The 55009-nt window shown below is 47.5% G+C and carries 39 protein-coding genes and 1 pseudogene; 13 read left to right on the top strand and 27 right to left on the bottom strand.

Annotated features, from left to right (window positions below; all coding sequences use genetic code 11):
* The 11 genes from Q8K39_RS17295 to Q8K39_RS17245 form a co-directional block, all read right to left on the bottom strand.
* Positions 1 to 150, bottom strand: a 150-nt coding sequence (locus tag Q8K39_RS17295) for a prepilin-type N-terminal cleavage/methylation domain-containing protein (protein WP_370868634.1), incomplete at its 3' end; no start/stop codon positions are given.
* Positions 151 to 595: 445 nt separating this feature from the next.
* Entirely contained in the window at positions 596 to 1204 is a 609-nt protein-coding gene (locus tag Q8K39_RS17290) for an FHA domain-containing protein (protein ID WP_186956008.1), read from the bottom strand.
* A gap of 29 nt (positions 1205 to 1233) precedes the next feature.
* Positions 1234 to 2040: a Stp1/IreP family PP2C-type Ser/Thr phosphatase gene (locus Q8K39_RS17285; RefSeq protein ID WP_186956009.1), complete on the bottom strand. Its 807-nt coding sequence runs from the start codon at positions 2038 to 2040 to the stop codon at positions 1234 to 1236.
* A gap of 292 nt (positions 2041 to 2332) precedes the next feature.
* The gene (gene sucD, locus Q8K39_RS17280; RefSeq protein WP_186956010.1) at positions 2333 to 3214 is read right to left on the bottom strand and encodes a succinate--CoA ligase subunit alpha; all 882 of its coding nucleotides are present in this window, start codon (positions 3212 to 3214) and stop codon (positions 2333 to 2335) included.
* An 18-nt stretch (positions 3215 to 3232) separates the two neighbouring features.
* The gene (sucC, locus tag Q8K39_RS17275) at positions 3233 to 4417 is read right to left on the bottom strand and encodes an ADP-forming succinate--CoA ligase subunit beta (RefSeq protein ID WP_305262125.1); all 1185 of its coding nucleotides are present in this window, start codon (positions 4415 to 4417) and stop codon (positions 3233 to 3235) included.
* Between the two features lie 31 nt (positions 4418 to 4448).
* A complete protein-coding gene (locus Q8K39_RS17270) occupies positions 4449 to 5033 on the bottom strand; it encodes a DUF2889 domain-containing protein (protein ID WP_305262123.1) in 585 nt (194 codons plus the stop codon).
* Positions 5034 to 5648: 615 nt separating this feature from the next.
* Positions 5649 to 6125, bottom strand: a complete 477-nt coding sequence (gene recX / locus Q8K39_RS17265; protein WP_305262116.1) for a recombination regulator RecX — start codon at positions 6123 to 6125, stop codon at positions 5649 to 5651.
* 78 nt (positions 6126 to 6203) lie between these two features.
* Entirely contained in the window at positions 6204 to 7247 is a 1044-nt protein-coding gene (gene recA, locus Q8K39_RS17260; RefSeq protein ID WP_305262114.1) for a recombinase RecA, read from the bottom strand.
* A gap of 298 nt (positions 7248 to 7545) precedes the next feature.
* Positions 7546 to 13089 carry an ATP-binding protein gene (locus Q8K39_RS17255; protein ID WP_305262112.1) on the bottom strand — a complete coding sequence of 1848 codons (5544 nt, stop codon included), beginning with the start codon at positions 13087 to 13089 and terminating at the stop codon, positions 7546 to 7548.
* Positions 13090 to 14619 carry a hypothetical protein gene (locus Q8K39_RS17250; RefSeq protein ID WP_305262110.1) on the bottom strand — a complete coding sequence of 510 codons (1530 nt, stop codon included), beginning with the start codon at positions 14617 to 14619 and terminating at the stop codon, positions 13090 to 13092.
* The gene (locus Q8K39_RS17245; protein ID WP_305262108.1) at positions 14616 to 16607 is read right to left on the bottom strand and encodes a hypothetical protein; all 1992 of its coding nucleotides are present in this window, start codon (positions 16605 to 16607) and stop codon (positions 14616 to 14618) included. Before Q8K39_RS17245 ends, Q8K39_RS17250 begins: the two co-directional genes overlap by 4 nt.
* 674 nt (positions 16608 to 17281) lie before the next feature.
* Here Q8K39_RS17245 and Q8K39_RS17240 point away from each other — a divergent pair.
* On the top strand, positions 17282 to 18622 hold the full coding sequence (locus Q8K39_RS17240; protein WP_305262106.1) for a DNA cytosine methyltransferase: 1341 nt from the start codon (positions 17282 to 17284) through the stop codon (positions 18620 to 18622).
* A gap of 185 nt (positions 18623 to 18807) precedes the next feature.
* Complete coding sequence (locus tag Q8K39_RS17235) at positions 18808 to 19314, top strand: restriction endonuclease (protein ID WP_305262104.1); 507 nt, start codon at positions 18808 to 18810, stop codon at positions 19312 to 19314.
* Positions 19315 to 19938: 624 nt separating this feature from the next.
* Here Q8K39_RS17235 and Q8K39_RS17230 read toward each other — a convergent pair.
* Positions 19939 to 20319, bottom strand: a complete 381-nt coding sequence (locus tag Q8K39_RS17230) for a helix-turn-helix domain-containing protein (RefSeq protein ID WP_305262102.1) — start codon at positions 20317 to 20319, stop codon at positions 19939 to 19941.
* 308 nt (positions 20320 to 20627) lie between these two features.
* On the opposite strand from Q8K39_RS17230, the gene Q8K39_RS17225 reads away from it, so the two are divergent.
* From Q8K39_RS17225 to Q8K39_RS17200, 6 genes are all read left to right on the top strand, one after another.
* The gene (locus Q8K39_RS17225) at positions 20628 to 20876 is read left to right on the top strand and encodes a DNA-binding protein (protein ID WP_305262100.1); all 249 of its coding nucleotides are present in this window, start codon (positions 20628 to 20630) and stop codon (positions 20874 to 20876) included.
* 473 nt (positions 20877 to 21349) lie between these two features.
* Positions 21350 to 22135: a TnsA endonuclease N-terminal domain-containing protein gene (locus Q8K39_RS17220; RefSeq protein WP_305262099.1), complete on the top strand. Its 786-nt coding sequence runs from the start codon at positions 21350 to 21352 to the stop codon at positions 22133 to 22135.
* The gene (locus tag Q8K39_RS17215) at positions 22038 to 23951 is read left to right on the top strand and encodes a Mu transposase C-terminal domain-containing protein (protein ID WP_305262098.1); all 1914 of its coding nucleotides are present in this window, start codon (positions 22038 to 22040) and stop codon (positions 23949 to 23951) included. Before Q8K39_RS17220 ends, Q8K39_RS17215 begins: the two co-directional genes overlap by 98 nt.
* An 11-nt stretch (positions 23952 to 23962) precedes the next feature.
* Positions 23963 to 24817 (top strand): TniB family NTP-binding protein, encoded by an 855-nt coding sequence (locus Q8K39_RS17210; RefSeq protein ID WP_305262096.1) that lies wholly within the window; start codon positions 23963 to 23965, stop codon positions 24815 to 24817.
* Complete coding sequence (locus Q8K39_RS17205) at positions 24814 to 25776, top strand: TniQ family protein (protein WP_305262094.1); 963 nt, start codon at positions 24814 to 24816, stop codon at positions 25774 to 25776. The genes Q8K39_RS17210 and Q8K39_RS17205 overlap by 4 nt, the downstream gene beginning before the upstream one ends.
* A 1-nt stretch (position 25777) precedes the next feature.
* Complete coding sequence (locus Q8K39_RS17200; protein WP_305262092.1) at positions 25778 to 26590, top strand: TniQ family protein; 813 nt, start codon at positions 25778 to 25780, stop codon at positions 26588 to 26590.
* 396 nt (positions 26591 to 26986) lie between these two features.
* On the opposite strand, the gene Q8K39_RS17195 is transcribed toward Q8K39_RS17200, so the two are convergent.
* The 4 genes and pseudogenes from Q8K39_RS17195 to Q8K39_RS17180 form a co-directional block, all read right to left on the bottom strand.
* Entirely contained in the window at positions 26987 to 29041 is a 2055-nt protein-coding gene (locus Q8K39_RS17195) for a hypothetical protein (protein WP_305262090.1), read from the bottom strand.
* Between the two features lie 915 nt (positions 29042 to 29956).
* The gene (locus Q8K39_RS24990) at positions 29957 to 30496 is read right to left on the bottom strand and encodes a DEAD/DEAH box helicase (protein ID WP_370868633.1); all 540 of its coding nucleotides are present in this window, start codon (positions 30494 to 30496) and stop codon (positions 29957 to 29959) included.
* 180 nt (positions 30497 to 30676) lie between these two features.
* Positions 30677 to 32292: pseudogene (locus tag Q8K39_RS24985) on the bottom strand (DEAD/DEAH box helicase family protein); the annotation flags it as partial.
* A 345-nt stretch (positions 32293 to 32637) separates the two neighbouring features.
* Positions 32638 to 32889, bottom strand: a complete 252-nt coding sequence (locus tag Q8K39_RS17180) for a hypothetical protein (protein ID WP_305262085.1) — start codon at positions 32887 to 32889, stop codon at positions 32638 to 32640.
* A gap of 294 nt (positions 32890 to 33183) precedes the next feature.
* Here Q8K39_RS17180 and Q8K39_RS17175 point away from each other — a divergent pair, with 294 nt between their 5' ends.
* On the top strand, positions 33184 to 34716 hold the full coding sequence (locus tag Q8K39_RS17175; protein ID WP_305262083.1) for a Shedu immune nuclease family protein: 1533 nt from the start codon (positions 33184 to 33186) through the stop codon (positions 34714 to 34716).
* A gap of 518 nt (positions 34717 to 35234) precedes the next feature.
* On the opposite strand, the gene Q8K39_RS17170 is transcribed toward Q8K39_RS17175, so the two are convergent.
* Positions 35235 to 37088, bottom strand: coding sequence for an ABC transporter ATP-binding protein/permease (locus Q8K39_RS17170; protein ID WP_305262081.1), 1854 nt, complete (start codon positions 37086 to 37088; stop codon positions 35235 to 35237).
* Positions 37089 to 37662: 574 nt separating this feature from the next.
* A complete protein-coding gene (locus Q8K39_RS17165; RefSeq protein ID WP_305262079.1) occupies positions 37663 to 38643 on the bottom strand; it encodes a GlxA family transcriptional regulator in 981 nt (326 codons plus the stop codon).
* A 60-nt stretch (positions 38644 to 38703) separates the two neighbouring features.
* Here Q8K39_RS17165 and Q8K39_RS17160 point away from each other — a divergent pair, with 60 nt between their 5' ends.
* On the top strand, positions 38704 to 39534 hold the full coding sequence (locus Q8K39_RS17160) for an MBL fold metallo-hydrolase (protein WP_370868632.1): 831 nt from the start codon (positions 38704 to 38706) through the stop codon (positions 39532 to 39534).
* Positions 39535 to 39719: 185 nt separating this feature from the next.
* Here the strand turns inward: Q8K39_RS17160 and Q8K39_RS17155 are convergent, their stop codons facing one another.
* Positions 39720 to 41837, bottom strand: a complete 2118-nt coding sequence (locus tag Q8K39_RS17155) for a hypothetical protein (protein WP_305262078.1) — start codon at positions 41835 to 41837, stop codon at positions 39720 to 39722.
* A 172-nt stretch (positions 41838 to 42009) separates the two neighbouring features.
* Positions 42010 to 42504 carry a hypothetical protein gene (locus tag Q8K39_RS17150; protein ID WP_305262077.1) on the bottom strand — a complete coding sequence of 165 codons (495 nt, stop codon included), beginning with the start codon at positions 42502 to 42504 and terminating at the stop codon, positions 42010 to 42012.
* Positions 42505 to 43081: 577 nt separating this feature from the next.
* Between Q8K39_RS17150 and Q8K39_RS17145 the strand changes: the two genes are divergently transcribed.
* The gene (locus Q8K39_RS17145) at positions 43082 to 44755 is read left to right on the top strand and encodes a chitinase (protein ID WP_305262075.1); all 1674 of its coding nucleotides are present in this window, start codon (positions 43082 to 43084) and stop codon (positions 44753 to 44755) included.
* Positions 44756 to 44818: 63 nt separating this feature from the next.
* On the opposite strand, the gene Q8K39_RS17140 is transcribed toward Q8K39_RS17145, so the two are convergent.
* From Q8K39_RS17140 to Q8K39_RS17130, 3 genes are all read right to left on the bottom strand, one after another.
* A complete protein-coding gene (locus Q8K39_RS17140) occupies positions 44819 to 45856 on the bottom strand; it encodes a cupin-like domain-containing protein (RefSeq protein WP_305262072.1) in 1038 nt (345 codons plus the stop codon).
* A gap of 99 nt (positions 45857 to 45955) precedes the next feature.
* Positions 45956 to 47965: a glycosyl hydrolase family 18 protein gene (locus Q8K39_RS17135; RefSeq protein ID WP_305262070.1), complete on the bottom strand. Its 2010-nt coding sequence runs from the start codon at positions 47963 to 47965 to the stop codon at positions 45956 to 45958.
* 497 nt (positions 47966 to 48462) lie between these two features.
* Complete coding sequence (locus Q8K39_RS17130) at positions 48463 to 49047, bottom strand: metal-dependent hydrolase (RefSeq protein ID WP_305262068.1); 585 nt, start codon at positions 49045 to 49047, stop codon at positions 48463 to 48465.
* A gap of 224 nt (positions 49048 to 49271) precedes the next feature.
* Here Q8K39_RS17130 and Q8K39_RS17125 point away from each other — a divergent pair, with 224 nt between their 5' ends.
* Complete coding sequence (locus Q8K39_RS17125) at positions 49272 to 49589, top strand: hypothetical protein (RefSeq protein ID WP_305262067.1); 318 nt, start codon at positions 49272 to 49274, stop codon at positions 49587 to 49589.
* 60 nt (positions 49590 to 49649) lie between these two features.
* Here the strand turns inward: Q8K39_RS17125 and Q8K39_RS17120 are convergent, their stop codons facing one another.
* The 4 genes from Q8K39_RS17120 to Q8K39_RS17105 form a co-directional block, all read right to left on the bottom strand.
* Entirely contained in the window at positions 49650 to 50069 is a 420-nt protein-coding gene (locus tag Q8K39_RS17120) for a hypothetical protein (RefSeq protein ID WP_305262065.1), read from the bottom strand.
* 51 nt (positions 50070 to 50120) lie between these two features.
* On the bottom strand, positions 50121 to 51128 hold the full coding sequence (locus tag Q8K39_RS17115) for a lipopolysaccharide assembly protein LapB (RefSeq protein ID WP_305262064.1): 1008 nt from the start codon (positions 51126 to 51128) through the stop codon (positions 50121 to 50123).
* 352 nt (positions 51129 to 51480) lie between these two features.
* Complete coding sequence (locus Q8K39_RS17110; protein WP_305262062.1) at positions 51481 to 52266, bottom strand: LytTR family DNA-binding domain-containing protein; 786 nt, start codon at positions 52264 to 52266, stop codon at positions 51481 to 51483.
* Positions 52263 to 53390: a sensor histidine kinase gene (locus tag Q8K39_RS17105; RefSeq protein WP_305262061.1), complete on the bottom strand. Its 1128-nt coding sequence runs from the start codon at positions 53388 to 53390 to the stop codon at positions 52263 to 52265. Before Q8K39_RS17105 ends, Q8K39_RS17110 begins: the two co-directional genes overlap by 4 nt.
* Before the next feature lie 401 nt (positions 53391 to 53791).
* Between Q8K39_RS17105 and Q8K39_RS17100 the strand changes: the two genes are divergently transcribed.
* On the top strand, positions 53792 to 54484 hold the full coding sequence (locus Q8K39_RS17100; protein WP_305262059.1) for a hypothetical protein: 693 nt from the start codon (positions 53792 to 53794) through the stop codon (positions 54482 to 54484).
* Positions 54485 to 55009: the final 525 nt, after the last annotated feature.

Below are 55009 nucleotides of genomic sequence, written 5' to 3'. Positions count from 1 at the left end.
TTCTGTACGGCTGCCAGCTGCGCGAGTACGGGATGTGTAATCAGAATATTGTGGAATAGCGATCGCTGCCAAGATACCGATAATTGCCACAACAATCATCAATTCGATCAAAGTAAAGCCGCGTTGCAGCTGTTTGGACATGGTTTTCATAAAAATGCTCCAGTAAGATTAAGTTCGGGGACTACGCTATGCATGAAGCAATAGCTGTGCCACGTGTAAATAATTCTGCCAATTACCCGCCCTCATATACATATGCACTGGTAAAGCGATTCAAATGACAAATTCTGTCAGAATTAACATATTCTCTACACCCTAAAATTGTCAGTTGCATGCCGATTCAGAAACAAGACTGACAAGTATGTCAGTCTTGTAAGTACTTGTTTCAATACTTGATATCTGTTTGAAAATAAATTCGTCATTTTCATTGCATTCATGCAACACCGAGATACGGTGCATCACGCGCGAGGTGAAAATCGATTTAGCAACTGGCCATCAGCCTGGATTTTGTTCAATACGGCCAGTCTATTCACAACTGGCCAGACCTGTAGTGGCATGGCAATCATTCATTTCCCGACAACGGGTCGCGGCAGTACATTCAATAAAAAATCACAGCCATCTTTGTCCCTGACAACTCTATCATGTCGGCATGTTTCAGGGTATGTGGCTTGTCTTTGATGGACACCGTGTTGACTGTCGCTGCAGCATCGCCTTCCACCTGAGCAATCACATAATTCTTACCCTGCTGGGTGATGGCGATGACCTGGGTGCCGGGGCTGCCTATGGTGGTGACTGCTTTGACAAGATTGAGCTCTTTGCCAGCATTATTACCATTCATTACCTTAATCTTCACTCTGGGCTTGTCGACAGCCACCGCTTGCACCTGACCTGGCTCTGGCACAAAAGTCTGCTTGCCAGATTGCTCGACCTGGAATCTTAATTTGTATTTACCAATATCGATGACATCATCGTCTTGCAGCAAGTGCTTTTTTATGGGCTGACCATTGACCATAGTGCCATTGGTACTACCAAGGTCAAGCACGAAAGAGCCATTGGAAGAGGTATCAATCGCGGCATGCTGGCCGCTGACTGTCAGGTGATCAATGACGATGTCATTGCTGGGGCGCCGTCCTATTGTCAGGCGTGATTTACTGATAGTGATTTCTTGCTGAACCAGACCATTAAAGGTGACGATAATTTTCGCCATAAATCTCTCATCAATTCATAATCCCCGAACTACCGGGTAAATGTTCTTTGCAGCCACGACTTGTGTTTCTCGCCAACCAGGCGGAACAAGACCACGGAAATATTATCCAGCCCTCCCCTGTCCTTGGCTCTTTCTATCAAAGCTTCGGCGCAGCGATCAAGATCAGTTTCATGCATCCTGATCAAGCTCTGGATTTCATCATGCTCCAGCATATCGGTCAATCCATCTGAGCACATCAGATACAAATCTTCTTCATCTGTATGGTGAGTATGCAACTCGGTATATACCTCTTCGAGCGTACCGACTGCTCTGGTGATCAAATTCTTAATCGAAGAATAACGCGCATCTTCTTCCGAGATCAGACCTGCGTTGATTTGCTCCTGCAACACGGAATGATCCTGGGTCAGACGGCTCAAGTTACCGTCACGGAAGCGATAGGCGCGCGAATCGCCAACATGGGCGAGCAAAATTTTGTCTTGCAGACAGCATGCCACCACGACCGTGGTGCCCATGCCTGAACATTCTGGATTGGTTTGCGCCGCATACAACACATTGCGGTTGGCCAGTTCAACAGCCTCCGTCATCCAGCGGGCCATCGCCAGTGGCCTTGGCCCCATGGATGGAAACCAGATGGCATCCATCTTGCTGCACAAATATTCTGCAATGATTTGCGCAGTCATGGCGCTGGCGATTTCGCCCGCGTTATATCCCCCCATGCCATCAGCCAGGATCGCGCAGCCATAATCGGCACAAACGATGATGGCATCTTCGTTGTGCGACCTGACCAAGCCCGTATCAGAGAGGGCGGCAAATTGTAGAACACGCTGGTATGGCATCAATAAACGCTGGGAATAATCCTGGAGTATATAAATTTATAATAATTTTCAAATCGTACTGCTGGTGCTTACTGTCTCTTCTTCAGACGTCTCTTGGAAGTTTCTTGTTCTGCTTTTCATCAGCAAAGCGACCTGTCCACGGTCAATTCAATTGTGAACTGTCAATGACACTTAAGCTTAACATTAAGGAAATCTATTTGCACGGATATCCACAAGAAACTCCGGCATAAGTAAAAAAGAGTCGCAAAATCTGCGACTCTTTTTCATCTCAAGCTTGTCTACAGCATTGAGCTTACAGCATAGCTTTCAACAAACGCGCCATTTCTGACGGGTTTTTAGTGGCCTTGATGCCGCATTCTTCCATGATGTCGAGCTTGGCTTGTGCAGTATCAGCACCACCAGAGATCAACGCGCCAGCATGGCCCATGCGCTTGCCCGGAGGCGCAGTCACACCGGCGATGAAGCCAACGACCGGCTTCTTCATGTTGTCGCGTACCCAGTAAGAAGCGTTGGCTTCATCCGGACCACCGATTTCACCGATCATGATGACGGCATCAGTGTCTGGATCATCATTGAACATCTGCATGATGTCGATGTGCTTCAGACCATTGATAGGGTCACCACCAATACCAACAGCAGAAGACTGACCCAGACCCAGCGCAGTCAATTGACCCACTGCTTCATAAGTCAACGTGCCGGAACGGGAAACCACGCCGATACGACCTTTACGGTGGATATGGCCTGGCATGATACCGATCTTGATTTCGTCTGGAGTGATCAGACCTGGGCAGTTAGGGCCGAGCAATTTTGTCTTGCTGCCGGACTTTGCCATGCGGTCTTTCAACATCATCATGTCACGGACAGGGATGCCTTCAGTAATGCAAATTGCCAGGTCCAGGTCAGCTTCAACAGCTTCCCAGATGGCAGCAGCTGCGCCTGCTGGTGGAACGTAGATCACGGAAACTGTCGCGCCAGTAGCTGCTTTCGCTTCAGATACGTTAGCAAAAATCGGGATGCCTTCGAAATCTTCGCCAGCTTTTTTCGGATTCACGCCAGCGACGAAACAGTTTTTACCGTTTGCGTAATCGCGGCACATGCGAGTATGGAACTGGCCAGTTTTGCCAGTGATACCTTGGGTGATGACTTTAGTGTCTTTATTGATCAGGATGGACATATCTGTTCCTTGCGATTATTAAGCTTGAGCTGCAGCAGCTGCAACAACCTTCTGTGCTGCTTCTTCCATCGTGTCAGCCGCGATGATAGGCAGGCCAGAGTCAGCCAGCATCTTCTTGCCGATGTCTTCGTTAGTACCCTTCATACGCACAACCAGTGGTACTTGCAGGGAAACTGCCTTGGATGCAGTGATCACGCCTTCAGCGATCACGTCACAACGCATGATGCCGCCGAAAATGTTGACCAGGATGGCTTTCAGACCTGGGTTTTTCAACATGATCTTGAAGGCTTCAGTCACTTTTTCTGCTGTCGCGCCACCACCTACGTCGAGGAAGTTGGCTGGTTCGCCGCCGAACAGTTTGATGGTATCCATCGTTGCCATCGCCAGACCAGCACCATTCACCAGGCAACCGATATTGCCGTCGAGGGAGATGTAAGCCAGGTCAAATTTGGAGGCTTCGATTTCCGCTGGATCTTCTTCATCCAGATCGCGGTAAGCCACGATTTCTGGTTGACGGAACAATGCGTTCGCGTCGAAATTGAATTTCGCATCCAGTGCGATAACCTTGCCGGAGCCTGTCAAAATCAAAGGATTGATCTCAGCCAGGGAACAGTCAGTTTCCATGAAGGCTTTGTACAAACCTTGCAACTGTACGCGTGCATCAGCGATGGACTCTTCAGGCACACCGATTTTGCGGGAGATGTCGTCAGCTTCAGCATCTTGCAAGCCAGCAGTCGGGTCGATTGCCAGGTTGTGGATCAGTTCTGGATGTTTTTCTGCCACTTCTTCAATATCCATACCGCCTTCGCTGGAGGCCATCAAGACCACGCGCTGACTAATACGGTCAGTGACCATACTGACATACAGTTCTTTTTTGATGTCCGCGCCTTCTTCGATCAACAGGCGACGAACCTTTTGACCTTCAGCACTAGTCTGATGCGTGATCAGTTGCATGCCCAGAATCGCGTCAGCGTATTCACGCACTTGTTCCAGGGATTTAGCGACTTTCACGCCACCACCCTTGCCACGGCCACCAGCGTGTATCTGTGCTTTAACAACCCAGACTGGTCCGCCCAGCGTTTCAGCCGCTTTGACAGCTTCGTCAACAGACAGGCATGGAATACCGCGTGGTACTGTCACTCCGAATTTGCGGAGGATTTCTTTACCCTGATACTCATGAATTTTCATACGACTTCCCTTCAGACACTGAGGTATAAATAATTAAACAAACAAACTAGCTGGGTGATTTCGCGTCAGGCGGTGCTTTTGCCCAACGCGGGTAATATTGAACAACCGCCGGCCCGTCAGTACGAAGGGCGTGACAGCGATCAAGTTGAAAAGGTTGCTGCGCCTGCTGGCCACGATCGGTGGCCCCGTCGCGGGTATCGATCACATCCCCGGCAAAAGCCTGGACAGCAGCAGTCGGTAGAATTTGTGCCATTTCCGTCAGATGGGTGCAACCATGCACACCAGCCATGCGCTCTTTCACGCCCTGGCGGAACTGCCGTAACAAATTCAAACCGATGAGTTTTTTATAATCTGGAGTAATGACTTCGCAATAGCCAGGATAAGGTACAGCATCCGAAAACGCTTCCACATCAACGATGGTCAATTGCAAGTCTATGGTAATGCGCAGGCTGAGATCATGCAGCGCGCTGCCATTGGGGCGCACGCCGGATGCGAGGGTAATATCGCGGGGCTTATAGTCAGTGATACGGGCGTCAAGATCCCACAATCCGTCATCGCGCGCGAACGCTTCGATCTGGATAGTACGCGTGTGCTTTAAGGCGCGTCTGTTGGTTGACGAAGATAAGGGCATCATGCCTGCTGGCGGCTAAACCGGAATACTCAATAAATAGCCACAATTGCGTGTCGTTACCGCAGCTTCTACGATAACAGCCGCTCCTGCGGCCCTGCAAAAAAACCAGCAGAGTTTAGCACAGACCAGCCGCGAACTCATCATATGACTACAATTTAAGCAGTTTTCTGAGTATGCTAATGCAGAAATCTAAGCAGAAAATTAAGTTTTTTGTGGTTTGGCAAGCGAAAACATGGCGATGATGAGATAAAAGTCTGCTCTTGCAATACCGACAAGCAATTGAAAGAAGCACTTAAGCATGTCGTAAATTGTTGTCTATTTCAAAGTCCAGTCCAAAGTTTCTGCTTCAAAAGGAAGGACTGGACTCGTCAATTTAGGACTTATCAGTTCTAAACCTGAGCTTCAATGATGTGAATATCCTCCCCTTCGTCATTCCTGCGCAGACAGGAATCCATCGTATTAACACCTGTAGAGCCAAATCTGCCGCGATCTTGCTCAGGATTTCTGAATTCATGCAAATAAATCAAGAATAAACAAAATCAAGCAACGCCGCTGAACCCCAGCCTGCGCTGAGGCGACATGATGGCAACTGTGAGCATGTTGAAATGGCGAATACTATTCATCATCTTCATTATCTTCATCATTTTCATCACGCGACACCCGCATCGCCGCCTGCGTCGCCCTGCTGGAAAACCCCCTTTGCTGCAAAAACGCCGCCTGCTTCATTTTTTCCTGATGATCCTGCGGCGCGTGCCGGAATTTCCTGTGCAAGACCTGAACCGCCCTCTCGACCTCAGATTCTTTTAACTCTTCCTTCACGTTCTCTATATCCTGCGCATCCAGGCCATGGCTTTGCAGCTCCGCCAGAATACGGTTATTGCCAAACCTAGCCTGCCGCCGGTTCACCAACGATTCAGAAAAACGCTCGCCAGACAAATACTTTGCTGCTTCCAAAAAGTCCAGGACAGCGCCAACATCGTCGCCCTCCTCCACATAACGCGCCAGTTTGCGCTCCAGCTCCATGCGGCTATGTTCACGCATGGACAAATAACGCAAGGCACGGGCTTTCAGACTAATGGTGGGTTTCTTCATACTTTAAAAGCGAAAATGCCGGTTGGTAGCTACCAACCGGCATGATTCAAGACGATGTCGCTAACAGTGAGCTACAGCTTATTCAGCCGTTGCCGCTGCTGGCATTAACAAAGGGACGCCCAGATGCAAGCGTACTTTGTTTTCAATTTCAAATGACAACTCAGGGCGCTCTTTCAGATAAGTACGTGCATTGTCCTTACCCTGACCGATACGTTCGCCATTATAGCTATACCAGGCACCAGCTTTTTCTATGATCTTGGCGTCGGCCGCCAGATCCAGAATCTCACCTTCGCGTGAAGTACCTTCGCCATACATGATGTCAAAGTGAGCTTCTTTAAATGGCGGGGCCACCTTGTTCTTGACTACCTTGACCTTGGTTTCATTGCCCACCACTTCATCACCAGACTTGATAGAGCCAGTGCGGCGTATATCCAGACGTACGGAAGCATAAAACTTCAGCGCATTACCGCCTGTCGTCGTTTCAGGACTACCAAACATCACACCAATCTTCATACGAATCTGGTTAATAAAGATCACCAGAGTATTGGTACGCTTGATACTGCCCGTCAGCTTACGCAAAGCCTGGGACATCAGACGCGCTTGCAAACCAGGCAAGGAATCACCCATATCGCCTTCAATCTCGGCGCGTGGCGTCAATGCCGCCACCGAGTCGATAACCACCAGGTCAACACTGCCGGAACGCACCAGCGCATCAGTAATTTCCAGTGCTTGTTCACCTGTATCTGGCTGTGAAATCAGCAAATCAGACAGATTCACACCCAATTTTTGAGCGTAACCAACGTCCAAAGCATGCTCAGCATCGATAAATGCACAAGTACCGCCCAGTTTTTGCATTTCAGCAATCGCCTGCAGCGTCAATGTGGTTTTACCAGAAGATTCAGGACCATAAATCTCGACAACACGGCCACGTGGCAAACCACCGACGCCCAGCGCAATATCCAGACCCAGAGAGCCAGTAGAGACAACCTGTACCTCTTCCACCACTTCACCGTCGGCCATACGCATCACCGAACCCTTACCAAACTGCTTTTCTATCTGTGCCAGAGCTACTGCAAGTGCCTTTGCTTTTTCTGAGGCATTTTCTGGTTTCTTATCGTCCATACATTCTTTCATTCAATAAGCGGCGGGTGGAAAAAGGAATACAGGCTTAATTTCCTGCGATTTGCAGTACTGTATAAAAAAACAGTGATTTATGCAAGCGACTTTTTACATTGATTGCTGAACAGGGGATTTTACAGCGAAGGGCTGATAATTATCTGATAGTTATTTATTTGACAAAATTTGTCGATTTTCATTTAACTCTGAATTTTTCTCGCTTAACTTTGAATTTAATATTATGTATCCTCACCTCGAATGCGAGACATCCTTTGCGAACGCTCGCTCGGAGACGGCCTATCTGTCAAGAAAGACTGTTGCGCTTCTTCCCAATGCCAGATGACGCTAGCTCATAGAACGGCAGTCCCCTAATTATTTCTCCAATCACATCGAACGATTTATAGAGGCAATGATGGTTGGGTAAAGTCTTAACTCTCTCCGATAGCTCACCTAGATCTGCTGTCAGTCCAAGTGCGCCTAATTCTGCAGCTGTCACGTTTGGTACTTTATGGATAAACCAGGTTAATAAAGGTTCTCGATAATCATTACCTGCTGTCTTGAAGTGACGTAAATATTGAGATGCCAGGATAATTCCTGCTCCGAATTCCCTCCCTTCGACCAATAACTTACGTAGAACGTCGAAATCGTAGCGCATGATGTTATGTGCCTCGTCAACTAAGAGATAAGAATCAATCACTCGGAGTTGTGGTTCGGTGCCAATAAATGCACGCTTGGGCGTCTTTAACATATTCTCGTAAAACATATTCAATAAGATTGCAACGAGCATATTTTTGCTCCTATCATCTTGCCCCATTGCATCGAGCGATATAACCACAACACCGTCTAGAAATTGATCAAATGGAATAGTTTTTTTGGGATCGCGCTCAAAAATTTCCATATCGACTAAGTCGTCAATAATGGCCATAGGCGAGTCTGATTTCCCAGCTAACAATTTCTTGTATTCAGCGTGGATATCATAAATAGTAGGTACTTGATTTAAAGCATTCGCAGAATCATACGCGTTGCGAACAGCTCCCTTGAGTTTGTCACGCTGGACAGGCCCTATACCTGTGTAAACTTTGTCGAGGACATCAGCAAAGAAACGGAATCGATCCAGCCATGGAGCAGCAGATTCGGCTATGGACGCCGTATCAAATAAATTAAGTGGTAGCCGCATTGGCTTGACGACCCGGGCCCCAGTAGCTGCAACGAATTCCGCGTTGCTGTAATCACGTTTATAGTCAAAAATCAAAAACCGTGGCTTAATCCCGCGATTTTCTTCTCTCGCAGTAGCGATCTGGGCAATCAGTGATTTCAATAATTGCGTCTTACCTGTTCCTAAATCACCCACAACGCCAATATTAAATTGGCTAAGTCGTGTATCAGAGATATTGAGTGAAATGGTTCTAGATTCAAAACCATCAACACTCTTACCGACAGAAAGTAGAATGCCTGGACTTGCTTTATCATGCGCGGACTCTAATTCTACTTTCCCCGGATTCAATGACAACCTAGGCTGATCAATTGAATCCTCATTTATCTCCTGCTCATAGATCGGGTCTAGCGGAACAAGAATATCTTTGAGCTTAGTTGCTCTGTTTTCAGGTACTCCAGTATTGTTTTTAATTTCAGTGCTTTCCATCTTGTGGATGCGAGGCAATAAATCCCAATCAAGGACTTTAGCCCGAACGTTCGAATAGAAATCGATAGGGTTCCCCGCTATCATAAGAGCAGCATCTGTATTTGAAATTACGATAGTTTCCGTGAATCCATCATTGTCATGATCACGAGGCAAACTTTGAGGCGTGCTATCAATAACTATAAGGCGACCGCGTCTATCTATGCTAGTTGAAGGTCTCGGTCCAAGGATCGCCGCGGCAATGCGCTCATGATACATAGCCCAACGCGCAGCCTGGTTCGTAACGCTCTGATGTTGACTGTAGACTCGCATCCCAAACCCAATCATGGACAGCAGGAGATGTTGGAACGCAAGTCGCCAAATGAGTGAGTTCTCAGCTCGTTTTTGCATCTCCAAGAAAAGTGATGACAATGCCCGTGCTTGCGCAAGTGCCTCATTTGCTTCGCCTCCCCCCATTGTGCTGCCTTGCCTGCACTTAACCTCGATAGGTGTTAACTGCAAACGAACATCGATACTACCAAGATGTATCCCAACCACTAGAAGATCGGGACGTGATAGTGACATCTCACCACGATCCTTACCAAGTGAGCGAGCTATATCCGCCAAGTAACCACGGAACGGATCGACCGGAATGATAACGGCAATGTTGACGTCCTCAGGTGATCCCGAAAGAATTGGAATAAGGCTATCCAAGTTGCCAGTAACTCGAAATTGATCCTGTAGAAGTCGAACTGCAAGGAACAACCCTAGGTCACCTGTAGCACCAGTGTCATCACCGGACAAGCCCCGAACAGTCGGGATTCCTCGTCTCGCTACCTCAAGTAATATTTCCTCAACCTTTGAATCATCAATTTGCTTACTGTCTGGTACTATTTCCAGCACCCGTCTTAGCGCGTCTCGATCCGCGTCTCTAACCTGAGCGAGAAGGTAGTATCCGCTCGTATCGCCAGCACGGTGCGAATATGCTGGAAGATCGTAATCCCAAAGGTAGGCACCATTGATCCATCCGCCGAGAAAACATGCAGGATCGATCGCAGATGAAGAGACAGCAACAAAACCAGCTTTTTTTTCTTCCAGCATGCTGGATATTGCATGGACGTTAGGAGCAAACTGAAGTCCAATCTTTTCTAAATTGCTTCCTTCTACAGCGGCGACGCAATTTGCGACCTTATCCGCAAACATATTTCCCGACGATGGCACTGCAACACCTTGCCGTGACTCACTTAAGAAAGCACCATTTAACTGTCTCCTAACCCTATGGCGAATCAAACCTCCAAGACCAAGCGGTGAACGCATCCCGACTGATGTTGATTCAGGCTGAGCAGAATCTAATTGGGCTATGATACCAAGATCTGGTCGCGATCCCTGAGGTTGCCTTTCGAACCATCTAACCCTATTTGCCGTGTCCTCTGAGAGGTTGGCGATCGTTGCTTGATCCGGTCGAGAACCAACTACTCGTGTGTCAAACACTTCAAGTATCCTAGGCCCTACACCATCATAGTAGGTTGTGGTTTCTCCAGTTCCAAATCGCCGAGAACACCAACTTGCTAGTCCTTCGTTGCAGGCGTCCGTAGAGCCTCCAGTGCTAGAGACAACGAGACTTACAACAGGCTTCGCAGCAAGCAGACTAGATACGTCTTCCAGCGCACGAGCAACTTGAGCCGGACTAAATCCACTTGATATTCCACCAACAATCAAACCAAAATTGCTATCAAATGGTGCTTGTTGCGATCTTTCTGCAAGTTGTCCAAGTCGTGAGCCGTTCCAAAGTACAGACCAATAATCAGAACTGCACTCTACGGAAAGGAAGTCAATTCGATCTATGCCTTGCGGCCCTCCTGGCGACTGAAGTGACATTGTAAGCAGGTCGGGAATACAATCTGGATCAAGAATGCTAGAAGCTGGACAGGGGCGAGCGTCTGGCCCCTCGATTTCATCGAATAGAACCTGTTGCGCTAGGCAATGCCAAGCGAACCTAAGCGGGTGCAAAGGTGAGAGGATTATGGCATCAGGAATTCGCGATAACGTTCGTCCTCCGACTTCTCTACCACATACAGCTATAGCATCCACCCAACATGCAACCTCCCAGTCAGAGGCAATCCACGATCGATAAGAATCGAGATACATTTCTACGATATCGCGAAACTCTGGATCTCGTGAAATCCAATTCCCTAGCGGAGCAGCTTCTATAAGGCCAGTCTGGTCTACCGTCATACGTACCCGCTCAGCAATCTTCTTTCTGGCTTCGATGAATCCAGTTGGAGGCTGGAATGATTCTGCCTTAGGCCTAGGATCGTGTAGAAATTTGGCTTGAGATAGAATACGCCCATCCATGGTGTCCCAGTTTGGTGGCGCCCATTTTGTTGCGTAGTCGTCTGCCAATACAAGTGGTAGAAACGATTTGGTAACGTTTTCCTCTTCGAGCATCCATAACTGCAAACTGGACAGCCGCGCATGACGGTCTAGTTGAACTACGGCCTTGGAATCAAACTTTTCTAGATGTTGTCGATTAAGTTTGATGAGTCGCTCGAACTCGCTACGACAACCTTCTTCCCTCGTTTCCTCGCAATCGATATAAACTCTACATACCTCAGTACCTGCACGCCCAAGTGGAAGAAAAGTGATTTCGAGCTGGTATTTTCCATCAACCTCGACCTCAATTTGATATTCACCTGCTCTTATTTCGCGTATCAATAACGGTTGTTGTTCTTCATCTCGGATCTCCGCAGCATCATCAAGTACACCGATTGCTTCAACGATATTAGCTCCAACCGGCGCTAATATAAGCAACTCATATCGTCCCGATCCTGGTAGCGACAATGCAGACTCCCAATTCACTCCCGCATTATTTTTACGAGGCTTCTTAGGGGGAGACAATTTGTTGGCAACTCTACATGTTACGAGAATGCCAGGATTCCAACTGGCAATCGAGATAACTTTTGCTATCGCAGGTTTTTTCCCATCGCCGACGACCTTGTAGGTAATCGGGGATTTCTGCCCACTAGAGGGTGGCATGTCGCTTAAAATTACCGTGCCGTCAACTTGGAAAGCTGATTGCGACTTCCCAAACGAGCCACCAACAATCATGACCTCTATTGGGTTACCGATTTCTCCTTTTCCAATTACTATGGACAGCTCCACTTTATCTTTAACTATCGCAGGCATACCCCGGACAATTGGAAGCATTGGATTCGAGCAAATGACGGATAAGTCACCAACGGTCTCATTTAGGTCTTCCGATAACAATTCTGACCAACACTCAGTCGTCAGTGTCTCCCACCATGTCGGAGGACTAGAAATTTCAAGCATGTCTGAAGGCAGGTAGAATGCTTCAGTTGCCCGCTCGAAAGCGGTAGGCACCTCGCATGTGGACTGAATATGCGACAAGAAGACTCCAAGTTGCGCCTTAATTGCATCGTTTGTCGTTGCTCCAATACGGTCGACTCCAGTCTTGAAACCATCAGCAAGTTCCGTTGCCATCTGGGAAAGAACGTCCAATTGAGACTTGGCGGAAAGTCCGCCGTGTTGCATTGGAGGCACACCGCAAGCAAGGGAAAGTGCGGTTCCGGCAGGCATCTGCATAGCATTGTCTTTAATGCTGTAAATGCGCGAAAGGAGACGCCAAGCAGCACTCCTGTTACCCTCATCCCGCTCCATTTCATCCACTGCGGCGGCAGCGTGCTCGACGAGTTGCCGCGCATCGGCCAAGGATTCTTGAGTAAAGCCTGCGTCTTCCAATCCGCCCGTCACCAATCGCTGGACGAAGCCATTTTCCCACCACTCTTCGAAAGTAGCATGCCCCCCGTTGCTGGCTGCAGTCATTCCGAATTCATCTGTAGTTGATGCAACAGATCTATTGTTATGCTGACCAGGCGGAACGAGGGCAAGAAAACTAGGGCTATTGGGGTCATTACGAATATGGAGTAAATGACTTTCATCACATTTTCCAGAAATGCCGATGCCTGGATTCGAACCAAACATTAAACGATGAGGCATTTGAAGGAGAACTGGCAGATTTAAAGAGGCTTCCTTCTTGGAGTTTGAAATATCCCCGATATTTGCCAAGTCAGCAAAGACTGCTTCTAGAATATCCAATGGCGGTCCATGAAAAATAAAGCGAGACTCAAGTTTGTTACCATTTCGTCCTTGTGTTGCTTCTTGCACCTTCTCACGGATGATTCGAGCAAGCGCTTTAGTAAGTTTGTTCATTTATTTGTTTACCTCGGTTGCAGGGAAAGGAGGCAGCAGTAACATGCCGCTTTCAGCATCTGGACTATCTAGAACGAGCCCCAGCATTCTAAGCTGATGGCCTAAATCATTCCTTGTAATGTCATGACGATCAACCGCTATTCCGTATTCAGCTAGATGTTGGCCCAAGCGATGGATAGAACGAGCCCCTCCCATTCCCGCGAGCGCACAATGAACTAACGCTAAAACAGCGACAGGTCCCAAGGAAACAACCCATGGACTTGACGGATAGGGGCCTTTTTTCTTAAGAATATAACCTTGGTCATACCCTCTCAAAAGCTGTACAGCTGTCTGTCGCTGTCCGAGCAAATGTCTCGCGAATTCCAGAAGGTTCGCGCCGATACCTTTCTTGCAATTCAACGCTCGCGCTTCCTGCTCGCGAACATCGAGAAAAATCCCTTTTACGTCGAGAGCATTCAAAAGTGAAAGATTGGAATGGATATGTTTACATAAGTTCGCTATTCCGCTACTTGAACTCATATCGTCGGTATATGGTTCACCAACCTGCTCCAAGGCCCATAACGTAGTATTAATTCCCAGACGGGCTGTAAGGTAGCCTGAAGTCTTATCCTTGAGGTTATTAAGAGCTTTTCCCCCGTAAGTCATATATTGTGGTTTCGTGGGAAATATAGCTTCTCTTACTGCTGCCTCGTTAGTAAGCCCTCTGTTTTCTAATGCTTCAGACAAACTACGCCAAATTCTAGCTTGCACATCGCAGAGCCAAGTAACATGTGTGACAGCGGCTAGACGAAGTATTGCCTCTAGCAAACTAGTCCATTGCCGGCGTGTCATTGCATCCTTTGCTAAGATGATTGCGCGAAGATCCTTGACGAACTGCCGAGCAGGAAGAAATTTGATTGCGTGAAAATCCTCTTGTGCCAAGTGAGCGACATTTGTCGGGGAAACTGATACAAATTTCCACTCAGGGCTGCAGTCCCAAGCTGATGCTTCCTCCTGAAGCCATCGTGCAAAGATATCATCGCTTTTAACGACACTTAGGGCGGAGTACAAGTCGTGCCACAATGCCAAAGCAGATTCATGGTCTTGTGATCCAAGCCAAACCATGCGCCGTATTAAACTGCCTGCAGGCCATGAATTGCTACTCAATCGAGCCGACCCCGAAAAACTTGCCGTACCTGGCACCAAAGGCGTTACTTGAAGAAACCGCTTAGATGATTGATTTGGAAGCTTAGGGCTTTCAAGTATGCCATGTAGCACCGTATTCCAGGTGTCGACTCCTACCGTGGCATCTTTTGGAGAGGGCAGATGTTTATCACGAAGTTTTTGTATCCTCTTGTCAAGGTCGCGCCCTGCCTGCGGAACCCCTCCTTCACTTATGCTCTCGAATCCTATTGTTCGATACAATGAAGCAACGAGTACTTCCGAACTTGCATATTCTGGTGCTGGGCTAATGGCAAGAGCTGAATCTTTGTACGCGGGATGGGAGTGCTCACGTTTCCAAGGTCCTTGTTTAAAATCAGCTAATGTCATACGCTACCCTTTCCTGTAACTGCCATAAATCCATTCCAAGAAGTACCTATTTCAGTCCCATCTGCACCAATATGGATCTGTGCATCCACAAGGACCTCTGGATCACGAACGATAGGGCCAGACAATCTAGCCCTTGTCGTGTCTAGTAGCGCAACTACAGTCCGTGGCAAAGAGGCAGGCGACAATCCCCGCTCCAGTTCCTTGACAGCCTTGTAAAGGTCGTAAGTCAACGCGATAGGTTGTATGGAGGATCCAGAACCCACCTGCAAGAAACAAATCGGAGAAAGTGGACGCCCCGTCATCATTAGCGGCAAGGCTCTGACCTGTCTTGGCTGCACAACTAAAGTGGCTTGGCGTTGTAATGGCGGTAAAGGTTGACCAAACGTGGTAGTAAGTGAAACCTTGAAGACTTGGCCATCGTTCAAGAGATCCTTGACTTGTTTAGCTACCTCGTAAAGTTTATTTCCATTTTGGTCTTCTACGACCTGTTGAAAACTTTGCAAAATTGCTGCGTCTGCTACGACTGCCGAACGAGTACAAATACTTCGCCTTACAAGTCTGCAAGCAAAATCCCTGAGCATGCGTTGAATACGACTAGCAGCTGTAGGTTTCTTGCGACGGACTAAAGGCATAGAAAGTAGTAAATCGGCTTTTGCAAGTCGCTTTAACAATTCAAGCTCGTTTGGTGCGAGCACCTGATGTTTACGAATAAAATCCAAGCCATCGCCAAGTGAACGACTGAACCGGGTATCCAGATCTGCAAGAGTAATTTTTTTTCGACTACTGACAGCGACTTCCGTATCTGGGCTTGCGAGCGCAGGATCCAGCATTTCCGCTAGACCTTCCAACAATGACGAAATCGTTGCAGGCAAGTACGGGTCCTTGCGGCCTTGGAGGAAATAGGTAAGTCCATCTAGAGTTCGAGTCTCTTCAATATTCTTTTCAAGACTAAGATCCTTCAGATCTTGACGTAATGAATTCGCCGCATTTTTTTCCCAACGATGAAACAGGGCCTGCTGATAACTAGAGGTAGCCAAATGAAATATAGCTGTCAAAGCGGGCTTCCTTGGATTTTTAGCAAGCAGAATTTGTTTATCTAATTCAACTAAATACTTCGCCCAATCGCAAGGGCTACCTTTATGGCCGTCTCTCGCAGGATGATGGCCCGCAAGTAAATAGGACACAAGTGAAAACAAATCTCGAAAGCTCCACCGCTTACCGCTAGCTAACTCGTACCATCTTAATATCTGCAAAAGAGCTGCACGATGCTCGTCGCGAACAAGAAGGGTTTGACTATAGCAAAAAGGGCAGCTAGTGCCCGCTGGACATGCGCCTGATGCTAACCATTCAGTCGGCGCTGTAGCATACCTAATTAATGCCATAGCGGCAGAGTGCGCCTCATTGTCCATACCCACAAGCAACGATTCAGCATCCATTGGCCAAACTGCAACCGCGGGAAATCCAGCAAGAGGCCAGCATGAAGGCGCAGTAGCAGAAAGACTAACTGCACGGGTAATTGCTTCTAGCAAAATACTGGCTTTATCCAACCTATTATCGATGGCATTAATCAATGCATCATCAAGCACGCCTCGATTTACACAACACAAATAGTAGTTAGTTTCGGACGCCTGCAATAGATCATTGAGCTCCTCAATTAACAAGGACGGCGCGTCTCGCCCTTCGTTCCCTGCCGTAACAGAGGCGTCCTGCACGATATCAAGCCGCAATTGCTTACCATTAAGTACCAGGCTTCCTGTATCGATTTGCACGACTCTTGGCACAGCCTGTCCGGACGATGGATGAAAGTCCTGCGAAAGTTTTTCTATTAGCTTGCCTTCACAGAAGAGTCGCTGATCCAAGCATTTGATTGTATGTTCGATTGCTTCGGTTTTTCCATTTCCGGGCCCCCCAACCAAAAGCAAGATCCTTGGCGTCCCGGCATGTCCAGATGCAACATCTGTCGCCCAAGACTCAAGCTTTGCAATCAAGCTCGTACGAAGTAACTCCTTACCAGGTCGACCGCTATTCGAGTCGAAGAGTCGTTTGACTCCGCCAGAGTGATGGCCTGCCCACTCAATCAGTTCCCTTGGAAACCGCGAGACTGCTTCTGGACTCTCTTGCAATTTTTTCTCCTGAAAGGTGTGATTAATTAATATTTTTCGATGCTAACAAACGCGGCCAATTTTCGTTGGCAAGACTTAAAGGGCAATGCTTTTGTCTACATTATCAAAGCAACAATGTCGAAATTTGCATTCATGACGTGGAGCATTTCCCGTACCATATTGACTGCAATATTTGCAACCAAGCAGACAATCCATTCAAACCATCGGTTCTTAACGAAATCTCAATAGCAATGAGGCAGCAAAAATTATCTTTATTGCATTAATTTCTAATAATTAGAGCATTGATGCCATGCAAGGTAAACACTGACATTCTAAATACATGGAATTTGATCGATTATTTAGTCATACGATAACTCAAAAATTTATGAATTTTACAAGACTATGAAGCTTCAACGTGTTAATTAGAACTTTTTTATCTTGGTAAGTTATGTTTTTTTATAGCGCTACAGAAATGTTCTCGTAGTCCTGGTGCAGTTTCCGAATTCGTGTCAAAATTGTGCGCTGGCGCAGGATCAAAAATCTACCGTAACAGGAATACCTTGAAACATCCCACTACACTAAAATTTATCGACGCATTCGCGGGCTGTGGCGGGTTATCGGTTGGTTTAATGGCTGCTGGGTGTGAAGGCATTTTCGCAATCGAAAAAAGCCCACTAGCATTTGCTACACTTAAGCACAATTTAATTAATAACGGAGACTTCAATTTTACTTGGCCGAAATGGTTACCACCACAAGCGATGACATGTGAAGATTTGATTGCTACATACGATAACAAAGTTGGTGAATTAGCTGGACAAGTAGACCTCATAGTCGGTGGACCGCCGTGCCAAGGATTTTCAACTGCAGGGAAACGCAATCCTGCAGACCCGCGCAATAAAATGACAGAACAATATTTAGCTTTAGTTGGATTGGTCAAGCCTCGTTTTATAGTCATTGAAAATGTTGCGGGCTTTAATATGAAGTTTGAGAATCAAGAAAATACCGAAATTCTAATGGGGAATGCCAAGAAAAAATCCTATGCAGAATACATCGCCACACGACTGAAGGAATTAGGGTATGAAGTTTCAGCGGGTCTAATAAATTGCGCGGATTTCGGCGTGCCACAAAACCGTCAACGTTTTCTAATGATATGTGAACGCAAAGATCATCAATTAGAGACTCCCAATCTATTTATGAAATTGAAGCAGAGTCGCCTCACATTTCTAGAAGAGAGAGGTCTACCTACTGATCGGCCAGTTAGTACCAAGGAGGCCATTTCGGATCTTGAGATCAGCGGAAGGGAATTAGTTCCGTGCGAGGATTCGACGGCTCCTGGTTTTAAGGAAGCACCTTACATTCAGCCTGCCGTACCAACAAAATTCCAAGCCTTAATGCGTAAGTGTGCGCAAGGCACAGCCCCAAACAGCCGACGCCTTCCAAGACACAAGCCAGAAACCATTAAATATTTTAGCCTTGTTCAATCTATTTGCCGCCCAGGGTTTTGTTTATCCATCGAAGAACGAAAAAAAGCAGGCACACGTAAGCATTCCACCACGGTCCTGCATCCTGGCTTACCTGCACCGACAATTACGACGCTCCCTGATGATATCGTCCATTATAGCGAGCCACGAATCCTCACTGTGCGGGAAAGCGCACGACTGCAATCGTTCCCTGATTGGTTTTCTTTCCAAGAAAAATATACTACCGGCGGCAAACAACGAAAACAAGAATGCCCGCGCTACACTCAAGTTGGCAACGCTGTTCCGCCGTTATTGTCTGAGGCCATTGGGGAAGTACTGCTTGCTCGACTTGAATCATTGAATGAAAGCCAAAAAAATCTTTCAAGTATTAACTATAAAAAATCAAAAAGAAAAGACAAAATGGATGCTATCAAACCATAGATTAATGATTGTTCGTCGCACGATCATCCGCAATCCAATGCAGGTTTTTCTGGTTTCCTCAATACATTTACCGATCTTTCTAGCGTCAGAGAAAAACTCGTTCCGAATTTCCAATGCATTTTAAAAACCTAGCCTTCTGTACCGCAATATACCAAATTGTAAGCATTAAGTAGAGATTACGACGAATGTTAAAGCCAATGCCAACCTGGCAGCGATATGAACGGTTAGTTGCTCGCCTTGTGGCCGATCAACTATCCACGGCTTATTGCGTTACACCAAATGCTAAAGTAGAAGGGAAACTGAGTAACCAACAAAGGCAAATCGACGTCCTCATTGACTCACGGCATGATACTGATAATCGAACACGCGTGATTATTGACGCAAAAATGCATAAACGTCCGGTGGATATTAAGGAAGTCGAAGCCTTTCAGGGACTAATGAATGACGTTGGTGCAACACATGGATACTTGGTCTGTCCGAACGGCAGCACATCAGGAGCCGAGCGGAGAGCGCAGGAAGCTATATCAATTCGTTTACTGCCTCTTGACCGATTAGAAAATTTTGATCCTTCGACTTGGCCGAGCTGTTTACATCCGGCCTGCAAGAAAGGTCGAGTTTTTTGGGATGGCTATCCAACAATAGATATGACTATTGCATCAATCAATAGCAAAAAGGCAAAAAAACTAAAGTAATTTCATATATTCACTACGTCGGGAAGTGTGATCAATGCAGTCGGTTCCACGTTAAATGCCTATCCTGTGGAGATTTTTTCTCCCCTTCGTGCGATCCGGAAGACTACGCTATTCAATGTAAATGCCGTCTTCCTTGGTTTTGGCTTGCATCAATTGAGGAGGACGAAAATGGGCATCGATCTGCGGAATTGCACTCAGTTAGAGGCTTTGGTCAAATATCAACCGTTGATCGTCGTTCTTTTTAAACATCCAATGTACCTTTTATCGTATTGCAATACTTATATATGAGCTTGAGTTGGGTTATAAATCGATTTTTGCGTCAACGACAACTGATCAAGCCCTTTTTACTAAATTGCCCTTGACAATCGATCCGTGCTTCACATATTGAATTACACTCCACCAGCTCAACAAATTGATGTACTTAAGATCAAGCCTTAAAAAAGCGTGACCGAAATTTTTTTGTTTGACAGCGATATCTTAATCAATGAGAATAGCGATTAGTCGTGTTGATTTCGTCCCGTATCCGGTCTGCAGAGTCGGCTCTTACCGTGGAATGAACGCGACTTTGTCGTTTCCGAAGACTGCCACTATGAAAGGATATCGATATCCTTTGTCCACAAGCACTTAGTTCTGTTTGTATTTTTCAAAAGTCTCAAACGCTTCATAAATACGCCAGGCCAATTCCAGGCGACTTTCATCGGTAAGCGTTTCTTTATTCGCCTGAGCCTGTCGGCCTACCTCTTCAAACGCCATACGAAAGCGATCCCGCATCGCCCTACTCCCCGTGCAATAAACGCCAACCAAGACGTAGCGAATATCAACTCCACTGCGATCCAGAGCAATTAGTGCTTCAGCACTTGGCAACGTTCCACCAGATTCGTATTTTGCAATACTTACCCTTGAAAGACCTGCAAGCTCAGCTAACGCTCCCTGAGTTAACTCGAGTCGTGTTCGCTCCTCCAGCAGCCTTTGCGCCACGCTTACATTCGCCTCATCTGTAGTCATATCACCAACTCTCCCCACTTTCAATTCTTGATTCAAACCCAAAAATAAACTTATAAATACAAATAATCATACATTATTCATACACTTATCACACATAATTCGTACATTACTCATACACATATTTACCAGATATCACTATTTAACTTGCATTTAATTACCTATTAAAATGTCCTAACCATAAAAATCAAATAAAATGAATTTATAGTGAATTATTGACGAAATTATTCATTTACAATAATCTGATGAAAATTTAAATACTTCTTTCAAAACCAAATGTAATCTCATTTAAATTTAAATAAATCTAGATCATGAACCTTTCGCAGGCAGCTATAGACGCAGTCAAGCAACGCTTTTTTGAGCAAGGTATCTGTATTGGGGATTGGGCACGCGCCCATGAATTTGACGCATTTCTGGTATATGCAGTGCTTTCTGGCAGGGCCAAGGCAAAACGTGGTGAAAGTCACCGCATAGCCGTCGCACTTGGATTAAAACCACCACCTGAGCTTTCAAACACGAAAGCTCTTCAAGAAGCCCTCGTGCTTGAATCCGACTCCTAATCAAGAAAATCAATCCCAGACACAATGGAGGAACAAACATGAGCAGATGACTAAATCGAAATAAAAAAGCACCAAGGTCTGCGAAACCAAGGCGCTTTCGTTCCGGGGGTTGATTCCCAGATTTGTATCAACAACTCAAATCTACCTGTGCCATTCGTGCGCGTCAACCCCTTTTTATCATTTTTGTGATCGCGTACATGCGGGCACCGTACCCGCACGCCTGTACGCAGGAGAAATCAAATGAAGAAGGGCATATATTTCCATGCATCAATCCAGCCTCTCTCGCAATCCCAAAAGCTGTGCGAACTCACCTACCACAAGCAGCAACACCCACAGCAAATGGTCCGTTGGTTAACCAGAATAGCCAAAAATACTTTATCGCCTGGCAGTCCTGGACGCGATCACCATAGGCAGCTGAAGTTTCCACTTGCACCATCACTTGTTGCCTTTTCACTTACCAATGGGTACCGCACATGAAACCCAAACGCAAAGTGATTACTAGATCACCCCATCGCACTGTCGGGTTAGTGGCATGTGGCTGGCTACAGAAAGAAGTCATCGAATATGAGAGCCAACTTGAGCGCCGGTTCATCCAGAGGATGCTACTCACTCCAGGTGTAATTCGCATTATCGACCAGCCATTTACCGTGACTTATGGGGAAGAAAAAGACAAATCCTATACACCAGACTTCCTTGTTGAATTTTCTTCAGGAAGGACGCTGATTATAGAAGTCAAGCCGGAAGTATTCGTCAACAAGTCGGTTGAAATGTTTAATAAGGTTTCATCCATTCTCAAACAGCGAACATTTTCATTTCACGTAGTCACGGATGACATGATTGATCACGCAGACCTGCCAGTAAAGATCGAACTACTTCTTCGCTATGCGAGAGGCAGTGTTCCTGATCAAGCCGTACAAGCAGTCCTGGGTGCCATGCAATCGACTACAGAACCAATGTCGATAGCAACCGTCATGCAGATGGCCCAAGTTGATAAAACCGTTGTGTTTCACATGCTCGGCAGGACAATGCTCATTTTCAGCGACGACATCTCCCTAGCAGACGACACGCACATTAAATCTATTTCCAAGGAGACTGATCATGAGGATGTTTGCATTCCAAATTGGCTTGACGCTGCGACGTGGGACCCAAACGCTGGAGTTCGTGCGCAAGATAGATCAAAACAGAATTCAGTTCGAAGACCCGATTACTCGCCAAAATTACACGTGGGATATCGCCAAGGTGACGACTCAGATTTTTAATCATGAATTGTCCGTAGTCGGTGCCGATACGATTTCCAGAACCTCAAGCACAGACGAGGACAAAGGTACTGCCGGATTACTCACAAGTATCGATTCGTTGCCAGAAAAATATAGAAGTGAGCTTGAATTCAGAATCCGAGTGGTCAAATGGATAAAAAAAAATGGCGCATCACGTGGCCAACGCGACGTAATCTCAGGATTATTAAAGAAGTTCCCGCAAGAACCTGGCGAAGGCCACAAGCTACCCACCGCGTCTACTGCAATGCATTGGGTGCGATTGTGGGACAGTTCAGGTGGGAATCCCTCCTCTCTTGTCACCAAGAATTTTGGTAGATCCCGCAAAAAGGCTTTTTCCAGGGAGCAAGAAGCCGAGATTACCAAGGTGCTCCTTAAGGAGTATTTCACACGCAGCCGCCCGACACTCCAGTATGTAGCCATGATCCTGAATCGTCGTCTAAAGGAACTAGCTGGCAATCAGCACGATGTCCGGGGCAAGGAAACCATTAGTATTCCTTCTTTACATAGGCGAGTACTGGAGGTGAATCCCTACATTCGTGATGTCCATCGATTTGGCGCTGCATTTGCGAGAAATCGATGGCGTTATTCATTGAGGGGCCCCGAACCAATTCGAGCACTACAACGCCTGGAGGTTGATCACACCATATTGGATATGGTGGTCGTCGCTGACGGCACAGGAATGCCTCTGGGCCGGCCGGTCATTACCGTAATAATCGACGCATATAGCAGCTACTGTGTCGGTTTCTATATTTCATTTGCAGGGGCGGGCCTCGCACCGGTCCTCAATGCAATGAAGGTCGGATTGATGCCAAAGAGTGCGTACACTGATCACGCTCAGTTTTTACAGCAGACCTGGTATGGATACGGGCTTGGTGAAATGTATGTGGTAGACAATGGGCTTGAATTCCATTCCAGGCAATTTGTGTCAGCCGCCACAGAACTCAATACCGACATTCAATATTGTCCAGTACGACAGCCGTGGCTAAAACCGAATGTAGAACGCTTTTTTGGCGAGTTGGGTAACCATCTCCCGGCACCAGGAAAAGTACTTAAACCAGTTGCAAACAGCCTGCCGCTAGATCCCTCAAAAACTGCATCTATTTCATTCAGCGATTTATGTAAAGGCCTTCTGCAGTATTTCGTTGACGTCTATCCGCTGAAAATTAATTCGAGGACATTAGCTCGACCAATAGACTTGTTTCCAGAAAGCTTTGAACGAACCCCTCCTTCCTTGTTGCCATCCAATCTGGACAGTCTGGGATTGATCGCCGCCAAACAAATAACTCTTACCGTAGGAAACGAAGGAATTGCGATGCCCGGTCTTCGTTTTAATTGCCCAGAGCTGCAGCTTATTAGACGCGAGTTGTCTGTCAAATTTAAAACCCAAGTGAAATACGATCCTGAAAATCTTGGTTTTGTGTATGTCCAGCACCCCAAAACCCTGGACTGGCTCTATGTACCGAATTGCCGACCAGAATACGCAAATAATCTATCCGTCATCCAGCACAAGACCATTCGTGCACATATCAATAACTCCCACATGAGAGCTGGGCATCGTGAAACTTACATGCAAGCAAAATTAGAACTCTCGGAGAAGTGGCTGAGTATGGCACGCGGAAAGACACTGCATCGAGACAATAAGTTGGCTGCCAAGTTCGCAGGACTAAGTAGCGCTCGGTGCCTGCTACCAGAAAATAGTGTTCCTGCTGTTCCACTACCAAGTCAATTCTGCGCGCCAGTTGAGCCAAGGAAGGAAGACATGGTCACTCCTACTTTTGATGCCTACTTATTGGATTGAGGTAACCGCGCATGAATATCGAACAGGTTTCAGAGCAAATTAACGCCACGACAGTAATGCACCCGCAATTCAAAGCTGCATTCGATGGCATATGCAAGCTCGTCACACAGAGTGCCATTTCCAATACGCCATTGGGAGCCAGCGTCATCGCGCCGACAGGCTCTGGAAAAACTCATCTCATTAATATTCTTGTCAGGCGATTTTCCCAAAAGACAGAATTAACCGAACTCGAGAGCACCGCTATCTCGATATCTGCTGCCGCAGCGCCAAGCATAGGTTCGATGATAGATCGCATGCTTCAAACCCTGGGGCATCCCCCTGGAATAAGGGCAACACGTGTACAGGATCTGCGGCAAACAATATTGATGCAAGCTATCAAGGAACGGGGAGTGCGATTCATCATTATTGACGAATTCCAGCATTTATTCAGAGGAAAAGGCAAATTCACCGCATCTGAAATAACCGACTTACTCAAAGAAATCATGGATAAGACCGGGATCCCCGTTTTTGTCTTTGGTACCGACGAACTCGGGGATTTGCAAAACCTGGATACACAATTTGCTTCGCGCATTCCGGCGCGCTATCAGATTCGTCCGTTCTCCTGGGGAGAGGAATGGTTAGGATTCTTGAAGGCGTTCGAGTCGCAAGTTTCGGCCTATGACGTTAGGGTTCTATCAAGCCTGGCAAAAAAACTTCACAGCGCAACACTTGGTTCGCCGCGAACGTTGAAATATTTGATCATCGCGGCCGCAGTCAACGCGATTGAGAAAGGAGCATCAGGTATCAATGAAGAGCATTTTTTAATGGCATTTTCATCGACGTTTGGCGCATCTGCTACTTCAAGCAATCCTTTCAAAAGTAAATGACCCCGACACCACTTCCAATCAAAGCGGAGCCGTTCAGCGACGAATCCTTGATGGGATTTGTATTACGCCTGTCCGAGATGAATCACATGGAGAATATTCAATGGCTCTCTTATATATTCCATGTACAAAGAATTCATCACTTGACTTTGCACCACCTCCCAACAATTGCCTGGGTCTTCGGGTCGCATGCAATCAACTCTCCTGAATACTGCATCTCTTCTGGTAGAGACGGTGGGCAAGTTTTCTTTAATGCCTATGGCCACATCATCAAGAGAAGTTTTCTACTGAGAATGCGTCGCCCTCAGGTGTGTGCAGCATGCTTACAGGAAAACAATTACCTCAGGAAATCATGGGATTTTTCGATGGCATCAGGTTGCTCATTTCATCGCCTGCGACTCATCGACAGGTGCGAAAAATGTTCAAGGAATCTCAGTTGGAATCGTCCGGGCGTATCCCTTTGTACATGCGGCCATGACATTCGCCGAAGTCGGCAGTCAAATACTAGCGAAGAGGCCGCTGCTCTATCAGGCTGGATATACCAGCGTCTTTCTCAACCAATGGTGTGGCAAGCAAGCTCAACCGATTACGAGCCAGTACTTTCATTATTGGACCACTTGACCCTTGATAGTGTCCTTAGAATTGTTTGGGCCACAGGTGTCAAGAAAGTTCCAGATGAGCGCATAGAAGTCGGCACAGGGTCTAGAGTCCTCAGTATCCATAACGCTGAGGACTGTGTAGGCCGCAGTTTGTCACGTCTCAAAGGTGTCGTGCTCAATCAAGATATCTCCGAGATCCGGTCTCTATTCTCTGAGAACATTTTACGTTCACTGATTGACGAAACACATCATGTCGCGGACCAGGTCTTGATTTCACAGCTGCTTTTACAAGGGAAGCGTCGGGAGAATCCGAAAGCCAGCCTGCTTAACTTAAATCCACTTTCACAAATAAGACTATTTTAAGATGACTGATCAATATTTCTTAGTCGCCCCGAAAATCATACCAGGAGAAGCGCTGTCATCTTGGATACATCGTGTTTGCCAATCGCATGGCATCTCGGTCAAACGACTGTATAGCCAAATCAATTTAGATACGCCACAAGATATCGATAGCGAAAAATTTCCTGAGGCCATACTAAATTTGATGTCTATGACGCGGCACGATACTGAAAATTTCCGGCTTGTTAAAGCAGTCAATCGATCAATTGGTTTGACCGAGTCCCTCAGGAAGCAAATAAGGAAGGGAACAGATCACTCGCCAACAACAGCATTTTGCTGGCAATGCTTGAAGACTGATACCACACCTTACTACCGGATCGAATGGAGATTTCATTTTTGGCATACCTGTCCTAAGCATTTGGTCGATATGCTCACCCGATGTCCCTACTGCCTGATGATGCCAAATCTAAATGGCGCTTTACTAGTTTCAAATAATGCAGTTCCAAGCTTGGCATTTTGCTACTCCTGTCAATTTTTCTTTGGAGATTCAAAACAATTGATCCATGCAGAGTTCGATGTAAGCCTTACCGAAAAAATCCAGCTACAGCAAGGCATGATGGCTGGAGTCGTGTATGGCTATTACAAAATCCGGCCATCGACAAAAAGGCTCCCCCTGGAATCAATGTTTCAACTTTACGCTAGCGGCCTCCTATGTCCAGGCATTAAATACAGCAATTCTCAACCTGCTGAGTTGGGGGATGAAATCTTGTCTAGATTTCTAGATTTACTTGATAAACAATCAAGTTTTAAGAATGGGCATGAAGTAAGCCTGCCATGACGAGAAAAAATTAAACTTGAACGAATGTCTCAATGATGAGTAAATCGATTAGACAACATCAATATAGCCGTTGGCACCTCATCATACATAGTTATACCAATCAGTTCCTTAACATTGAGAGGGCCGACAAAACTCAAAAAAATGCCAAAAAGCATCTTTTTGGGAGTTCATCATCCCAATATGACTCGTCAAATTAAATATTGATTTCTCAAACTCTGGGATTTAGTGGTTAGCAAATGGGAAAACAACATTTAATCAACAGCTAAGTGTCGCAAGCAAAAATCGCCTGATCACTTATTTAACTGGCTAGCTGAATAAATTACATGGCTTACTGCCTCTAAAAATAAGGATGCAATTTCGATAAGAAAAAGGCCCCGTAGGGCTTTACCATACTGTTTAGCGCTGACTCAACAGTGGGTCTTCTACTTCAACGAGAGACGCTCCAAAACTACAATTGTTCAGCCGGTCTTCAAGGTCATTAGGAGAAGGAAACTCCATATTCCACTTGCGGTAAATTCCAACTTGATCGGTCCGGTCATATTTATTTATGTGCATATCGGCATATGTGAGGGAAGAAGCATAAAATTCGGCCTTGGGTGATTTTTTCAACGCATTCAGAATTGACTCTGCGACAGACTCACCGGTCCTTGGTTTTATCTCGGCTTTCAGTGTGAATTCCTGACAATTCCGTTGCACGCCAAAGAGCATTCCGCCAAAACTGATTATATTCAGCAACGTGTCCCAGTTGCAGTGTGTAATATCCCCAGGAAAGTTACCATCGCGCAAATACGAATTCGTTATTACGAGGCCAACTACTTGAGTCACTGTATGAGTCGGAGCGGAACCCTTTAACCAATCATTAATCTGAGTCAAGTCTTGTCGAAGAATAGTGCACTGATCTCTGCATTGATCTTCCTTGTCATCAAGTCTCTTTTCCGCCTCTAGAAATTCGTAAGCTTCTGCGGGTGATTGAATCGCAGCAGTTTCAATTACGAAAGCAGTATTCTCAACAAGAATCAACAAGTCAATTTCCTCATCCGGTTTCAATCTTGGACGAAGGCGTGATCCAACATATCTGATGTGCTCTCTATATGGTCCTCTCTCAATCGCAGCGAGCATTTCCTCCTTCATCATTCTTTCATTGACATTTCCCTTTAATTTAAACGACTTGCGAAGCGATTTGTTCATTTTTGCCCAAGCTGATAAAGTCCGAGCGTGATGTACGCCAATCAAGGGCCACCAAAGCAAACAAATTTCCTTGCCCATAGGGAGAATGGGGTGCCCCCACAAAGTCGCCTCCCTAGTTGGCCGAAAGCACAGAAAATCCAAGCATTCGGCAACTTTTTCACGAGGAAGAACCGCACAGTTATTGATTGCAGCTACTATGTCACTCAGTTGAAGCTGACTATCGAGCACTGTAGTAAGCGTTGCTTTGTCTTTTTCGGGATCAAGTGATTGGGCTAGAATGAGAAGCTGCTGCGCCATCAAAGCAAGCTCCCCCCAAATAAGGAGCATTGCAGAAATTTTCAAACCCACTGAGGGATGCACAGTCTCGACGAAATCACGAAGCACTCCATCTTGCAATAATCGGTGAGTACGACGTGCCTTGATGAGTGGTTCACGCTCTTTCTTCGGAATACTGAGGGCGGGGACTGCACGCACAGTCAAACGCCCACCTTCAATGCTGATTTGCGGTATTGATACGTTGCTCGAATCAGAGAATATTTCGAGCGATTCAAATCTTTGAAAGCCCCTCTCCATCAGGATGGAACGACGCGAAAGATCTATTGTCAAACGGCGCGCCAAGTCACTTTTTGTTTCGTCAATCATATATTCTTTGGAATAGGGATTAACTTGAACTTGCGTGCGTAGTGAAACCGCAGATGCCCACATGCGTTGCAGTAAAAAACTATACTGGGATAAATTTAGCAGATTACGTAGTGAATCTTCAATATCCACATATTTGGGCTCTTCAGAACTTAATTTCCCAAATCCAATTTTCTCTATCAATTTCATGGCATTTCCGGTCGCATCAACGACAGCTTCGATCAGCTCCAGGACAGAGCTTGAATTACCCGCCGAATCTACAAAACACTTCATTTCCCGTATCTGTTCTTGCAAAATAACGTCCACATCTTCCAAAGCACGGGTACAACTATCAAATGCTATTCTCGTAATATCGTTTACCCTTCTAGAAAGCAGTGGAGCAAGCTCGGCCAATGTATGGCATTTGGTTTCCGACGATATGTGCTCAATACTATTTGTTAATTTCTGAGATTTTTCGCCGAACACCAACCCCAATTGATAGAGGTTCACATCCTCTGGGCTACCGTCGTTCAGTACATGAAAAGCGTCGTCCCAAACTTTTGGATCAAAATCATGCATTGTGGGATTTGGAAGGCTATTAGGTTGCTCTCGGAGCACCGTGGAAAAGTTTTCTTTTTTTGTCATGAAGGCTCGTTTATAAAATTGATCGACTGTACTCGCATACCATGCGAAGCTTTGTGCGATGCAGGGGTATAACGTTTTAGTTGGCAGGATGAGGAAGATATTTCTTGCAAGCTTGTCGAAACGCGCAAACTAGAACCTGATTTACGATAGATTAGCTTTAGATTTGGTTCGCAAGGAACTAGCTTAAAGCTAGTTATTGGCTTTGCCTTCAATGACCTAGAAAGGCACACTTTCGGCTTGCGTATTGGAGGCGTCTCGGAATTCTGGCAGGTGCCACTTTTTTTATTGAGGCCGCTTATGTCCTCAATGCACTGCCACAAAAATATTGCGCCGTTAGATAAGCAACGTACTAAAGACGTGCGCTTGCGCTTATTTTGTACGCATAGATAGTGACGGAACCCGGCAATTCCTATTGCCTGGTTAAATGCGTCTACATGCTGTGTGTTTTGTTTTGGCTTGAAGTTTTTTGGCTTAATACTTAATGCTGATCAGTGTCATTGAACGTAAAGGCCGAATATGATGGCACTTTTATAGACCAATGAATGTCATCTATCTATCGGTTATTAAATCCAAATAGCAGCTGCTCTTGGATGGGTGCAGCTCGTGGAGATGCTTATTTGAATATTATGTCACGCCTTAGCTTTAATTTGCAACACCCTTAAAGACACCATTTCAAACCAAGAGATTTTGCAATGCTACCCGCTCTGAACGCATAAGGGTAAAAGCCTCCGCGAACGGAGGCTTTTACTTGATACAGTCCGATCCCTCTTACCTAGACCTAGCTAGACCAAAAGTTGCGTTTTGGCGGGTGGTTCCTTGCATCGGCTGTGGAACCTTCGCATGACTTTAGAGGCTAAATATAGTACCTATAGGCGATATCGTCAATACGTACGGCAGTAGCCTCATAGAAATTTCTCAACACAACCTGCGGCCTGCCACTTCAACCTGATATCCCATTGCGCGGTATCCACGTTGGCGCTTTTCCCACATCCTGGCGAGCTGCGGATGATCCAGTTCTACATAGTCGTGTATTAGGATATCTGTTTTAGTAGCGTGATCCCGATGCAGTCGTCCGGCATATTGGCGTAAGCTTCCTTCCCAGGAAATTGGTAAAGTCAAGATCATCGTGTCCAAAGGAGCATGATCAAAGCCTTCACCAATCAATTGAGCGCTTGCCAGCAAAATATGCGGGGCATCTTCCTGCAATTCATTTAGCGAAGCAATTACTGCTATCCTGTCCTTTGACTTCATCTGTCCATGCAATAAGAAACATGGAAAATCCGAATTCTTCAAATGTCCAAACAGCAAATCAAGATGTTCTGTCCGTTTGGAGAGCAGCAGCACTTTCCTGCCTTGCTTCAGCGCTGTGACTGCATCACTAACAATGCAAGCATTGCGTACATCATCTTCCGCCAAGCGTCGGATTACGTCCTGAATGCTGGCTTGCGCTGGCATTGCAGGAACTGGCAAATGCTTCACTTGGACTAGCAATTGCTCTGGTACGTGACTAGGTTGCTTGGCGATATGAAGGACTGGACCGCACTGCATGAACATGATGGGGTGGTGTCCGTTGCTACGAACTGGGGTCGCACTTAAGCCGAGGACGTAACGTGAAGTAGCCTGATTGAGTACCACCTCAAATGTGACCGCAGATAAGTGATGTGCCTCGTCAACAATGATCTGCCCATATTGACTGAGAAAATCGGGCAAATCATCTCGACGAGCCAGGCTCTGGATGACGGCAATATCCAATAATCCGTTTTGTTTGCTTTTTCCAGCACCAATCAAACCTATTTTTTGCGTACCTAGGTCCAAGAAACTCCCTAGCCTCTCTTGCCATTGCCGCATCAAATCTGCCCGGTGAACCAGAATCAACGTGCTGCATTTTCGATGCCCAATGATTGCTGCGGCGGTGACTGTCTTGCCAAAGGCAGTAGGAGCAACTAGCACACCGCAATCTTTGCGTAGCACCGCGTTCATTACTTCCTGTTGATCTTCGCGCAAGGCACCAGAGAATCTAACATTGAGCGCGGCACCTATTGTGCGTGCATCGGTCAGCCGGAGTTCAATCTTGTTAGCCTTTAAGAGCGAACTAGCATCCGGCAAACATCCGCGCGGTAAGGCAATGTGCTTAGGGTGATTTTCGGCACGGCCTATGATGCGCGGCTTGTCCCAAGTTGACATGCGCATCGCCTGTGCCTTATAGAAATCTGGATTTTGAAACGCAGCCAGTCGAATCAATCGATTCATCAATGCTTGCGGCAACCCTGCTTTCTCAATGTATAGCTGGTCGCCAATCGTAGCGACCACTGCTTTTGGCATGGTGCCAGTGAGCTTGATATCAGGTTTAGCAGCCTTGATCCAAGGTGTGTCCGCATTCTCATCTGGTACTTCGGCGTAGGCAATGTCGAGAGGATGCCGATCACTGACCAATTTTGTTAAGGTTGGCTCCAGCAGAGCCGCAGGCATAGGTTGAATACTGCCTAGATAAGCCCATTGATCTGCCAGCGGTTGGAGATTCTCGTCGACGAACACACTACGCCCCAATTCTCTCGGGAGCTTTTGCAAAGGAAGTGCGATTAGATTGCCAAATCCCCCTTAGGCATCGTATCTTGGTTAGGAAATAAGCGATCATATGAACTTAGCTTCAATTGCCTGGTCCGGGCACAAGTGGCGCTGATTAAAGCTGTGCCAAGACGACGCGCATCGCGAGCAAGGACTGCCCCATTAAAAAACAACCATAGATGTGCCCCTTCCCCAGAACGAGAAATTTCGAGTGCAGCAGGAAGACCATTAGCAATACAAGTCTGTAACACAGCCTTGGCGTCTTCGCGCCAATCGGCGTCATCAAAATCGATAGCCAGGAAATGGCACCTGTCTTCGACTAACAGGGGATAAATGCCGGCGGTTATTTCGCCCTTCAAATGATTGAAAATTACCTGGTCCGTTAGTGGCACATACAAACTGTGCTGACAATCACTGCACTTGATACGCGGTTTCTCGCAGACGCCTCGACGCCATTCATTGGCACAGACCGGGGAGTATCCCGCCTTACCAGTCTGGGTACTGGTCCATCGCACAGGGTACACATCTTCCCGGCCACGAAATAATTTGCGGAACAATTTGACCTTCGCCTCTGGCGAAAGCGTTCCCGTAACCGTAACTTCAGAATGCAAATATCCTGTTTGATTAGCATCTGCGACAACGCCTGGAATAGCGACGCCATGTGTAGCCAGCAAGCGCTTGAGCATGTCGTTTTCAGCACGTAACTGAGCGAGTTCCGATTCAAGTTTTGACATGTGTGTTCTTTTGATCGACTGGCAAATGCCATTCAATTGCCTTGGGACTGAATTTCACCATTCTAGTTGATAATCTTTATGCAAGTAATAATCAATGAGTTACTTCCTAGACTAGGCATTAATGACAGGTAGTTCGCAATAATGCTTATTGTAATCTTGAGTCCAGAGGAATTTTTAGCTCATTGCCTTGCGGGGATATGAGCTGTTTGATTTCTGCATATCGACCATCCAAAGAGAATACCCTGGCCTGGACAGTAGCAGTGAGGTGACAATCATAGATTCATCGGCATTGCCTAATCATAGGCTGATCATTTTTGAACCGCTTTGCTGCAATTTAACTACAGTCACTACAGTCCTACAGCCACTGACGCTTGTTGCTGTCCAACAATTTGCATAATTATTATTTATTGCGAACACAAAGCGCGCCCATTCAACAACCCAATCTAATTTGATTATCTGAGTGTCTTGAGTTATTTCATACAACGCACTTTCGAAGAAGATTTTTGAATCAGCGGCAATTTGATATTCATCTGGACAATTTTTTTGCAATAATTCTCCAATCTTTCACTAAATATGGCCTTTTTTGAGCTTTATTGATGTCGTACTTCCGCATACTTTATGCGACTATTCTTTCACCGCACCCAAGCTTTACAGAATAAACTGGGTGTTGGAATTGTTTAAGTAAAAGGAACGAGACGACGTTAATAAACTATAAGTATGATTCCCAAAAAGACGAATAGACAAACGAATTTGAGTGCTTTTTGCAAGACCTTACAGCAGGCTACTAAATTTAAATTTTGCTTTAAGCTGCATAACTTCAATCTGCTTTACTGAGGATAGAAAATGACCAAGTTAGATAATTCAAATCCATCTGATTCGACACAGGGCATACAAAATCAGTTTGAATTTGTAGAGGCATGGGACACTCAAGAAAATGCAGAAGCCGACTTGCCAGATGAGTTTAGCTTTGGTCAGTTCAACAGCTCTCAGATGGGCAGTGCGCGCTTAACAATAGAGTTTGCCGTCGACAATGGACTTGAGGTCGCATCCATTTTTGCACATGGCAAGTCCAATTTCACCAAGAGGGTAATTGACCGAAGTGAAGAAAAAATCCTAGTACTCAAGATATCTCCACAATTGCTAGAAATGTGGCCTGTTGTAATTTGGGCGAATCAAGCTGATTACCTGCGTCCAAAATATTCGAACGTAACTAAAATAAGTTTCCCAAATGATGGAAGCAAAAAATGGACTGTCCCACGTTCATTGAACGATTTGACAGACACGATGTTAGATTTACCTTCGGGATTTGTAAGAGCCCAAATACATAAATTGGGACTAGGCTTAGAAAGGGATTATCGAGCCATCTTTTTATCAATATCTGAATTTCCTTATATTGACGAAATTAGGATAACGGAGGATGACTTGGTTGAGATATCTGGCTCGATATATATTTTAGGGTTAAGACGTTTTGATGCACTAAGGAAGGCCATTGGTGGAATTCGACGAAAGTATCGTCGAGAAGCTACAGAAGACATCAAGTTACTCACCTATTCAAATTTGCAATCGTCTGTCGACAATGCCTTGTACCCAGCTCAAGTTAGGCAAATGAAGCCAGATGCGTTGTTCGAGTTGGTGAAACTAGGTGCCGAGAATCGAACTTCGAACGACCGTAAGGCAGCACTAAACGTGGTGAGGGCCGAATCTAAAGAGTTGGTAAAAACAGATCCAGCAGAACTTTTAAAGCTAAGGACAGAAATCGAGTTAGTTACATTAGATGAGCTAATCCGTAAATTTGAGGAAATGCTCGGAAAGAAGTTAAAAGAGTCTCAATGGCAAAATTTTTTTGAAGTCAATCCATTTATTTTATCTCTTGTTTTCGCATATCCTATTTTTAAATTGCGCGGACATGCTTCTGTTGGCGGAATAAGAATAGATGGGTCTGGAGAAAAAATAACCGATTTTTTATTTAAAAATATTCGCACAGGAAATCTTGCGTTAATAGAAATAAAACGTCCGGACACGACACTTTTATACACCCACAAAGCATATCGAGGCGGACTTTATCGTCCAGATGGCGAACTTTGTGCCTCAGTAACACAAGTATTAGAGCAACGATTTCAATTACAAACTGACTTTATTTCAAAAGCGTATAAATCAAATCTTCAAAACGTCCATCCATATTCTATTCATTGCATAGTTATTGCAGGAATTACTCCAGAAAGTCTGGATGAGAAGAAATCTTTCGAACTTTTTAGAAACTCTTGCAAGGATGTATTCATTGTAACCTTTGATGAGACTCTTGCTAAATTGCGGGAGATTCGTAGGGTAATGGGAGAGCAGAATTCAGGTATGAATATGCCTGAAACTGCATTATAAGTTCGTCTAGATGGACCTTATTGCTGTGATTCCTCCATTTGCGGTACGAAGTCCCAGAGCCAGCCTATGAATAGCGGCAATCCCAACAATAATTACAACATCAACGACTTTGCCATAATTGGCGAGGTTCCTGCAAGCCATAGCATACATTTGTGGTGCGTCTGAAAATACCAATTTAAGCCAAGAAATTTTGTAAAGCAATTATTTACCAACACTTCACAAGTGATCTGCGAGTTCAGCTTTTTCGATGTGCTTAAACATTCCTCAAAGTTCAAACTTAAATGAAAAAACTCCTACGAATTCAGAGTTAAACGAAAAAAAGGTTCAAACTTAAATTGTCTGCTGCTTTGTAAGTGCTTGTTTTAGCTGTTTCGACAGTTCAAAGTTAAATGAAAATCGACAAAATTCTTGATAGTCGATTTTAACAGCCACAAAATACATCTGACCAAAGAATTGAAGTTGGTCGTGAATTCCTCGCTCTGATTCAGCCGACAGCACCTTTCCATTGCACCCGCTCACTATGCTGCAGCCTGTAACGAAGGCACAGGCTGTGCTTTATCATCTACTACATTGACCACATTGACTAATGCTCCGTCAAACTGATAAACACTTGCGTCATGCAGCTTCCATGCTCCATCACCGAGCAAGTGCAGAACATGGGTATGGTGCTTCAGCACTGCGGGGCGATGAGCGATACTGATCAGTGTAACGCCGCTCTCTCGAAGCCGCGTATACAGAGCCGATTCATTGGCACTGTCAAGCGCGCTGGTTGCTTCGTCGAGCACGACTATGCCAGGCACATGGACCAGGATGCGGGCGAATGCCATACGCTGCTGCTCGCCGACGGACAACAGCTTTTCCCAGTCACGCACAGCAGACAGACCGCCTACACGTTCGGCCAGTTGCGGCAGGTAAACCTGATCCAGAATCTCCAGCAGTTGCTCGTCGCTGAGGTGCGAGTCCGCACTAGGGTAGTTCAGTTGGCTGCGCAGCGACCCCATCTGCAAATAGGGTCGCAGCGGCAGAAAGAAGAAATCCTCCAGCGGCGGATGATAGATGATGCCGCTACCGGTGTGCCACAATCCTGCAATCGCCCGCAATAGCGAGCTTTTGCCGCAGCCACTGTCCCCGGTAATGAGCAGCGCCTCACCTGGTTGCAATGCAAAGCTCAGTTCCTTGATAAGCACACGTTGCGATTGCGGTGGACACAGCGTGACTGATTCCAGCGTGAGCTGGGTGCCTGGGCGTAGTTGGATACACATGGCCTCGACATCAGTTGCCGGCTCGGGTGTTGTCTTGGGCAATACCAGGTCAGACAGTGTCTGCAGGCGGCCTACGCCTGCTACGAAGCGGCTCAGGCTCTCAAAGTTTTCCACGATTACACCCACCGCCCCGAGCACGGCAGCAAATGCCCCGACCGCCTGCGTCGCTCGCCCTACCTCCAGCTCGCCTGATAAGACTTGCTGAGCAAGTATCGCCACCGGCAACACCAACGTAAGCTGACTGAATGTGCGCTGATACAGATTAAGTGAACGCTGCTTCTTGATCAGCTTGTCGTAATTCTGGATGACACGGTGAAGTTTACTATTGATGTGCGCACGTTCCTGCGCTTCGCCGCGGTAGAAGGCGATCGATTCGGCATTTTCGCGTACACGTATCAGGCTGTAACGGAAATCCGCCTCGCGCCGCAGTTGCCAAAAATTCAGATGTATCAATGGATTGCCGAATGCATAAAGCGCGGCGCCGGTACCGATGAGGGCGTACACAACTAATACGCCGACCAGCAAATGGGAAATCGACCATAGCACAGCGCTGAACGCCACGAGCTGCATGGCAGATCCCAGAAAAATGAGCAGGAAATTGATGGACCTGCCTGTAAAGGTATTAATGTCTTCGCTGATGCGCTGGTCCGGGTTGTCCAGGTCGCTATTGGCACCCAGTGCATAGTATTTGCGATCTTTAAGATAGCCGTCGAGAAAGCGTCCGCTGAGCCAGCGTCGCCACTGGTTCCCGAACAGGTCGCGCATGTAATAGTAGAAAGCGTAAGTTGGCACGGCAAAGGCCAGCACCATCAGGCAGGTTCGCACGGACGCCCAAAAGCGCACTCCTTCCTTTGCCGCCAGTGCTGAAGTCATTTCTCCGGCCTGATCGTTCAGCATCACTGCAAACTTGGTTTCAAACAGCATCAATACGATCAGCAGCACCAGGAGCATCCAGGCTCTCTTCCATTCTTCGCCCAGCCAGTAAGGTTTGGCGACATCAATGAATTGCCGCCATGCAGCGAGTGTCAAAAATGCGGTGCGGCGCTTCTTGTGTGGTGGTGGCACAGCATCAGTTTCCACATTGGGGTGCGCGTCGCCTAAGATAGTCATGGTCAGATTCTGTGTATATAGGATTTTCTTCAGTATGGGATCTGACGCAATGTCGTTCTGTGCGGAAACGGACATAATCCTGCGTGGCTGGATGAAAAACTGAGGAATTGACGATACGAGGCACCGATGTGTACTAGCCGCGCTACGTAGCAAGTTTGGCTGCAGTCAAATGCAAACAGACGTAATTAGAACTCATTTCATACATAGGGTGAGATACGTTCTGGCAATTGGATTGTGGTTGACAGTGTCAAGGATGGCGATGGAGCTACCATTTTGGCGCACGCCTGGCGAATGATCAGGCTATGAGATAGAGATGCAGAGAGGACAATCAGCTGACGCGCTACCTGACGCAGCACTGGCGTCAGGTAATTTTGTAAATCCATTCACCGTCAATCATGTGCCTGCAACGAATATATTTGCTTTGCTGCACTACCCTTCCTGAACGTCAAATGTCTGGAACTCCGTTGCCGCTCAATAGCTTTTTCGACAAAAAGACGACTGTCATTATCTTCCTGGAAAAAAGCGGTATAGCCCTTCAGCCAATTCAATATGGACTCGAATACCCCCATAAATTCTAACGCCTCCGGTACCTGGCGGGTGTTTCGCCCACAAGACGTGTAAATAACCGGGAAAAACTGCTGACATCGGAATAACCAACCTCTGCAGTAATACGAGCGATGCTCCAAGTTGTGTTGCTCAACAACTGCTTTGCTTTTTCAACCCGTGCAAGTTGCAGCATATCTAGAGGTGATTGCCCTGTTTCAACTTTGATCCGCCTCAGCAAGGTACTTGGACTTATATGAAAAGTGAGCGCCAGGCGATTAAGGTCATACTCGTCGGCCAATCTCTCACTGAACCAGAGCTGCAATTGTTGTGAAAAAGCTGGCAGACCTCTCTCCATCAAAGCGCTATCGACAAATGGCGATTGGCTGGCACGCTGATTTGGTAATAGGGCGACCCGTGCGGTGGCAGTTGCCACTTCAGCACCGAGCGTGCGCTTGACAAGCTGGATGGCAAGATCAAACGATGAGCTGACTGCTCCGGTAGTCAGGACTGCGCCGTCCTCCAAAAAAACTGCGTCCGCTTGTAGCCTGGTCGCTGGATACCGCCTGGCAAGCTCCGGGGCAAACAGCCAGGCAGTTGTGGATTTGCGGCCATTTAGAAGACCAGCCTCACCCAGCAGGAATGCCCCTACACATGCGGAAGCAACTGCAGTTCCTGCAGCAAAAGTCTTTTTGATGAAAGCAAGCTCGCGTGACAAAGAAGCCAGTCTTTTGTCCCAGTCAACATGGCGGTTTATTTCAAGCCCCGGCACAATAAGTAAATCGTATTTACCTGCAGGGCGTTTAATTCCAACAGAAATTCCACCAGCGATCTTGATGCTTTTCCCCGCCAGACCAATTAGCTCTATATCAAACGCCGGCCCCTTGCGCGCCTTGATATCCAGACCAAGATCCATTCCTATCCTCAGGACATCGGTGATGCCGAACACCTGAGACCCCATACAGGCTTCGTACACCAATATAGCTATCCGCAAAGATGTTGAATCTGTCATGACGAGCATCTTTGAATTTTGACGAAATTGGCCATAAAACAGCTGATATTAGCATAGTGCGTGAAGGTGGAAAGGATAGACAATAAGCTTATCTGCAAAGCAGGGGCTGGCAGAACACCATTCATCTTCAAGGAAAGTATTGCTATGATCTCGCCTCAAATTATTCGAATTGCCATTGCACCCTTCGGAATGATCAACTGTCACCTCATTATTGGTGAAACTGGCTGCATCCTGGTGGATGCCGGTCTGCCAGGATCAGAATCAAAAATAGGAAATGCACTAAAAAAACGTGGCCTTACATTCAGCGACATTAAACTCATCGTCATCACCCATGCGCATGTAGATCATGCGGGAAGTGCTGCACGGATGCGCGAATTGTCAGGTGCACCGATTCTTGCTCATGAGGGCGACCTTGATTATTACCTGCAAAAGAAGAAAATGACTTTTTGCGCGACGGGATGGTTTGGCCGGATATTTCTAAAGACGGGCTTAATTTTGCAGCCTTACGTTCCATTTACACCTGACATTTTATTGAAAGCTGGCGACGTACTCGACTTGGCCTGTTTTGGAGCAGCGGGCACAGCCAGGCACACCCCAGGTCACACAGCAGGTTCAGTTTCAGTTCAGTTAGATACCGGGGACGCAATGGTCGGAGATTTACTTGCATCTGGCGTATTGCTTGGCGGGCTCATCAGGACTGGCAATGCAATACGCCCGCCATTCGAAGATAATCCAGAAACTGTCTCTGAAGAATTGAATAAAATGCTGGTTTCAGGCAGTAAGCGTTTTTACATGGGACACGGCGGACCGTTGATAGCGCCGGAGGTTCATCGGCACGCGCAATGCTTGCAGTCATTGACAGTACAAAAAAATGATTCCACAGCTTGCTAACTAGCTTGAGGCTGGTTTGGTATTTTTCCTTCCAATGAAGAGCGCTCCGGTCGAAAAGTTGACCGGACCATCAAAGCACTACCACAGCGATACCTTGCTCACGCCTTGGTGTTCCTGCGTCCAAATGAATCGCTGATCACTTTTATGAGAATTCGCAGGCTGAGAGTCTCAATGGACGGGTGCGACTATTCCCTCGAAACCGTGCCATCCCCATACTCTTCTACAGCAGGGTCCAGATTTTCCGGTGCATGCAGTATCGAAGGGCCTCGGGAACATGCCTGCCGGGTCAGGTATTCCGTCAAGCCTTCGGTTAGCACTGCGGGTGGAATCGTCGCCTGCATTTCGCTCAGTAACTCTTCCGTGGCTCTGACTATCCACTCTACCGTGCGATACTTTGGCGAGACGATCTGGATGTTCTGTGCATCAGTCTGGTCAAAGAAGCCGTGCTGTAGTTTATGTCTGACGTAAGAAAGAGCAGTAATACCAGGAATGGTGCGCTGTTCCAGATATGCCTGTTTACCCTCCTCATCATAACGGACGACGATATCCGGGAATTCATATCCCTCATCTTCAAGCAACGCTTCGCTGACGATATTTGGCAACAGAGGCCGGGCATCTTCATGGCCCACCTCGAACAAGAGGATTTTCTTGAGCTTCTTCATTTCCTTCTGTTCTTCCGTATCCGTCTTTTGAATGGCGATAGTCGGGAAGTACTCGCGGATGAAGGCATTGGATTTGTTGATCAGTTCATCCCTGTTGACCTCTGGGCTATGCTGGAAAAACCGGTCGTCCATGTCCATCATCTTCCAGGCGTGGTTCAGGTCGTGGATGAGGAATTCGAGTGGAGATTGCCAGAATTCATCGACATAGACAGGCTCTGTTGATACGCCGATAAAATAGATAGGCGTACCCCTTATTTTCATGAGGTCAGTGGCAGAAATATTATCGAAAGTCGGGATGATGATGACTTCAGGAATCCGGCGCATCAGCTCTTCATAGCGATACCAGTATTTTTTTTGGAAATGGGTACTCAGTTTTTTCTCTGAGCGACATGCAATATCGAAGAAACCCACTGCTTCGAACAGTATACGCAAGGTCGGAGCATACGGACACATTGCACCATTCTGTATCGTGACATGGTGGAATTTATGCAGCAGTTGATCACGCATAAAGGACAGTGCCGCATTATCGCGACACTTCTCATCCATCTCAGGGAGTGTCATCTGGCTGCGGAAATACTCGACCACTGTCAACAGTTCCAGGACTGGGGTATCCGGGCTATTGTTATTCAACTCAAATCGCGTGCGCAATTCACGGTATAAGTCCACCGGATTCCTTACCCATTCGCGTATCCATTCGTGATGGGAAATACCCTGGGTTTTTGTAAAATTTTTTGCCACCAGCGCAGCAGCGATCTGTTTGTGATGACCAAAGGCAAAGGCGCCTTCTTTCGCATTCGGCGTTGTCATCACGCTCTCGGGCAACCACCTGCCATGGACGCCTTCGGTGTCGAAAATTTCTACCAGAAATCCAACTGTATCGACGATATGACGCGGGTCTGAAGGGACAGCAATCTCTTTGAGATGGTCGCGATATCCGTGGGTAACGGTTCTGTCCATGTAGATGCGGGCTTCGTTTTCCGTTTCCTTCTTTGCCCCGTCTTTTACTTCGCTCCGCACAAAATAATATTTCCGTCCGCCCGCTTCTGCAATCCCGTATTCTGGTGCTAAAGATCCGAACACTTTGCTGCCAGTTACCCGGAGTGCTGCAAAAATATTTGCTGGAATTCCAATTTCGTTTTGCTCATCTTCATCTTGCAGCAAGCCGCCCGGCAGAGACATGCCTTCAGGGAAAAATGCCCGGTCCAGGACAAGAAATTCCCGTCCATTTTCTCCATCGCGCATCACGAGCACATCAACCGTCTTGCGCACCATGACGCCCTGATCAATGCGCTGCTTGGCCTGTACTTGAAGCTGTTGATCCGACAATAAGGCTTTTACTACCGCCGACTCACTGGCCAGGCTTAAATATTTAGCGATGCTATCTTCGATACCATTCTTGCGGACGGGATCACGCAGACGATGGAACCAATAAATCATGTACAGCAGCGATTCTGCATACAGGCTGGCTGGGTAGCTTTGCGTATTGAGGCTTACCGAATATTTATTCAGTATTTCAAGAACGTCTTCCGCTGCGCCATCTGTTTGCACGTCCGGGAGCGAAGACGAAGGATTGATGGTCATTTTTGATGGTTCAATGTCACCCGGTAACCCGGGAGTCGGCGCAGACGCGTTCAATGTCATATTATTTTCCGTAAGAATTGCTCATGTTGAATACTCGCATCAATCTTGCCGGTCAATCGCACCTGGAACCAGCCATATGCAAATCAACATCATATTTGTTCTCTGTGATATTGACACAGCGTATTCTATATCCATCTCAAGGCCCATAGGCATCGTGGATACCTTTAAAAAATCAGTCCCCCTGCTGTCGCCAGATCGCTTTTCCCTCCTTCAAATAAATCAAGGCACTGGCTGAGCCTTCCTTTGCCACAATAATGCCATCGCTCTGTAACTTGACGGGCTTGTCATGATAGCTCTGCTGCAACGACCCTTTATCTTCGACATACCAAAGTTCCAGCCAGGAAAAATCGTCGCCACCATTGCCAATCGCATGTCCGGCACCCACGATGACAGGCTTGGCTTTACCATGTGACAAGAAGACGATGCCCTCTTTCTTGCTCTTGCGGTCCTTGACCAATACCGCCAGATCCCCCTTGCCAGTACCCAGAAAATTGCCGCGCCAGACAAAGGGATTGATACGACTGTTCACCTCTATCGATTTTTGCTGAGACAAGCGATCAAGCTGCCGGTTAGCCCAATCCGGCAATTGCGTTGTGGGTGGCAAGCCCTGTGCAAACGCTATGCTAGTGACGAATAACAGAATAAAGGATGCAAATCTGAGTTTCATGGCAAGTCCCAAAGTAATGATGTAGAAGTGTAGGTGTCTGCCTGGCTGGGGACCTGGCAATATAGTTCTTTTTCTATCACAAGCTAAGTGTCCAGAAGCATGTTACAGGATAGATAGAGAGAATCGATACAGAGCTTCCCCGTACACTCGATAGTTCTATATTTTTACTTCTCTCTAGCAGCAATCTTGCTTACGGTTGCAGTAAGCCCACCGCACATGTTTTCGCCGTGTAAGTTTACGGATGCGGCTTGTATCTCATATCGTCTTGCCTCCCCCTTGTTAGCGGAATAAGCGGCGCTAATACCACTAGCGAAAACGCCTTGACTGGTCTGATCAGAAGCTAACAAGCGCACCGCGTTAACGGCGCATTTGAGGCTCATTTGCATTGCATTTGCTTGAACGGAAATTAAATGGTATGCAAGTGGACAGAAAATAATAAAACCAGTTGACGCGCAAATTCAGGACCCACATGCTTAATTTTAGAGCGGCTATTTGCGGCTAAGACAAGCCACTCAGGAATGTATTTTTGGGAGTAAAGACAAGTTCAACATTCACAAAATCATGGGGGGAGACGGCAATGGAAAATACAACTTTAAGAAACCTGATTCGTAACATGCTGCTGTGCGCGACCAGTGGTGGTTTGCTGGTGGCATGCGGTGGCGGCAGTGACAGTGCTGGTAATGGAACTGGCCCGGCAAGCACACCACAAGCGCCGCCTGCTGTCGCTTCTACGGCTTGCTATGCCGCCTGGGATGCAGCGACACCCTATAACGGCGGTGCGCTGGTCAGTGCGGGCGGTAATAATTATGTCGCGAACTGGTGGACGCGGAATGAAAATCCTGCGACCAACAGCGGGGCCTCTGGCAGCGGCAAACCCTGGACGGGTAAAGGTGCATGTGATGCCACACCAACGCCAACGCCTACCCCCACTCCAACACCAACTCCTACACCAACGCCCACACCTACCCCGACACCTACGCCCACCCCCACACCAACGCCGACGCCAAACTGTTCTGCCTATGTCGCTGGCACCCAATATGTGGCTGGAAGAGTGGTCAGCAATGCAGGCGGCTTTTATCGTTGCGATGTGGCGGGATGGTGTTCTACCGGTGCATCGGCTTATGAGCCTGGTGTAGGCTGGGCGTGGAACAGTGCCTGGACATCAGTCACATCGAGTGCCTGCCCAACACCAACACCAACTCCTACGCCAACCCCTACTCCGACACCAACCCCTACTCCGACGCCGACGCCGACGCCAACCCCTACACCAACGCCAACCCCTACACCAACTCCCACACCTATCCCTGGCCTGGCCAAGCATGCGCTGGTGGGTTACTGGCATAACTTTACCAACCCCAGCGGCAATACTTATCCTATCTCGCAAGTCAGTAATGACTGGGATGTCATCGTGGTTTCGTTTGGCGACAATGCTGGTGGTGGCAATGTGAGTTTTACGCTGGACCCCGGTGCTGGCAGCGAGGCGCAATTTATTGCGGATATCAAGGCCAAGCAGGCGCTAGGGAAAAAAGTGGTGTTATCGCTGGGTGGCCAGAATGGTTCCGTCTCGGTTGGTTCAGATGCAGAGGCGACCAACTTTGCCAACAGCTTGTACGACATCATGAGCAAGTACGGTTTTGACGGCATAGATGTGGATCTGGAAAATGGCGTAGCACAGGGCGCACCTATCCAGACTTATTTGCCGATCGGGGTCAAGAAACTGAAGGCCAAAGTTGGAGCGAACTTCTACCTGTCGATGGCACCGGAATGGGTCTATGTGGAAGGTGGTTTTACCTCGTATGGCTCGATCTGGGGTGCTTATATCCCCATCATCAATGCGCTGCGTGATGATCTGACTATTTTGCATCCACAGTATTACAACAATGGGGATGTCTATACACCTTACCAGTCTGCGCCACTCAGGGCGGGGTCGGCAGACCAACTGGTGGGCACGGCAAAAATGCTGATTGAGGGCTTTACCTATGGCAGCAATACCTTTGCTGGCCTGCGCCCAGACCAGGTTGGTTTTGGTGTGCCGTCCGGGCGCAGTTCAGCCAACTCCGGCTTTACCACTGCGGCTGATGTCAGCAATGCGCTGAACTGTTTAACCAGGTTGCTGAACTGCGGCACCATCGTACCCAAACAGGCTTATCCAAACTTCAGAGGGGTCATGACCTGGTCTATCAACTGGGATAAACACGATGGCTATAATTTCTCGGCACCGACCAAGGCTGTCTTGAATACTTTGCCTTGATGCAAAAATGCGCCGCCGGTCGGAAGACGGGCGGCGCAGTTTCACTATACAAAAGCTTGTTGATCAAAAGTCGTGATTAGCCGGGTAATTGCTGAAGAAATCATTATCCCAACGGAAATTCGTCGCGGCGATGGTGACAGAAATATCCAGAGATTCCACGAAATGCCACCAGCCCACAGGCAGGAATAATATCTCGCCTGGCTCCAATATGCATTCGAGCACAGGCACATCCCGCATCATGGGGAAGCGTGTGAGATCAATGTTGCGGCCATCGACTGGTGTAAAACAATGGCGCTCATTCTGCATTTTGGCAAGGTGACATGGCGCAATGAGTTTGACGCGCTTGCGCCCCATGATTTGTATCATGAAGTTATTGGTCAGGTCATGGTGAAACGGGGTAATCGTCCCTGCCGGGCCAAACCAGAAAAAGCCTTGCTTGCCCTGGTCTGTCTTCAGATATTCAGGCAATGAGGGTACGTCTTCCCACAGTTCATTAAGTGCCTTGCGGTTGCTGGAGTCATTATTGGCGGTCATATACATGTCATTGCTATGGCCGCTTTTTTCCACCAGATCGACAAACTCACCGAAGCGCATCTGGCGTTTGTGGGCGATGCTGTTCATTTCGTAATTAGCGTCGCTATTGCGGCCAAATTGCACTTCTACATGGCGTTCAGAAAAATGCGCGCGGAACCAGGCCAGGTTCCAGCGGCTGCGCGCCGGGCAATCGTCCAGCATGCCGGTGATAATGACGGGGCTGTTTTGCTGGTAATAGTCATGCAAAAACTTCTCGCCGGATAATTGCTGCTTGCGCTCCAGCGCCATCGGTTTTATCTGATCAAGTTTGGCGGCGATGGCCAACACCCAGTCACGCTTGTCGAGGCGGTTCTTGAGTCTTTGTACGCCTTGAAAATAAGGGCTGGACAGCGCGGCACTGATTTCCAGCCTGGCAGTGTGCAGACTGAAGCCATTCTTTTGCAAGACATTTTCCAGAGTTGCCGGATGTGCGCCAAGTAGCAGATTTTCTGCAATCCAGCGACGCCAGTCATCGCTCATTGTCTGTGCTGCCTGTGCCTGCTTGTGTAAACCGAGTTGTGCATTCATGTGCTTTCCTCTCGCTGAAAAACTGCGGATGTAATTTTTTTCATTATCACACCCGCAGCCATAGACTACTCGTTAACTGTCACAGTCAACTATTCAGGATTACCGTCCCTTCCAGACTTCGCTACCGAGAACGCCGTTGGCATCGCCATCCAGTTCCCAGGTAAATGCGCCACGCAAGTTCTGGTCACGTACATACTTCATCTTGATGGCGATGACAGCCGGATCATCATAACTCCACCATTCGCCATTGTTGGTCAACAGCATCAATTGCTTGGTCACCGGATGCAGGGTGCGCGTACCGGTCTTGTTTTTCAAGACCTTGTAGTCTTCTATCCCTGCTTCATAAGTGGCTGGTGCTGGGCCACCAGTTCCCTGATACAGGCCATTCCCATTTGGCCCGGCACTGACGCCTTTCCAGCCGCGCCCGTAGAATGGAATACCGAGCAAGATTTTATTGCGTGGCATACCTGCTGTGACCAGGGCCTGGATGGCGTCATCACTATTGTACTTGGCAAGCACACCCGTGGATGGGTCTGCACTGTCATGGTACAGCGGTGAGTGGAAGTTGGTGGTGTTTTCCCACCCGCCATGGAAGTCATAGGTCATGACATTCACCCAATCCATGTACTGGCTATACAAGGCAGGTTCGGTCTGGGCGATCTTTTCAGTGCCCGCGCCGATCGCTGCAGTCAGCGCATAACGCTTGTTGTCGAGAGCCCCTTGCGCATCGAGCTGCGCGCGGAATTCTGCCATTAACAAGGTGAAGTTATGCTTGTCATTAACAGCATCAACCGTGTTGTACGGCTGCCCGCCACCGCCTGGATATTCCCAATCGATGTCGATACCGTCAAACACGCCCTTGGCAGCGCCTGGGCCACCACGGCCATCTTGCACTGGCAGGTCACCTGCAATAAATTGCTTGACGCAAGACCTGGCCAGTTGCTTGCGCAAGGCATCCGTCTTCGCTGCTGCAGAGAAGAACTTCGACCAGGTCCAGCCACCGAGTGAAATGAAGACTTTCAGATTTGGATGTGCCGCCTTGAGTAATTTCAGTTGCGCAAAATTGCCGGTGAGCTTGGCATCCCAGGGGATGATTTTGCCATCGACGGTGCGGGCAGGCTGACGCTGATAATCAGCAAAGGCATCGCCACCGGTACCAGCATCAGCAGGCGGCGGATTGTTATTACCCGTCTCTGCCTTGGTGACCATATCGCACTCATAGCCGCCATTTTTTGCATACACATTGCCGAAGGCATAGTTAACGAAGGTCAGTTGATCAGCAATGCTGGTCTGCACACCATTGACTGGCGTCTGCGTGGTATGAATATCTGCTACCTCATAGGCACGACCATACACGCCCCATTGCGCAAAATAAGAACCGACTTCACGGCCACCGACAGGTGTCGGCGTTGGTGTCGGCGTTGGAGTTGGTGTCGGCGTTGGAGTTGGTGTCGGCGTTGGAGTTGGTGTCGGCGTTGGCGTTGGCGTTGGCGTTGGCGTTGGCGTTGGCGTTGGGCAGGCGCTGGAGGTAACCGAAGTCCAGGCACTGGTCCAGGCCCAACCCACTCCAGGTTCATAGGCAGATGCGCCGGTAGAACACCAGCCCGCCACATCGCAACGATAAAAGCCACCTGCATTGCTGACGACACTGCCTGCCAGATAACTGGTGCCCGCCACGTAGGGCGCGCAGCTTGGCGTCGGTGTGGGTGTTGGCGTCGGAGTTGGGGTCGGGGTCGGGGTCGGGGTCGGGGTCGGGGTCGGTGTGGGCGTCGGAGTTGGCGTAGGTGTGGGTGTTGGGGTAGGCGTGACAGCACTTACCTCCCATGGCCCCCACTGTTCTGTACCAGGGACATTGCCCTGGGTCCACCACTTGGCCTTATACGTGATGCCTTGGTAAGTGACACAATTGCCTTGTGTATAAACTTGCGTGTTACTCCATACAGCACAACTGCTATCTGCCATCTGCGCCGGTGGCATTGCCATATGTGAGCCTGTCTTGGGCGTATCGCTCAAGTTGCTCGTGCTGCTCCCGCCACCGCAGGCCGCCAGCATGCTGCCGACCAGCCCTAGCATCAGGTAATTCGCGCGATTTCCAGTTCTTTGTCTCATCCTATTCCCCCAGAGGTGTGAATAAACGAATGCCCCAGTTTTTCGAGGTCATTTTCGTGGTTTAGGCTTCATTCTGCGTAGAAACCTTCGGCTACGATGTTGCTTAAAATTTGGGCAGTCAAGTGGTTTTTTTGAAAAGAAAATATTGCTATATCAGAAGAGTCCAATTGGGAAAGATAAATGTGTGAAAGCGGGAATTGAGGGGCAAGATGAGGAAAATATATCTTGATAACATGATACCAAAATAATACCAATTATTAGTAAGACCCCAAGTGGTATTGCTCCAACAAACAGCATATTGATTAAAAAAATTTAGGTTTGATGGAAAACTGTCTTCCAACAATGATTCCCTGAGTGAAGATGCTGATATGCAATATCTACCTGGTCGAGGCTAGCCCAATTTTTGGTCGACCCGTTCAGCGACGTCTTTTTTCAGCCTGTGGTATGCCGCTTCCATAAGGATGGCAAGACAATGACCGCCACTGATGTTGGCGTCTCTATAATAACAAGCCGGTATTGAGACAGAAACCTAGCCCCGACCACATACTCATCACCAGTAATATCTCAGGCAGATGCGCACGCAGCGGCTGGCGTCGTATCAACATCATGACCGCCGCCAGCACAGGCAAAAGCATGCAGGCTTCTATCAGCAAGTTGCGCCAGAAGGCATAACTGATGATGCCGGTATGCGAGGCACCAGGCAGGAATGCCAGGGGAAAATAAAATTCAGTCTTAAGCAAGGGCCACAACAAGGGTAAGGCGCGGCCTACTGCCATATCAAGCAAGAGGTGCGAACAGGCTGCCAGAGAAAGTATCCAAAAACCCGGCCTTGTCTTGCACCTGGGCCAGCATCGCTTTGCCAGCAGCCACACTGTGCTACTCAGCAGCAGGCAAAACAACAGTGAGTGGGTGAAGCGCTGTTCATAACGCAGGTGAAAAAACCAGATACCGAAATAGTCAAAGTCAGGAGCAATCGCCAGCAAGACTGGCAAGCCCATACTGATATGTGGCCGTGGCTGTGGGCCTGTACGGCAAAAATACAGCGTCAGGCCAGCGGCGACATGGGCCAACAGTGAAGACATCGGTGAACGTGGCCAAATGGCAGCGAGTGGAGATGCGCCAGCTTAGCTTTGCCGTGTGAAGTGTGTATGCGCTGGGTGTGAAGTGGCTGGAATAATGCGGGCAATTCCCATTCAAACCGAAACAGGTCGTTCTCATTCTCGTTTTCTGTCGCTTTTGGTTTGATGGCTGCGCTTGCTCGTGGCGCCGGGTGCTACACTGTTTTCCATACAAATGTGGGGAAGCAATGATGGGCAGTGGAGCAGGCAATTTCATTTTCAGTCTTTTTATCTACCTCTGGTTCTTGCCTATGACGCTGGGGGTTTTGCTTTCCCTGTATATTGCCGGCAAAGGAAATCGCCTGCTGTGGATAGTACCCATGATCATACTCAGACTGCTGAGCGCGAAACTCTTGAATCTCATCGGCATAACAGGCCAGAAAAAAATGGATCTGCTGGCCCTGTCGTCTGAATGGATGATTGCAGCCATCCTTATCCTGGGTGCTTGCGGCTTCAGAGTTTTGATGATGCACCGGAAAAAGAAAGCTAATGTTCCGGCGGCTTAAATCCCCAGGTAGACGTGGCTTGCTGCCACGATACCAAACTCTGTGCTTTCAATGTAAGCCTCACCCCAGCTTGCGCCACGGATGCCCCTGCTTCTTGACATAGTGATGATAGACATAGGACCAAGGCATAACAAGGTAGATCAGGACAACCGCGCCTATCGCCATCACATTGGGCAATAATTTTTCGTCGAATGAGCCATTCAGATAAAGTGGCAATGGCACGGCGACTAACCAGATCGTTTTCCAGATCAGTTCCCACATCAGTATGGGCAACATCTGCAAAGGATAACGAATGCCTAAGGCGCAAAGTAACCAGAATGCGCCCATCATGCAGGTTTGCACACCATGAAAAAATCCCCAGGAAGCAATCGGTTTTTTCGATGCCAATACATCTGACCATAATGTTAAAGCAAGCCCGACGACAACCAATAAATAGATGGCACGCAGTGCATAAAGTCGGGTGTTGGAAATTTCGCTCATCGTCTTACTCCAAATTGCTTTCGTTAAAATTGATGTGTTAGCTCGAATAAATTATTTAAGTGTTTTTAATTGTTCTTCCGCGTCAGCACGTGCTTTTGGACTTAATAGGGGGGTGAAAGCAAGTGCTTTTTCGAAGGAGGCAATGGCTTTCGTTTTGTCACCTAATGCCTGCCATGTTTTTCCCAATCGGTAAAACACTGCTGCTGTGGCGTCAATACTCAGGGATTTTTCCAATTGAGGCAGTGCTTCTTTTAATTTACCTTGTTCTTGTAATGATCTGCCAAGCCCAAGATAGGCGGCTGAAGAATCGGGGTAACGCTGGATCATTTCGCGAAACACTTTTTCTGCATCGGAAAATTTCTTCTCTTTGATCATTACCAAACCTATCTCGACTAAGATGGCTGGCTGCAATTGTGCCGCTGCTGGCGTAGCACTTGCATCGACCGACAATGCGCCAGTTCGCGCTTTGTCAAGATCACCGTCCTTTACATCAAACTTCGCCTGAAGTAATTTTGCAACTTCTGGGCTTAATTTTTTGGTCTCAAGGATCAGTTCTTTGGCCTTGGAATTACTACCACCCAGAAAGCCCGGCACCTCCAAATAAAAGGACGTGAGTGAGCTGGCCGCGATAAAATTCCTGGGGTCCAGTTCAATCGCCTTCTTGTACGAATCGCGAATTTTTCCTATTGAACTGATGCCAGGCATCATGCCGCCTTTTTCTGCTTTGGCACTCAGCACATTGCCTAGTGCTTCATGACATTCAGAATTTTTTGGATTACCCGCAATGCATTGTTCTGCGATTTTCACGCCCTCATCGAAACGAGTCGCTTTAGTTTCGATTAGCACTAAATCAATTTTGGCTAGCAAAGCATCGGCATCATTCGCGTTGCTTGCGAGTTTGCTACTGACTGCACGTTCAACTTCGGCATATTTCTTTGCCTTAATGAGTGATGTGTACTCATGTCCGTTGGCTGCTTGCATGCTAAACACTGACGTCAACAGCAGTGCCAATATGCCAGACCGACCTGGTGAGAATCGAGTATGTGCGAAGCGACTCATAATAATGTCCTTAATGAAATAGGTGAGGATCTGGCGTTTCCGCTTGACCGAAGAAGCCCATATCATTCGTAAGGCATCTTCAAATCGTGATCGATGCTGAAGTATCCTGCTTTCAACTGACGGGATCGAGCAAAAAGGGATGAATGACGGTCTTGTGATCCTAAGTGACGAAAAAACGTCTGCACCTTACATTAGCGTGAAACGACGACGCTTTTTGAGCGGTGGCGCTAGCAGTCTTTTGGATGTAGAAAGCTGAGTTAGCGTGTACTCCCCTTTGGCGAGCACAAAGAAAAACCACGTTCTTTGAACGTGGTTCATTGACTTCTGACCTGGAATAACCGTGGCTATGTACTTACATTTGTTTGAAATGATGTAAATAACTGCGGCTCACTGGTAGTTTTTCAGTCCGTCCTTTCATCGACACGGTGGCTGTTTCGTTCTCGCCGCGCGTCACATGGCAGACCTTATTCATATTCACCACCACCGAGCGATGTATTTGAACAAAGTGGGTGCCATCCAGTTGGACGAGTAGCTCTCTTAGTGAGGTGCGTATCAGTGCTTCTGCAACTTTACCATCATCATCGCGCCAGGCAATTTGCGTGTATTTTTCATCCGAGCGCAAAAAGTCAATATCTTCGACTGGAATCAGGCGCACAGACTGTCCGATCGACGCCTTAATCCAGCGTAAAGGTTCTGGCGCTGTTTTCCTTTGCAAGCGTGCTTCCAGTTTATCCAATAGCACGTCGATGTCAGGCGCTTCTTGAGCAGCGCCTAAACGCTCACGCACCCGCATCACAGTTTCGACCAGTCGTGCCTGATCGACGGGTTTGACCAAATAGTCCAAAGCCCCTTGCGCAAAGGCCTCGACCGCATATTCGCTATAGGCCGTCACAAAGACCAGGTGCGCACCGCGACCAATCTGGCGCGCTACGTCGATACCCGATATTCCCGGCATATGGATGTCGAGAAAACACACGCTGGGTTTAAGCTCCTTAAATTGTTCCAGCGCTTCGCGTCCATTACGCGCTAGCGCCACGATGTCCAATTCTGGCCAGGTCTCAGTGAGCAGGCGCGCCAGCGCGCTACGCAATAAAGGCTCATCGTCAGCTATTAGGGCAGTAGGACGGGTTGGTTTCATTGTTGTTCTCCCTTGGACGAGATCATTGTTGAGGCTTGCATTTGGGCCGGGAAATCAATTTCTGCAAGAAAGCCATGCGGTTCGAGCGAAGTCAGACTCAGGTGCGCTTGATCTGAAAAAATTAATTGCAAGCGTTCGCGCAGATTCGCCAAGCCAGTTCCTAATCCCTGACTACCTTGGCTGCCTTGATTTAAGCTCAGTCCAATACCTGTGTCACTCACTTGCGCAATACAACGCTCGCCTTTTATCCGCACCGTGACATTTATTTCGCCACCTTCTTCACTAGGGTCAATGCCATGACGCACCGCGTTTTCCACCAGTGTCAGCAGAGTCATGGGAGGACACTGCACCTTTAATGCCGCCTCATCGACCTTGATTGAAAATTGCATTCGATCAGGCATACGCATGTGCATCAATTCAAGGTAAGCACGCACTAATTCTAATTCTTGTCCCAGCGTCGTAGCAGCGTTATTCAGGTTTGGAACGGCAGCGCGTAAATAAGCGATCAAACTATTCAAGACCTGTGATGCCTGATCAGATTGAGAATCCACCAATTCACGCACGTTGGCCAAGGTATTGAACAAAAAATGGGGTTCCACTTGTGCTTGTAATAAGCGCAGACGCGAATCAAGTGCGTCCCTTGAGAGCTCACTACGCTCCAACTCAAACGATAAAGCCTGGCGCTGTGCCTGACCACTGATTTGGCGATACAAGGCTGACATCGCTATCCAAGGCGAAAATAACAGACCGGCACCGACCATTTGTCCGAATCCTCCCAATCTCGACTTAGTTTCGTACCAGGGAATGGGGTCTCCTAAGGTGGTCAGCGTATAGGCGATCGCCGCTGCAAACGGCACCACAATTGCCACAGCGGCAATCTGAAGTACCCAGCGCGCCATCCAGCCTGGCAATCGCTTCGGCCAGCGTTCGACAAGGCCAAATACGGTCAATTGCATCATGGCTATCATTACCAAACGACCAAATATCGTAATCCACCACTCTGTCCACGTCATTTTCATTAAAATGCTCAGAATGAGGCAGGCGAAAAGAACCACCTTGACGCGATTCCAATCATAAATAGCAGGTAGTGCCGAGGTAGTGCTCAATGACTCTTGATTATTCATGGTTGCCACTTTAAAAAATGAAAATTTGCCACACAAGTAGTGCGACTGACAGCGCTCATCTGACCTTCTCCAAGACAAATTATGTGACCAACAAGCGAAGAATATAAGCAGCTTACACTGCAAAGCAAACACAGGAAACTCTTTGTGATCAAGCACGTTTTCCTTAGTTTGAGTCACGTTCTGCTGCGATGAAACACAGGTGTATTTCTACGGTCAAAAGTGATCATTTTCACATGCTTTGATTGAGCAATGACATTGTCAAGTGGCACGACACTTTGACGGCAGTCATCACCCCATATCGTCACTGAATCAAGCTGATCCGTCATTCATCGCAATCTACTCAATAATTTTCAATGAATGAGGCATCCTGACATACATCACCCAGTCAACCAGGAACTACCATGAAATGGATACATATCATTGCAGGCTTAATCGCAATCTCATCAGGTGCCATCGCCATGTTTGCGGCGAAAGGATCGCCACTGCATCGTAAAACCGGGACAATGTTCACCGTGTCGATGTTAGTCATGACTGCCAGTGCCGCCATCATTTCACTCTTCTTGCGTACCGACCACGTCACTGGCGTTGCGGCATTGTTCACCGCTTATCTGGTTTGCACTTCATGGTTGGTGACCAAGCGGACGGTGCAAGAAAACCGCGTTGTGCTGAATGGATTTGCATTTGCTGCGGCAATGCTGGGCGTGTATGCGCTCAGTTTATGGTTCCATTTTCTCAAAGATCCGACAACTTTAATCACTAAAAATAGCCCACCACAAACGCTGATGGTATTTGGTGCACTCAGTTTATTGTGTTCCGCTCTGGATTTTCGCATGTTATGGACAGGGCAAATCGCTGGCGCGCACCGTTTGGTGCGACATCTATGGCGTATGTGCTTTGCGATGCTGATCGCCACGGCATCTTTTTTTACAGGACAAATGCAAGTTTTCCCGAAAATCGTTCGTCAGAGCACACTACTTGGAATTCCTATCCTGGCTGTACCTGTTCTTCTGGTATTAGTGGTGATGCTGTATTGGATGGGTCGCACTTTGGCTAGACGTAAGCGTAAGACCGTCAATCAAGTTGCTGAATCATGATAATGAATACCAAGCCATATTGTCTGTTAAATGCCGAATCTATAATTACTCAAGACATCAGCAAGATCATGCTTTGAAATAAGGGAGAGATGGTGGCATACATGCAGCCGGACGTTGCTTCACAATGACGGTGACAGTTTTTCTTACTATGCCTTTTTCCCGTCTCCCTCAGGAATTGCCTTGATACCCACCTGTTAATTTACTGGTCAGTTGTCTGTTTACTTGAACCTGCGCTATGTCCATGCGCAGGCATTGAATGATTTCATATCCTTATTTGCCGGCATAACGGATGATCACAGCTGGATCACCAACCAGTACCAGAAAATCATCATCCTCTGCGATCTGAACAATCTGGATCATCTGTTTCTTTGTCTCAAATCCCTGTAGAACTCATTTCATAAATAGGATGAGTGCGAACAAGACGATTTGGGATGCAGTGCAAGACGTGACGCGCAGCTAAGGCGTCCGCCTTTGCAAGCGGCACAACGCTGCAATGCGCCCAAATCGTCAGTTCCCGAAGGGTTT

Source organism: Undibacterium sp., from assembly GCF_030683615.1.
GTDB classification, from domain to species: Bacteria; Pseudomonadota; Gammaproteobacteria; order Burkholderiales; family Burkholderiaceae_D; genus Undibacterium; species Undibacterium umbellatum.
This window is presented reverse-complemented; position numbering and strand designations above follow the sequence as displayed.

Coding starts and splice junctions, on each gene's coding strand:
- Q8K39_RS17290 (WP_186956008.1), bottom strand. CDS start 1,204: ATGGCGAAAATTATCGTCACCTTTAATGGTCTGGTTCAGCAAGAAATC.
- Q8K39_RS17285 (WP_186956009.1), bottom strand. CDS start 2,040: ATGCCATACCAGCGTGTTCTACAATTTGCCGCCCTCTCTGATACGGGC.
- sucD (WP_186956010.1), bottom strand. CDS start 3,214: ATGTCCATCCTGATCAATAAAGACACTAAAGTCATCACCCAAGGTATC.
- Q8K39_RS17270 (WP_305262123.1), bottom strand. CDS start 5,033: ATGCCCTTATCTTCGTCAACCAACAGACGCGCCTTAAAGCACACGCGT.
- recX (WP_305262116.1), bottom strand. CDS start 6,125: ATGAAGAAACCCACCATTAGTCTGAAAGCCCGTGCCTTGCGTTATTTG.
- recA (WP_305262114.1), bottom strand. CDS start 7,247: ATGGACGATAAGAAACCAGAAAATGCCTCAGAAAAAGCAAAGGCACTT.
- Q8K39_RS17255 (WP_305262112.1), bottom strand. CDS start 13,089: ATGAACAAACTTACTAAAGCGCTTGCTCGAATCATCCGTGAGAAGGTG.
- Q8K39_RS17250 (WP_305262110.1), bottom strand. CDS start 14,619: ATGACATTAGCTGATTTTAAACAAGGACCTTGGAAACGTGAGCACTCC.
- Q8K39_RS17235 (WP_305262104.1), top strand. CDS start 18,808: ATGTTAAAGCCAATGCCAACCTGGCAGCGATATGAACGGTTAGTTGCT.
- Q8K39_RS17230 (WP_305262102.1), bottom strand. CDS start 20,319: ATGACTACAGATGAGGCGAATGTAAGCGTGGCGCAAAGGCTGCTGGAG.
- Q8K39_RS17225 (WP_305262100.1), top strand. CDS start 20,628: ATGAACCTTTCGCAGGCAGCTATAGACGCAGTCAAGCAACGCTTTTTT.
- Q8K39_RS17220 (WP_305262099.1), top strand. CDS start 21,350: ATGAAACCCAAACGCAAAGTGATTACTAGATCACCCCATCGCACTGTC.
- Q8K39_RS17210 (WP_305262096.1), top strand. CDS start 23,963: ATGAATATCGAACAGGTTTCAGAGCAAATTAACGCCACGACAGTAATG.
- Q8K39_RS17205 (WP_305262094.1), top strand. CDS start 24,814: ATGACCCCGACACCACTTCCAATCAAAGCGGAGCCGTTCAGCGACGAA.
- Q8K39_RS17200 (WP_305262092.1), top strand. CDS start 25,778: ATGACTGATCAATATTTCTTAGTCGCCCCGAAAATCATACCAGGAGAA.
- Q8K39_RS17195 (WP_305262090.1), bottom strand. CDS start 29,041: ATGACAAAAAAAGAAAACTTTTCCACGGTGCTCCGAGAGCAACCTAAT.
- Q8K39_RS24990 (WP_370868633.1), bottom strand. CDS start 30,496: ATGCCAGCGCAAGCCAGCATTCAGGACGTAATCCGACGCTTGGCGGAA.
- Q8K39_RS17175 (WP_305262083.1), top strand. CDS start 33,184: ATGACCAAGTTAGATAATTCAAATCCATCTGATTCGACACAGGGCATA.
- Q8K39_RS17170 (WP_305262081.1), bottom strand. CDS start 37,088: ATGACTATCTTAGGCGACGCGCACCCCAATGTGGAAACTGATGCTGTG.
- Q8K39_RS17165 (WP_305262079.1), bottom strand. CDS start 38,643: ATGACAGATTCAACATCTTTGCGGATAGCTATATTGGTGTACGAAGCC.
- Q8K39_RS17155 (WP_305262078.1), bottom strand. CDS start 41,837: ATGACATTGAACGCGTCTGCGCCGACTCCCGGGTTACCGGGTGACATT.
- Q8K39_RS17150 (WP_305262077.1), bottom strand. CDS start 42,504: ATGAAACTCAGATTTGCATCCTTTATTCTGTTATTCGTCACTAGCATA.
- Q8K39_RS17145 (WP_305262075.1), top strand. CDS start 43,082: ATGGAAAATACAACTTTAAGAAACCTGATTCGTAACATGCTGCTGTGC.
- Q8K39_RS17140 (WP_305262072.1), bottom strand. CDS start 45,856: ATGAATGCACAACTCGGTTTACACAAGCAGGCACAGGCAGCACAGACA.
- Q8K39_RS17135 (WP_305262070.1), bottom strand. CDS start 47,965: ATGAGACAAAGAACTGGAAATCGCGCGAATTACCTGATGCTAGGGCTG.
- Q8K39_RS17130 (WP_305262068.1), bottom strand. CDS start 49,047: ATGTCTTCACTGTTGGCCCATGTCGCCGCTGGCCTGACGCTGTATTTT.
- Q8K39_RS17125 (WP_305262067.1), top strand. CDS start 49,272: ATGATGGGCAGTGGAGCAGGCAATTTCATTTTCAGTCTTTTTATCTAC.
- Q8K39_RS17120 (WP_305262065.1), bottom strand. CDS start 50,069: ATGAGCGAAATTTCCAACACCCGACTTTATGCACTGCGTGCCATCTAT.
- Q8K39_RS17115 (WP_305262064.1), bottom strand. CDS start 51,128: ATGAGTCGCTTCGCACATACTCGATTCTCACCAGGTCGGTCTGGCATA.
- Q8K39_RS17110 (WP_305262062.1), bottom strand. CDS start 52,266: ATGAAACCAACCCGTCCTACTGCCCTAATAGCTGACGATGAGCCTTTA.
- Q8K39_RS17105 (WP_305262061.1), bottom strand. CDS start 53,390: ATGAATAATCAAGAGTCATTGAGCACTACCTCGGCACTACCTGCTATT.
- Q8K39_RS17100 (WP_305262059.1), top strand. CDS start 53,792: ATGAAATGGATACATATCATTGCAGGCTTAATCGCAATCTCATCAGGT.